This is a genomic window from Streptomyces sp. CNQ329 (assembly GCF_000482585.1).
The window spans coordinates 1-49,084 of record NZ_AXVU01000044.1; the positions used below are offsets into that span (position 1 = coordinate 1).

Sequence of the window (49,084 nt, forward strand, 5' to 3'; positions counted from 1 at the left end):
GGTGTCGGTGTCGGGGTGGGGCGGTGTCGTGGGGGCTCCCCCCGGGCCACCCCGCTTGTTGATTGTCGGGCCTGCGTCCGGCGTCAAGGGCGCCCCCTTCCGCTTCGCTGCGGGGGCGTCGCTGCGCGATGGGGCTTCGCCCCACCCTTGACTCCGGACTCCGGCCCGTGACAGACCGGCAGCTAAGGGTGGCCCAGGGGGAGCGGGCACCCTCCGGCAGGGCTACGGATGCCGTGCCCGGCCGACGGAGGGCCGGGAGGCCGGAGTCGGGCCTGCCCCGGTCGCGGGCGCCCCGGCAGACGGGGGCCGGGACACCGGCGCCGTCCTGCTCCGGTCGCGGAAGCTCCGATAGACGGGGGCAAAGCCCCGGAGTGGGTCTGTCCTGGTCGCGGGCGCGCCGGCAGACGGGGGCCGGAGGCCGGTGCCGGGTCTGTCCTGGTCGCGGGTGCGTCGGCGTCGGCGGTCGGAGCCCCGGAGTTGGGTCTGTCCTGGTCGCGGGTGGACTGGTGGGCGGGGGCCGGGCGCCGGTGCCGGGGTCCTCCGGTCGCGGGCGCGCCGGTGGTCGAGGGGCCGGGAACCGGAGTTGGGTATGTCCCGGGTGCCGATGCACCCGGCGGGCACCCGGTGCTGGGCAGCGGGTTCGTGGTGGACGGCGGGTCCGTTGGGTCGCGGGGTGTGCGTGGGTGGGCGAAAGTCGGGGCGCGTGGGCGTTTTGGGTAGGTTTGATGGGTGGGGTGCTGCGAGTTTGTCTCGGTGGCTTGCGCGCGGGCCGCTTCTGGGCGGGGGTTCGGGGCTTCGGGGGGTTTTGTGCGTGTCGCGGGGCGAAACCCCACCCCCGCGGGCGATTTAGTCCGGTTTGGCGGGTCTGTGGCGGCCAGTTTGTGCCGGTAGCCTTCATTCCGGGCCGCCTGGGCGGTGACGCGCACCGACCGGGCGGGGCGATGTGCGCCGCGGAGAAAAACTCGGGCGACCAGGGGCGTTTGCCCTGGTTTGGTGGGCTGGTTGGGGTGGCTTCGCACCGGAAGCGCTCCCTCCGGGCCGCCCAGGCGGCTGCGGGAAAGAGGTGAGGCCCCTTGGCGCGCCTGGCGGGGCGGAATATGGCCTTCCAAGGCCCGGACCGGCCCGGATCCAGGGGCGCGGAGGGTTCTGTGCGTGTCGCGGGACGAAACTCCACCCCCACGGGTGATTTAGCCTAGTTTGGCGCGCCTATGGCGGCGAGTTCGTGCCGGTAGCCCCCATTCCGGGCCGCCTGGGCGGTGACGCGCGCCGTCGGGGCGGGTCGGTGCGTGTCGTGGAGCAAAACTCGGATACCGGGGGGTGTTTGCCCTGGTTGGTGGGCTGGTTGGGGTGGCTTCGCACCGGAAGCGCTCCCTCCGGGCTGCCCGGGCGGCTGCGGGTAAGGGGTGAGGCCCGTTGGTGCGCCTGGTGGGGCGGAATATGGCCTTCAAGGCCCGGATCGGCCCGAATCAGGCCGGATCGGGGGGTGTTACCGCGAGTTACGACCAGATTCCTCCGCCCAAGGCTCCCACGCGGGCTCCCCCCGGCCGCCCATGCCCTCGCTCGCCACGGACCGTCGTGTGCGAACCGACCCGACCAACGCCGGCCTTCCCTCCAGCCCACCGGAGCCACCCGCGACCGCGCGGCACCGGAACAGAGACAGCCCGCGCCCCGCATCGCCCCGGTCCGGTTCGCCGACCGGAACGGAGACCGCCCGCGCGCGGGGCGCGCCGGCTCCGGCGGGCCGGCCCCCGTCCGCCGGGCACCGACCCGTACGACAACTCAAGGGGTGCCGCTCCCCCTGGGCCACCCTTAGCTGCCGGTCTGTCACGGGCCGGAGTCCGGAGTCAAGGGTGGGGCGAAGCCCCATCGCGCAGCGACGCCCCCGCAGCGAAGCGGAGGGGGCGCCCTTGACGCCGGACGCAGGCCCGCACACTCAGGAGATGGGTGGCCCGGGGGGAGCCCCAACGACACAGGCCAGCACCGGCACGGACCCCACCGCACCCGCCACCGTCAGGGACGGCCATCTACCCCGGCGCGGCCATCTACCCCGGCGCGGCCATCTACCCCGGCGCGGCCATCTACCCCGGCGCGGCCATCTACCCCGGCGCGGCCATCTACCCCGGCGCGGCCATCTACCCCGGCGCGGCCATCTACCCCGGCGCGGGCACCCCCGCACACCGGCCCACCCCCCGCACCAACCCCCGCCCCGGCACGTACCCCCGCACACCGGTCCGCTCAGCGAACCACCGCCCACCCCGGCTCGTACGCCTCGGACCCGCTCCACTCGCCCCCGCCCAGCCGCCGACGCCGGTAACCGGGGCTCACTGTCAGAGCGGGCGCATACCCTTGGGCGGGTGTGAGGGGACGTCTTGTGCACGTCCCGGTCGGCCTCCCACGGGACCTCCCGGCGGGCCTCCCACGGGACCTCCCGGCGGATCCCCCGGTGGATGCCCCGTGGGCGGTGGGTGCGACAGGCCGTCGCGTCCCGCTACGGCTTGAAGTACTCCGACATCATCTCGCTCACCCACTCCGGCTGCCTGACCTCCTCCGGGCGGAACTCCGCCATCACCGGCTTCAGATCGATGACCGGCGTCCCCGACACCGCGTCGAGGCCCACCACCGTCAGTTCCCGCCCGTCGACCGACTCGATCGCGCAGGACGTCACCCCGATCCGGTTCGGTCTTCGCGGGCCGCGGCCCGCGAAGACGCCCATGGGCGGGAGGTCGGTGCGACCGCGGTAGGGGCGGGGTGCGCGGTAGTCGCCGTCGTCCGCTTCCGGGAACCGGTCGAAGAGGAAGAGGACCTCCACGTGGGAGAAGCCCTCCAGGCCCGTCAGGCAGTCCTCGCCGAAGCGTTCGTCGACGGTGATCGTGCTGCGGACGGCACCCCAGTTGTCCGTGTGCTGGACGTCCGTCCGGTCGTTCCGGACCGTTCCGATCGGCGTGATCTCGTAGCTGGGCATGGCCCGAGGCTATCCCCGCCGCGCCCGCCGCCTCTCCGCCGCGCCTGCCGCCTCTCCGCCGCGCCCGCCGCCTCCCCGCGACGTCCGCCCTCGTCAGCCGTTCCGGTTCACCCAGAACGACGGGCACGTCACACCCCTCTCCTGTGCCTTGTCCAGCGCCCGGAGACGTTCCCCGCGGATCGTTTCCATATCGAGCGACGGGTTAGCGGGGGCACCGCGGTAGTAGGTGATCTCGTCCCGGCCCAGATCCTCCACCAGCAGCGGCTCGCCGCGGGCGAAGGGCTTCTCGCCGTTCCACTCCACCGGGTCCGGAACCCGTACTGTCACGCGGCTCTCCGTCGACGGGGGCACGTGCCAGCGGACGCCGGTCAGGGTGACCTCCACCCACGGGAACGCGTCCGCGGAATGCGGCACCTGCTCCACGCCGGCCACCGTGCCCTCCAGCAGGCGTTTCGTACACGCGGCGTTCTCCAGCAGCGTCAGCCCCTTGCCGTCCGCGTCGGCGTCTCCCGCGCCGCCCCCCGCCCTACCGCCCGTTTCCGCGCCGCCGATCGCCGTGTACGCAAGGAAGCAGAACGCTGCCATCGCCGCGGCGCTCACCGCCACCGCCAGCGTCCGCCGGACCCGCCGGACCCGCTGTACCCGCCGTACCGGCCGCACCCGGGGAGCCCTCTGCGACGGCGCGGCCCGCCCGCCCGCCTCCCCCGGGGCCTCCTCCCCCGGGGCCTCCGCCCCGACCGTCTCCGCCCCGACCGCCTCCCCCGCGACCGCCTCCTCCGCGATCATCCCCAGCGCCTTCCGTAGCCGCTCCTCCCCCCCGCCCCCCCCCCCCCCCGCCTCCCCCGGGGCCTCCTCCCCCGGGGCCTCCGCCCCGACCGTCTCCGCCCCGACCGCCTCCCCCGCGACCGCCTCCTCCGCGATCATCCCCAGCGCCTTCCGTAGCCGCTCCTCCTCCGCCTCCGTCAGACCCGGCACCTCACCTCACCTCCGTCTCGCGCAGCCGCGTGCGCAGTGTCGCCGCCGCCCCGTGCAGGCGGCTCTTGACCGTGCCCTCCGGGATGCCCAGCGCCTCCGCGATGTCCTTCACCGGCAGGTCCGCGTAGTAGCGCAGCACCACCACCTGGCGCTGGCCGGGCGGCAGTTCCTCCAGACCCTCCGCGACCGCCAGCGCCAGCAGCCGCGCGTCCTCGGGGTGTTCCGCCGGGCGGGTCCAGCGGGCGGCCAGGCGGTCGCGGAGGCCCGCGTCGCGGGTGCGGCCGCGGTGCCAGTCCGCGGCGACGCGCGAGGCGACGGCCGCTGCCCAGGCCGCCGGGTTGCGGACCGGGGCGCGGTCCGGGCGCGTCTGCTGTTCCAGCAGCTTGAGCTGGACCTGCTGCACGCCGTCGTCGAGGTCGCCGAACGGCACGCCGCCGAGCGCGAGTACGGCCCGCACCCGGTTCGCGTCGGCGGCGGACAGCGCGCGGTCCCCCTCGTGCGCCGGTCTGCGGCGGACTGCCATCCCGTCCCCTCCCTCGGCATGCCTGCAACCGCGTCAGGGCTATGACGGAGTACGGGTGCGGAACGTTCGCCCGGACCGCGGACTCGCCGCGCTCACCCCGGCACCCTCGCCAGCGCGTCCACCTCCACCCGGAACTCCGGGCTCACCAGCCCCGCCACCTGCACCAGGGAGCTGGCCGGCGGGAGCGCCGGGTTCTGGAGTTCGTCCCGTACGCGGCGGAAAGCCGGCAGGTCGGAGAGGTCCGTCAGGTAGACCGTCAGCTTCACGATGTGCTCCAGGCCGGAACCAGCCGCTCGAAGTGCCGTGCCGAGGTTCGCGAAGACCTGGCGCACCTGTGCCTCCGCGTCGTTCTCGCCCACCAGGTGGCCGTCCTCGTCCAGGGGCACCTGGCCGGAGACGGCGACCATCGTTCCGGTGAACGTCACGGCGTGGCTGTAGCCGTTGACCGGCGGGGATCCTTCGGGTCGGACGATGTGCTGCTGCATGCGCGTGCTCCGCTCGTCGATCAGATGTAGCGACCTCGAAACTACCTTCCGCGCGAATCTTGCTTTCCCTCGCGCCACGGGTGATATCAGGACACGTCATCTTCCATCCCCGCGCCGAGGGCCGCTCGGTGGCAGCCTGGAGAGCGACGACGTGCACGAGCGAAACGGGGGCGAGTCCATCGTGCGCATTGTGGTGATCGGTGCAGGCGTGATCGGTACGGCGCTGGCGGCGCAGCTCGGTGACGGGGGACGGAGAACGGGCGGGCCGGTGCAGGTGTGGCTGCTGGACGGCGGCGAGCCGGGGGCGGGAACCACGGCCAGCTCGATGGCCTGGATCAACGCCCACTCCAAAACCCCGCGGCACTACCACGAACTGGCGGTCTCCGGCATGCGCGCCCACGCCGCCCTCGTACGGGCGATCGGCCCGGCCGCGTACGCGGCGGGCGGGGCCGGCGGCGGGGAGAGACCCGGGTGGTACCGCCCCGGCGGTGCGCTGCGGTGGGCCACCGGCGGGGCGGGCCTCGACCAGCTCGGGCGGACGGTCGACCGGCTGCGGGACTGGGGGTACGCGGCGGAGTGGATCCCGGTGCCCCGCGCCCGGGAGCTGGAGCCCGCGCTGCGGATCGAGGACGCCGCCCAGGTCGCGTACTTTCCCGACGAGGCGGCCGTCGATCCGGGACCGCTCGTCGCCCATCTCCTCGCCACCGCCCGCGACCGCGGCGTGCGCGTCCGTACCGGCGAGGCCGCCCGCGTCGTGGCCATCGACACCGCCGGCGGCCGGGTGCGCGGCGTGCGGTGCGCCGGGGGCGAGACGCTGCCGGCGGATGTCGCGGTGTGCTGCGCCGGGTGGCGGACCCCGGCGGTCGCCGCGCTGGCCGGTGTGCACGTGCCGCTGGTGCCCGGCGACGCGCCGGGGTCCGAGGCGCCGACGCTGCTGGCCCACCTCCTGCCGGACGCCGCCGCGGGCCCGCCGCTGACCCGCATGGTGCTCAGCCCGCGCCTGCATGCCCGCCCGCTCGCCGGCGGGCGCGTCTATCTGGAGGCGCTGGACCTCAACGACGAGGTGGACCGGCACACACCCGCCGACCGCGTCACCGCGCTCGGCCGCGAACTCCACGCCCGCGCCCACGACATGCTGCCGGTCGTCGCGCAAGCCGCCCGGCTGGTGGATGCCCGGGTGTGCACGCGACCGCTGCCGCCGGACGACAACTCCATCGTCGGCAGGCACGCCGAGACCGAGGGGCTGTACTCCGTCGTGACGCACAGCGGCATGACCCTGTCGCTGCGGCTGGGGGAGCTGGTGGCGCGGGAGCTGCTGACCGGCCGGGAGGCGCCGGAGCTGGCGCCGTACCGGCCCGCCCGGTTCGTCCGCTGAGACGCGCGGGCCGGCGGCGGCCCGTCACTTCAGCACCCGCGCCGCCCGGTAGGAGAACTCCCGCGCCGCCGGCACGTTCCGGAACCTCCGCAGCCGCTCCCGGAACCCGGCGAGATAGCTCCGTACCCGCTCCGACCGGATGTGCTCGGTCGCCCGCAGCGTGCCCGTGGCGACCTGGCAGGCGTGCTCGACCTCCCGCTGCTGGAGCCACGCGGTGGCCAGCACGACGCGGGTGAAGGCGACGCTGCGCGCGTACCGGTCCGTGCGGGCCGCGATCCCGTGCTCCGCGTGCGGCCGGGCGGCGCGCCCCTGCCGCAGGTCGACGAGGCAGTGCGCGATCTCGTCGTGCAGTTCCGCGCCGCTGAAGTAGCGCAGCCACACCGGCTCCTGGGCGGGAGTGCCGGCGGACAGGGAACTCTCCGCCTGGGAGAGGGAGATCGCGGTCGCCCGCGGGTCGCGCAGCCGGGCGTGGGCGCGTGCGGCCATCGCGTGCAGGACGGCCCGGCCGGCGGGGCTGAGCCCGGGTTCGGCGAGGCCGGCTTCGGAGAGTTCGACGGCTTCGCGGTAGTCGCCGAGGTGGACGGCCTGGTGGGCGAGGGTCCCCAGGATCTTGGCGGCGAACGCGCGGTCGTGGCCGTGGTATGCCATGTCGAGCGCGAGCCGCAGGTAGCGCCGGGCCGCGCCGTGCCGGCCGGTGTCGTACAGCAGGTGCGCGGTGTGGTGGGTGGCGAGGGACGCGGCGCGGAACAGGTTGCGGCCGACCGCGCCCGTGTAGCTGCTTTCGAGCATGGGCAGCACGTCGGTGCGCAGGTGGGTCATCGCGATCGAGCGGACGGCGCCGCCGCCGTAACGGTTGTCGAGCATCGCCAGGTGCTCGGTGAGTGCGTGGATCTTCGTGATGTCCGCCTGTCCGACGCGGTACGCGCCCACCGCGCGCTGCGGCGGCGCGGGCGGCGTGGCGCTGCGCCACCGGCGGACGGAGTTCTGCAGCACGGCGGCGGACACGGGCGGCAGGGCGTAGCGCGGGTCGGCGTCCCAGAGCTGGCCGGCGGTACGGACGGTGCCCTGCGGCGTCGACGGGCCGCGCAGGCCGAGGTCGTCGGGAGGCAGCCGGCGGCCGATCGGGGGGCCCCCGCCCGCGCGGGCGTAGCCGGCGGGGGAGGGGGTGCCGCCGCCCGTGCGGGCGTAGTCGGTGGGGGAGAGGGCACTTTGGCCGGTGAGGGCGTATCCGAGGGAAGGGGCGCCCCTGCCCGGCGGGGCGTACTCGGCGGGGGAAGGGGCGGCGATGTCGTCGGGGGTGATGTCCCGGCCGAGCCGGCGGGAGAACACCGCGGCGATCAGCTCGGGCGGTACGGAGGAGCCGAAGCTGCCGCGCAGCCATCGCTTGACGTACGTGTGCGTGCAGCGCAGTTCGAGACCGCGGCGCCGGCCCAGTTCGCGCACCTGACCGGCGAGGGAGGTCGGGGTCAGCCCGGACTCCCGCATGAGTGCGGCCAGCCGGACGTTCACCCGCACGTACCCGGCCCCGGGGCGCGCGCCGGTCCCGGCCGGAGACCCGGTCCCGGCCGGAGACCCGGTCCCGGCCGGAGACCCGGACCCGGTGCGGGGTCCGTTCCGGGCTCCGGTTCCCGCCGGCCCCCTGTCCGCCGGTCCGCCCTGCTCCGCCCCGGGTGCCGTCCGTTGCCGTCTGCCCGCCCGTCCGCCCGCTTCCCGCCCGGCGTCCGCGCTCCCCCCTACGGCCCTCAGGCGCTCCCGCGCGAACCGGTTGCGCCACCGGCAGACCGTCGCCGCGGTGATCCCGAAACGTGCCGCCACTTCCCCGTTGGACTCCCCCGCCGCGCACGCGAGCACGATCCGGCAATGGAGCCGTTTCGGGGCCGGGGTGGCATTGTTTGCGACCAGGTGTTCGAGGAAGTGGAGTTCCCGGTCGGTCAATGTCAACCGGGTGGTGGGCCTGCCTCGCGTCATGGTCGCGCATTATTGCCTGCCGGGCGCATGCGGAAGGCCCGTCTCGACCGGATGACCCTCGAACGACCAGGATGATTACCTGATTTATTGCGTGTCCAGTGCGTGAACGCTCTGCACTCCCTCGGAACTTACACATGGCACTTGCCAGCAGGCAGGCTACGGAGCGCAAAGTTCCGGTCTGAGCCGGCAGATCGAGGTAACGCATACATGACCACGACGGGACCACCCGCCGACGGCCACACCCCGCAGCCCGCGGACGACGCCCCCCGGGGCGACGCCGTGGACGCCCCAGAGACGCCGGGCGACCCAGACGGCGAGCGGGAGCCGGAGTCCGGCTCCGTACCGCCGCCGCCGACGCTGCTGCGCGTCGAGCTGGCCAAGCGCGGCTGGGCCAGATTCTCCACCTTCGAGGTCCACTACACGCACGCCGCGCGCAAGGCCGCCGCCGAGTACGGCGACCCGCGGCTCGCCAGACTCACCATCTCCAGCACCACCTTCAAGCGGTGGCTCGCCGGGGAACAGATCCCGCGCGGCAACGCCGGCACCGTCCTGGAGCACATGCTCGGCATCGACGTCGACGCGCTCCTCGGCCCGGCGCCCACGCGCACGTTCACCACGCCCCGCCTCCCCGACGACGCCTCCCTCGCCACGGCCCGCGCGCTCGACGTCACCTGGTCCACGTCCTTCCTCTCGCCCACCGCGCCGGCCCCCGGCGGCGGCGGGGTCTGGCAGCTCGACGGCCACCGCGTCTTCGACGGCACCTCCGTGGCCGTGCAGTTGTACGAGGCGGAGGCCGGCTCGGACAGCGTTGTCATCGGACCCGACGACCATCCGCACCTGCGCGACTTCATCCGCCCCGCGCGCCGCGCCCTTCTGCTCGCCGCGCTCGGCGCGCGGCGCGGCGAGGGGCTGTTCGTCCTTGACGCCGTCCGCGCCCGGCAGCCCGTCGCCGCGGACCCGGTGGACGTGCTGCCGATCCCCCGCGCGTACCGGCTCGACGACCTGACGTACGGCATCCTCTGGGCCGTGCTCAACCTCGACGACGGCCTCCTCGCCGACGACGCCGTGCTGGAGGCGGAGCGCAGCGGCCTGGACGACTTCCTGACCCGCGAGCGGTCCGCGGTGGCCCGCTCGGCGATGCCGGAGCTGTCCGACGTCGGCACCGCGTGGCTCGGCTCGCACGTCTGCGACCAGCACATCCTGCGCGAACTGCGCGCCGACTCCGGCGAGCCGCCGGTGTTCTGGGCGCGCGAGCAGTACGGCGAGGAGGCCGCGGCGTGGCTGTTCTTCCGGCACAAGCACACGTACCTGCGGTCGCTGCGCGACACGCTCGCGGACGCCGACCGCCCGTACGGGCACGCCTTCTGCCTGCCGCACAACGCGGTCAAGACCAGCGAGCGCTACGAGCGCACCCTGCTGTTCCTGACGCTGGCGCTGCTGGAGCGGCACGGGCTGACCACCTGGGTGTGCACGGAGCCGGAGTACGCGCAGGTGGACGGGTTCGCGCTGCTGCCCGGTGAGCGGGTGGTCATCGCCAACTGGCTGCGCACGGACGGCATCTGGCAGGTCGACACCACCAGCCACTGGGCGCGGCTGCGCGCGTACGCCGACGCCGTACGGCACGCGCAGACGCACAGTGTCACCGACGGCGCCACCGCGCCGGAGCGGCTGCGCCGGCTCGCGGCCCACCTGGATCTCGACTGGGCGTGGCTGACGGCCCGGTGCGCGGAGCTGGGACGCTACGGCAGCGCCGGGATGCTCCGGCCGCGCAGCCGGCTGATCGGCCTGGAGGAGCTGGACGACGTGCTGCGTTACGTCGGGGACCTGGGGGAGGGCGGCCCGGCGCGGAGCGCCCCCGCGACCGGGGGTCCCGGCCTCTTCGCCGGCGCCCTGACCGGCGGAAACCGAACGCAATTCCGGTCCGGCCGGCCCTCCGGGGGGCGAAGTTGACGCATACGTTCGAACCCCCGGAAAGCGACCCCCAAACGACCCCGCGGACCGGTGGCAACGACACCCGTAGCTGAGCAATGTAGGTGTGGCTCACGGTGCAGTTGAGACCACCGTGACCATCCGATGTGTGTGCGCCGCGGGCGCACTGCCCGGCAGACGGCCGGAAGAACGCCGCACGACGCCGTACGACAGTGCAGCCAGAGGCTGTCCTCGTACGGCCCATCCAGCGAGGAAGCCCATGTCCGACCACCCCGCTCCCGCCGGGAACGCCGGCCCCCGCCAGGGCCGCCTCCCCTCCCGGCGGCGCCGCGCGGGCCGCGCCCTGCGCGCCCGGCTCTGGCGGGTCACGCTGCTGCCGGTGACCGCCGCGCTGCTGGTGGGCGGCGCCACGACGTACGGCGCGCTCATAGGCGGGTCGACGAGCGCCGAGACCCGCATGATCATCGGTGCCGGAGTGCTGGCCGTGGTGGGCATCACGGTCCTGGCGATACTCCGCATCGGCGCGCTCGCCGACGCCATCGACGCCGAAGAAGACGCCCGTACCGAACGGAACCTGGAGCTGACCGCGCTCCTCGAAGCCTCGCAGCGCGAGCTGATGCGCCTGGTGGACCAGGCGCAGCGCGGTGAACGCCCCGAGCCCGAGGCGCTGTCGCTGTCCACCGTGCCCCCCACCGCCGCCCCCGACGCCACCCCCGAATCGGTGGAGCGGCTGCTGCAGGCCACCGTGCACACCGCGCTCAAGGCGGTCGTGGACGTCTCCTCCCGCGGCCGTATCGAGGTCTTCGTCAACCTCGCCCGCCGGCTGCAGAACCTCGTCATCCGCTCCCTCGACGAGCTGGACGGGCTGGAGAAGCAGGTCGAGGACCCGGACCTGCTGCACGGCCTCTTCCAGCTCGACCACCTCGTCACCCGGCTGCGCCGCCAGGTGGAGAGCCTGGCGATCCTCGGCGGCGCCGTGCCGCGCCGCATCAGCCGGCCGATGCCGGTGAACGCCGTGCTGCGCTCGGCCGTTTCGGAGGTCGAGGACTACGGGCGCGTCAAGCTGGTGCCGCCGATGGCCGGCGTGCTGGAGGGGGCGGTCGCCCCCGACGTCATCCACCTGATCGCCGAACTCGTCGAGAACGCCGCCGGGTTCTCCCCGCCCGAGACCAAGGTCGAGCTGCGCGTCGAGCCGGCCGCCGCCGGTCTCGTCGTGGAGATCGACGACCGGGGGCTGGGGCTCCAGTCCGACACGCAGGACCGGATGAACACCCTGCTGAGCCGGGCCACGCCGCAGGCCGTCGACGACCAGATCAAGGACGGCCGCATCGGCCTGCTCGTCGTCGCCCACCTCGCGCGCCGGCACCGCATCCCCGTCCAGCTCCAGCGCAACGTCTACGGCGGCTGCCGCGCCACCGTGCTGCTGCCCAACGCGCTGCTGATGGACCCGGAGGAGAAGGAGCGCCGGTCCGCCGGCGCCGCCCGCGAACAGGAGCCCGCGGTGGCCGCCGCGCCGCAGCCGCAGCCCGCGCTCGGCGCCGCCGACGCCGACGAGCGCCGCCCGGCCGCCGTCGCGAGCACCGCCGCCGCGCCGCTGCCCGCGAGGTCCGCCGGGGCCGCGGGCACCGCCGGGGCCGCCGGGTCCGCGAACGGCCTGCCCCGGCAGCGGCAGCAGAGCGCCCACGAGATCAACGGCGCGCCCCAGCTCACCGGTGCGCACGAGACCACGGGCGCACACCGGATGACCGGCACCCCCGAGACCACGGGCGCGCACCGGATGGCGGGTACGCACCGGACCGCCGGCGCCCGCGACACCGCCGGTGCGTACGACAACACCCCCGCCTACGACGGCACGGAGTACGAAAGCACCACCGCGTACGAGAACACCGCCGCCCACGAGCGCACCCCCGCCCACCCCTCATCCGCCGCCGGCCACCCCGACGCCACCCCGCACACCCCCGACCCCGCGGCCGGCTACACCCCCCGTCACGCAGCCCCCGCCCCGGCCCCCGGGCAGCGCCCCCCGCTGCCCGAGCGCTCCGGCAGCCACCTGGTGCCCGAGCTGCGCCGTGAACGGGGCGTGCCCGGCGGGGCGTCCGGCCGCGCGGCGCCCTCGGCCACCCCCCTGAACACCGGCCTCATGGCCAGCTTCACCGCCGGCTCCCGCGCCGCGGAGGACGGCGACCAGTGGGCCGCCGGCTACGTCGATGAACCGGCCGGCCCCACCCCCCCGCACCAGCACCGATCCACGGAAGGCCCGTCTTCGTGAGCGAAAGCCTCGACTGGCTTCTGGCCAACTTCGTCCAACAGGTCGCCAGCGCCCGCAGCGCCGTCGTCGCCTCCACCGACGGCGTGCGCATGCACGCCCACGACCTCGACACCGCCGCCGCCGACCGGCTCGCCGCGGTGGCGACCGGGCTCTTCTCACTCGGCGCCGGCATCGGCACCGACACCGTACGAGGCGTGCGCCAGGTGCTCGTCGAGCACGAGGACGTCGTGCTGTGCGTGATGGCCGCGGGCCCCGGCGCCGTGCTCGCGGTGCTCGCGGAGCCGGACGCGGACCTGGGCGTGATCGGCTACGAGATGGGCCAGTTGGTCAAGCGCGTGCCCTCCCACCTCACCTCCCCCGCGCGGACGGCCGCGACCGCGGCCCCGGGCGCCGCCCGGTGACATGACGTCGAACGACGATGCTCCCTGGGTGACGGACGGAGCCCCCCGCTTACGTCCGTACGCGGTCACCGGCGGGCGGACCGCGCCGACCCGCCGGCTGGCCCTGGAGACCCTGGTCATGGCCGCCCGGACGCTCCCCCGGGTGCCGCTGACACCGGAGCACGACGAGACGCTGCGGGAGTGCCGGGCGGGGCCCCGCTCGGTGGCGGAGGTGGCCGGCCGGCTCGGGCTGCCGGTGGCGGTCACCAAGATTCTGCTGTGCGACCTGCTCGACACCTGCGCACTCATCCTCACGGCGCCCGCCGGCCCGCCCGACCCCACCGACCCATACCTACTGGAGAAGGTCCTTGTCGGACTACGCAATCTCTGACGACTCCTTCGTCCCGCTGAAGATCGTGATAGCCGGCGGGTTCGGGGTCGGCAAGACCACGATGGTCGGTGCGGTGAGCGAGATCCCGCCGCTGACGACCGAGGAGACCCTGACCGCCGCGAGCGTCGACCACGACAGCCTGGACGGGGTGCCGGAGAAGGACGCGACGACCGTCGCCATGGACTTCGGCCGCATCACCCTGAGCGCCCACCACATGATGCTGCTGCTGTTCGGCACACCGGGCCAGAAACGGTTCTGGTTCATGTGGGACCACCTCGCGAGCGGCGCCATCGGCGCCGTCGTCCTCGCCGACACCCGGCGGCTCGCGGACTGTTTCGCGGCCGTCGAGTACTTCGAGCGGCGCGGCCTGCCCTTCGTGGTGGGCGTCAACGAGTTCGACGACGCCTACCACTACACCCCGGACGAGGTGAAGGCCGCGCTCCATCTGCGCAGCGACACCCCGGTGATGTGCTGCGACGCCCGCGCCACCAGCTCGGCGCGCAGCCTGCTGATCAGGCTGGTCGAGCATGCGCACGCGCGGTCCCTGGCGGCCAGGGCCGAGATCCCGGCGGAGCCGAAGCCGGAGCCCGAGGCCGGGGCAACGTCCGCGTCCGAGTCCGCACAGCCCGTGCCCACCTCCCCACCGAGGAGTTCGTCATGACGACCTTCGACTACCACACAGCCCGCCATCTGATGACCGACGGGGAGCACGACCAGGAGCTGGAGCGGCGCAAACAGCGGCTGCACGAACTCGGCCTGGGCGACCGCCCGGACCCCGAGTTCGACGCCTTCGCCGCCCGCCTCGCCGAGGGTGCCGCCTCACTGGCCCAGCTCGGCGGGACCCCGTACGCGATGGTCAACCTCATCACCGACCACCAGTACTTCACCGGCCTGTACGCGCCGCCCGCCGACTGGGCCGACCCCAGCCTCGCGGAGCAGCCCGGCAAGCCCGAGGTCAGCCGGATCATGGACCGCGACCACGGCTACTGCCCGCACGTCGTCGGCCGGCGCACCGCGCTCGTGCTGCCCGACGTGTGCGCGTACCCCCGCTTCGCGGGCAACCCGGTGGTGGACCAGATCGGCATCCGCACCTACATGGGCGCGCCGCTCATCGACCCGGTGACGGACGTGACGCTCGGCACCGTGTGCGTGGTGGACACCGAGCCGCGCCCGTGGGGGCGGCAGGCGCAGGAGGGGCTGGAGTTCATCAAGACCCAGGCCCGTTCGCTGATGGACATCCTCGAAGAGCGCAGCCGGGGCGGCCGGAGCTGACCGCCCCCGCGGGGGCCGTCCGGGGGGCCGAGGCGCCCTCCGGACCCCGCGCCTTTCCGACCCCGCGCCCCGGGTCCTCCGGGGCCCGCGCCCCCGTGCCCCGCGGGTCCCGGCAGCGTCCCCGGGCACGGCCCGGGGACGCGTTCCCTCACACCGTCTGGGGGGAGGCCATCGCGTGCGGCGCGAGGCGCGTCGACCACGGCTCGTGGTCCGCGCCGAGAGCCACCTCCGCCAGCCGCAGCCGCTGGACGTCGGAGGTGCCCGCCGGCGGTAACACGTGGTACGCGTCGCGCAGATAGCGCTCCACGGACATCTCCGGGTAGAGCCCGCAGGCGCCGTGCACCTCCATCGCCGTACGGGCCGAGTCGAGCGCCGACTCGACGTTGACCAGCTTGGCGTTCTGCAGCTCGGCGTCGCAGGGCAGCCCGCGGTCCAGCAGATGCGTCGCGTGGTACGCGGCCAGCCGTGCGGTCATCAGCCGCGACTGCATCTCTCCCAGCCGCTGCTTGACCGTGCCCAGCTCCGCCAGCGGCCGGCCGTAGCGGATCTGCCGCGCGGCGAAGGCGGTGGTCTCCTCCACGAGCGCCTGGTGGATGCCGAGCGCGACGCCGGTGAGGTTGGGCCTGCCGTACAGGATGCTGGACGAGTAGGCGACCGAGAGCCCGTCGCCCTCCTGGCCCAGCAGGTTCGACACCGGCACGCGGCAGTTGTCGAAGATCACCTCGCCGAAGCTGAAGCCGTGCAGCCCCATGGAGGGCCGGTGCGGGGCCAGCGTGCAGCCGGGACGGTCGGCCTCCACCAGCAGTGCCGAGAGGCCCTTGGAGCCCGGCCCGGTGCGGACGACGACCCCGTGGAGATCACCCACGTGGCTGTTGCCGACGAACACCTTGCGGCCGTTGAGGACGTACTCGTCGCCGACGCGCTCCGCCGTCGCCGACATCCCCAGCACGTGGCTGCCGGACGTGGGTTCGGTGACGGCTATGGTCGGCATGCAGACGCCCGCGGAGATCAGCGGCAGCCACGTCTTCTTCTGTACGGTGCTGCCGAAGTGCACGATCTTCGCCACGCCGAGCTGCGACGCCTGCACCATCGCGCCCATGGCGGCGCTCACGCGCGAAAGCTCTTCGATCACGATCGTTTTGGCGAGGTGTCCCAGCTCCATACCGCCGTACTCGGCCTCGACGGTGACGCCGAGCCAGCCCTGCCGGGCGATGTCGCGGGACAGCTCGAACTGCACGCTCCGCGACTCCTCCATTCCTGCGACACGGGGGCGGACCTCGCGCTCCGCGTAGGTGCGGACCTCCTCCCTGAGACGTATATGACGCTCCGTGAGGAAGTAACCGTCCATCTGAAATCTCGCCTTCTCGCGTGCAGGGGGGTGAGCTGGTCGGCGTGGGCCCGTGGTGACAGAGGCCGGGTAAGGCCCCCACCCACGGTGATGATTTATCGCCTGCGTCGCAGCACCCCGAAACGCTCGCTTCCGGGTCGTTCACCTCCCCGTGTGCATGCGGTCGCGCTCCGCATCGGCCTCGAATGCAACGCTAAGACCCGTTTTGCTCGACGCCCCGCCGCGACGGAACGCCCCCGAAACGGCCCCCGGCCGGCCGGGAGCGACCGGCCGGCCAAGGGCCGTCATACGGAACGGGAGAACAGACGTGGGAAGGACGCGGCGGTGTCAGCCGAAGGAGACCGAGAAGCGGCGGTTGGCCAGGCTCGGGTTCTTGGCCCGGACCTCCGCGACCCGTGCGGCGTCCAGGACCGCGGACGCCACCCCGGGGGTCTCGCCGGCGGAGGCGGCGATCTGGCCCATGGGGTCGACGATGGCGCTCTGTCCGCACCAGGTGGGGCCGGTCTGGCCGCAGCCGAGCACGTACGCGGTGTTCTCGATCGCCCTCGCCCGCAGGAGGGTTGTCCAGTGGTCCTCCTTGGCCGGTCCGGTGACCCACGCGGCGGGTACGGCGATGGCCTCGGCGCCGGCGTCGACCAGGAACCGGGCCATCTCCGGGAAACGGAGGTCGTAGCAGGTCATGACGCCGACGGTGAGGCCGTCGAGGGTGAAGGTGAGCGCCTTGGCGGGCTGCGGCTGGATGCGGTCGGACTCGCGGTAGCCGAAGGCGTCGTAGAGGTGCACCTTGCGGTAGACGCCGAACTGCTCGCCGCCGCGGTCGACGGCCAGGACGGTGTTGCTGGGCTTGCCCGCGCCGGCCGCGGCCTCCGTCATCCCGGCGACGATCGCGACGCCGTGCTCCTTGGCCAGCGCGCCGATCGCGGTGGCGAACGGGCCGTCGATCGCCTCGGCCTGGCCCGCCGTCTCGGCCTGCGGGTCGGGGTTGGCGTACATGGCGTTCTCGGGGAGGACGACGAGGTCGGAGCCGCGCGCGGCGGCCTGGGCGACGAGGCCGGCGGCGGCGTCGAGGTTGGCGGCCTTGTCGGTGGTGGCGGCGAACTGGGCGACGGTGGCGAACATGGGAGTGTCGTGCCTTTCCTGTCGTGAGGGCTGGAGGCCCAGCCCTGGTGGGGTCCGGGTCTCCGCCCGGTGGGGTCCGGGGCGGAGCCCCGGGGAGGGGGTCTGAGGGTGCGGCCCTCGTGGGTCGGGGGCGCAGCCCGGGATGTCGTCACCTGGCTCCGGCTGGAGTGTCTGAGGGCGCGGCCCTCACCATCACCCGGCCGCGGCGGAGCCGGCGAGCGCGTCGGTCTCGGCGACCGCGGCGCCGAACCCGGACATCAGCGCGCCGTGCTGCATGGTCAGCACCAGTTGGTCGGCGCCGTGCGCGAGCGCGAACGCCTTCTCCGCCGCGGACCAGGCCGGCAGCACCCACGGCTTGCCGGCCGCCCGCGCGGCGTCCGCGATGGCGGTGAGGTCGGCGAAGTCCGCCTCGCTCCGGGTGTACGCGCCGCGCGAGCGGCGCATCGACAGGTCGCTGGGGCCGACGAACACTCCGTCGACGACCGGCAGTTCGAGGATCTTCTGGATTTCCTCGATGGCCCCGGCGTCCTCGATCATCGGGTAGACCCGGGTCTCGCGGTCCTGGCGGGCGATCCAGTCGTCGTCGAATCCGCCGTAGCCCGCGGTCCGGCCGCCTGCGAAGCTGCGGTCGCCCAGCGGGGGGAACTTGCCGTACGAGCAGACCTCGGCGGCGTGCGCGGCGCTCTCCACGTGCGGGACGACCACGGCCGTGGCGCCGAAGTCCAGCGCCTGCTGGATCGGGCCGCGTTCGGGGCCGAGGACCTTGGCGAGGACGTCGAGGTCGAGCCGGCGCAGGAAGGGGATGAAGCGTTCGAGGTCGGCGAGGTCGAAGGCGCCGTGCTCGATGTCGAGCACCACGGCGCCGTACCCGGTGGCCGCCACGATCTCGGCGGTGGCGAAACCCGGGTCGGACAGCCAGGCGGCGTAGGCGCGCCGGCGGTCGGTCGTGCGGGGGGGCATGAGCCTCCTTGAGGATAGGTATACACTACGTATACACATGTACGGAGAGAGGGCGGGGAGCGTGTCAGTCGACGAGAGCGGCCGTGCGGTGACGGCGCGGGCGCGGGCGTACGAGTGGGTCAGGGAGGCCGTCCTGCTGGGGCGGTACCCGGAGGGCTCGTTCCTGGAGGAGAAGGTCCTTTCCGAGGCCGCGGGGGTGTCGCGGACTCCCGTGCGCGAGGCGCTGCACCGGCTGGCCGCCGAGGGGTATCTCGACCTGCTGCCGCGGCGCGGCGCGCAGGTCCGCCGCGTCACCGTGGCCGAGATGATCGAGACATACGAGATGCGCCAGGTGCTGGAGATACACGGCTTCCGCACCCTGTGCGACAAGCGGCTGGAGATCCCCGCCCGGCAGGCCGAACTGCTGGAGCAGATGGGGGACACGGAGCTGCTGGCGCGTTGCCGCGCCGGTGACCGCGAGGCGATCGCCGAGCACGGGAAGCTCGACTTCCAGTTCCACTTCGGCTTCGTCCAGGCCACCGGCAACACCGTGCTCACCGACCTCTTCCGCAGCCTCAGGCCGCGGCACCAGCGCATCGGGGTCTCGGCGATAACGATCCGCCCCGGACGGCTGCCCCTCATCATGCGCGAGCACACGGCGCTCCTCGGGGCCCTCGGCGGGTACGAGTTCGAGACCGCGGCCCGCACGATCCGCGCCCACCTGAACCCCGACCAGACCGTGGTCGCGCACCTGGACTGACGGGCCGCGGCCGGACACGGCGCTCACGCCGCAGCCATCTCGCGCCACAGCCGCCGCCGCTCCGCCTGCTGGGCCGGGTCCGGCACGGGCGCGGCGGCGACGAGCCGCTTGGTGTACTCGGTACGCGGATGGGTCAGCACCTCGCGCGCCGGGCCGTGTTCGACCAGCCGCCCGTTCTGCAGCACCGCGACCTCGTGCGCGAGGAGTTCGACGACACCGAGGTCGTGGCTGATGAACAGGCACGCGAAGCCGAGCCGGTCCTGCAGCTCGCGGAAGAGCCGCAGCACGGTGGCCTGGACGGAGACGTCCAGCGCCGACGTCGGCTCGTCGGCGATCAGCAGCTCCGGCTCCAGCGCCAGCGCGCGGGCGATGCCGACGCGCTGGCGCTGCCCGCCGGACAGCTCGTGCGGGAACCGGCTCGCCCAGTGCGCCGGCAGCTCGACCTGCTCCAGCAGCTCCGCCACCCGGGTGTGGGCGGCGGCGCGGTCGGCGACCCGGTTGACCAGCATCGGCGCGGCGATCGAGTCGCCGATCGACCAGCGGGGGTTGAGCGAGGCGCCCGGGTCCTGGAAGACCATCGAGTACGTCGGCCGGAAGGCGCGCAGCCGGCGCCCCGTCAGGCGGGTGACGTCGGTGCCGCAGACCTCGACGGACCCGGCGGTCGCGCGGGAGAGCCCGACGACGGCCCGGCCGATGGTGGACTTGCCGGAGCCGGACTCGCCGACCAGGCCGAGGACTTCGCCCTTGCCGATCTCCAGGCTCACCCCGTGCACGGCCTTGAATCCCTTGCGGCCCAGCCGCCCGGGGTACTCGACCTCCAGGTCCCGGATCCGCAGCGTCGCGTCCTTCCCCGCGGGCCCTGCCCCCGCCGCCGTCCCGGTCCCGGGAACCGCGGCCGGTTCGGCCTCGCCGGGGGGAGGCGGCTTGGGCACGGCGGCCAGCAGCCGGCGGGTGTACTCGTGCCGGGGCGCCGCGAAGAGCTGCCCGACGGGCGCCTCTTCGACGACCTCGCCCTCCTTCATCACCACCACCCGGTCGGCGACGTCGGCGACCACGCCCATGTCGTGGGTGATGATGAGGACCGCGGAGCCGAGGTCCCGGCGCAGGCCGCGCAGCAGCTCCAGGATCTCGGCCTGCACGGTGACGTCGAGCGCGGTCGTCGGCTCGTCGGCGATGATGACCTCGGGGTTGCCGGAGATCGCCATGGCGATCATCGCGCGCTGCCGCTGACCGCCGGAGAGCTGGTGCGGGTAACTGTCGACGCGGCGCTCCGGCTCGGGGATGCCGACCTTCGTCAGCAGCTCGACCGCGCGGGCGCGGGCACCGGCCGCGGAGACCTTCTCGTGGCAGCGGATCGCCTCGGCGATCTGCCGGCCGATGGTGTAGACGGGGTTGAGCGCCGTCATCGGCTCCTGGAAGATCATCCCGATCCGCTTGCCGCGCACGCTGCGCAGCGCCTCGTGGCCGAGGCCGAGCAGTTCGGTGTCGTGGAAGCGGATGCTGCCGCGGTGCCGGGCGCTGCCGGCGACCAGGCCCAGGACGGACATCGAGCTGACCGACTTGCCGGAGCCGGACTCGCCGACCAGCGCGACGACTTCGCCGCGGCCGACGGTGAAGCTGACGTCCCGTACGGCCGGGGTCCATTCGCCGGCGACGCGGAAGTCGACCGACAGCCGCTCGACGCTGAGCACGGGCTCGGACGCCGTGCCCTTCTTCTCCTCCCCGGCGCCGGTCACCGGGGGCCTGCCGCGGTCGGTGCCGTACGGGTGTTGCGGTCGTACTCCGCCAGGTACGCGGCGCAGAACCCGAGCACCCGCTCGATCCACACCTTGCCGGTCTCGGCGCTGCCCAGGCTCACGTCGCCGGTGCAGCCGGTGGCGCTGATCTCGGAGAAGTCCCAGAGCACCGTGCCGGGGACGGGCTGGCCGGGGATGGCCGCCTCGGTGTAGCTGGTCGGCGTCCAGCCGGCCGGCGAGGAGAGCCCGCCGGGCGCGGCCAGCTCGCTCTGCACCTGCTCGGGGAACATCGCCAGCATCGCCGAGTGCTCCGGCTCGGCGCCGTGCCCGTAGGCGGTGGCCGGGTCCTCGTACACGTCGCGCATCAGGGCGTAGCCGAGCTGCCAGGGGTAGAGGTGCCCGATGAGCACGCCGAAGTCGCGCCGGGCGTCGAGCGCGGCGCCGGTCACCGGGCCGACGTTGCCGCCGTTGTTGTCGACGATGACGATGCGCCGGAAGCCGGAGGCCACCAGCGCCTCGACGATCTCGTACGTGACGTTGCGCAGCGTCTCCTGGCTGAGGGAGAGGTTCCCGGCGAAGCCGCGGAAGACGCCGGAGTGGCCGTAGTTGAGGGCGGGCGCGACCCAGTAGCCGTGCTCGCGGGCGAGCCGGTCGGCGACCCACTCGGCGACGATCGAGTCCTCGTGGACCGGCAGGTGGGGCCCGTGCTGCTCGATGGCGCCGATGGGCAGCAGGACGACCGGGTCCTGCTCCGCGAGGTGCTTGACCTGCGTCCAGGACAGCTCGCCGAGACGGTGGGTGTCCGGCAGGGAGACGGCCATGGGGCTGGTTCCTTTCGCTGCTGTGCTGTGGTGCTGCTGGGGTGCCGCCGTGACGCGCTGTGCGTGGCGGGAGTTCACGAGTCGGTGCCGCTGCGGCGCGGGTCGAGGAGGTCGCGCAGGCCGTCGCCGAAGACGTTCAGCGCCAGCACGATGAGGATGATCAGCACCGACGGATAGATCAGCAGCGTGGGCTGGACCTCCAGGAAGTCGCGGCCCGCGCCGACCATCGTGCCGAGCGACGGCAGCGGCGGCTGGGCGCCGAGGCCGAGGAAGCTCAGGCCCGCCTCCATCTGGATCGCGAAGCTCACCGAGAGGCTGAGCTGCACGATCACCGGCGCGGCGACGTTCGGCAGGATCGTGCGCAGCAGGATGGTGCTGCGCCCGGTGCCCATGATCTCGGCGGCCTCGACGTATTCCACGCTGCGGATCGCCAGCACCTGGCTGTAAACGATCCGGGTGAACCGCGGGATGTACAGCACGCCGATGACCATGACGACGTTGACCAGCTCGGGCCCCATCGCGGCGACCACGGCGATGGCCAGCACGATGGGCGGGAAACTGAGCAGGATGTCGATGCCGCGCATGATGATGCCCGACGCCCAGCGCCCCCCGTAGCCGGCGACCAGACCGAGCGCCGTGCCGATGGCGCCGGCGATGAGGACCGCGGAGAGCGCGACGGCCAGCGACGTGCGCAGCCCGATGAGCAGCCGGGAGAGCACGTCGCGCCCGTAGTCGTCGATGCCCAGCGCGCCGCCCTGGGTGAGCGGGGTGCCGGCGATGTCGCGGTAGTCGTGCGGCGCGATCAGCGGGGCGAACAGTGCGGCGAGGCCGACGAGCAGCAGGAAGCCGCCGGCGATGGACGTACGCCGGTTGCTCGCCAGGCCGCGCAGCAGGTGCCGGCCCCCGCGCCGGGGCGGGGTGGCGGCGGTGGGGGGCGCGGCGGGAGTGGTGAGTTCGACGGTCGGCATGTCAGGCTTCCTCCGCCCGCGGGTCGAGGGCTCGTACGACCAGGTCGCCGACGAGGTTGACGAGGATGACGACGGCCGCGACGGCGAGGACGACGGCCTGGATGACGGGGTAGTCGCGCTGCCCGACCGCGCTCATCAGCAGCGAACTCACCCCGGGCCAGCCGAAGATCGTCTCCACCAGCACGGTGCTGCCGATCAGCGTGGTCAGCTCCACCGTCGTCGCGGACGCCACCGGCAGCAGCGCGGTGCGCAGCGCGTGGTCCTTGATCACCCGCTGCTCGGCGAGGCCCTTGGAACGTGCGGTGCGGACGTAGTCCGCGGAGAGCGTCTCCAGCATCGCCGCGCGCGTCATGCGCGTGATGACCGCGCAGGAGGCGGCGGTGAGCGTGACCACCGGGAGGATGAGGATCTGCAGATGGGCCACCGGATCCTGCCAGGGGGTGGTGAAGCGCTGCGGCGGCAGGACCGGCAGGAGGAACGCGAAGACCATCAGCAGCAGCGTGCCGACGACGAACACCGGCAGCGAGATCCCGAAGATCGAGCCGGCGACGAGCGCGTGGTCGGCGGGCTTGTCCGCGCGGGTCGCCGCGACCCGGCCGAGCAGCACGCCGAGGGTGACCGCGATGACCAGCGAGAGAAGCACCAGCTCCAGGGAGTTGCCCAGACGGTTCGGCAGGTCCTGCATCACCGGGCGGCTGCTCATCAGCGAGGTGCCCAGGTCGCCCTGGAAGAGCCGGCCCCAGAAGCCGAGGTACTGGCTGACGAAGGAGTCGTTGAGGTGCATCGTCTCGCGGGTCTGCGCGACCTGCTCCGCGGTGGCGCCCTCGCCGAGCGCGGCGCGCGCCGGATCGCCGGGGATGAGGCGGACGAGGAGGAACACGATGCTGCCGACGGCGAAGAGCTGGAGGGCCGCCTGCGCGAATCTGGTGAGGAGGAACCGTCTCATTTCTTGTCCATCCATATGCGGCGCAGGGTCACTCCGGTCCACGAGCCCTTGGGCGGGTGCCGGTAGCCCTTGACGTAGTCGTAGTGCGCCTCGCCCTGCTGGCGGCGTACGGTCCAGGTCATCGGCACCAGCTCCAGGGCCCGCTGTTCGACGTCCCGGTAGATCTCGTCGCGCAGCGCGCGGTCGCGGGTGCGGCGGCCCTCGGCGAGCAGCCGGTCGAGACGCTCGTCCTTGAAGTCGGTGTTCGCGGTGAACGTGCCGGAACTGGCGAGGAAGTCGCTGAGGGAGGCGGGGTCGCCGAACTTCGGCGCCGTGCCCCAGGAGTGCACCGGGTACGACCTGGCCTCGACGCTGGCCCGGAACGTCAGCCACTCCTGCTGGGTGAGCCGCACGTCCACCCCTGCCTCCCGGATGCCGGGCAGCATGGCCTGGGCGGGGCGGGCGATGACCGAGTACGTGCTGGTGGTGACGACCGGCAGCGTCATCCCCTCCTGGCCGGCCTTCTTGAGCAGGAAGCGGGCCTGCTCGGGGTCGTAGTCCAGGGTGTTGTCGAGAGAGCCGGAGTACCGGGCGAAGGCGGGCGGCATCAGCGCGCCGTCGATCGGCTGGCCGTGGCCGAGGAGCGCGGTCTCCAGCACGGACGGCCGGTTGATCGCCAGCGCGACGGCCTTGCGCACGCGCACGTCGTCGAACGGCGGCTTGCTGGTGACGAAGCCCACGAAGCCGAAGCCGAAGCTGCGGTCCGAGGCGAACCGCAGCCGGGGGTTCTCGCTGATGACGTCGACGTGGGTGGCGGGAACGTAGTCGATCATGTCGACGGTGGCGGTGCGCAGGGCCGTGACGCGGGCGTAGTCGTCGCTCATCGGCTGGAAGATGATGGCGTTGAGATACGGCAGCTCGGGCTCGAAGTACTCGTCGAAGCGCTCGAAGGTGGTGCTCACCCCGGGGATGCGCTCCACGAACCGGAACGGGCCCGTGCCCATGACCTTCGTCTTGGGGTCCACGCCGGACTCGATCCAGCGCCGGGAGACGATGTTCGCGGTGGGGTTGGCGAGGACGAAGGGGATCGTGGAGTCCGCCTGCTGGAGGTGGAAGACGACCCTGGTGGCGTCGGCGGCCTCGACCTCCTCGACCAGATCGAGGAGCGGGCCGGTGGTCGCCGCGGTCTTCTCGTCCATCATGCGGCGGAAGGAGAACGCGACGTCCTTCGTGGTCAGCCGGGACCCGTCGTGGAAGCGGACCCCGGGGCGCAGCTTGACCTCGTACGTCGTGTCGTCCGCCCAGCCGAACTCGGCGGCGAGATCACCGACGATCTCGCCGTCGCCGTCGTACTGGAGCAGCCCGTTGTAGGTGAGCTGCCGCAGCAGGTCCGACGCGGCGCCCGTGGTGACGTGCGGATCGAGGTTGGCCGGGTCCGTGGAGAGCCCGAAGTGGAGCACCCCGCCGCGGCTGGGGCGGCCGGGCCGGGGCGTCACTTCCTCCATGGACGACGGCAGGTTGACCGGACTGCCGCACGCGGCCAGCGCCGCGCTGCCCAGCGCGCCGCCGCCGGCGGCGAGCAGGTGCCGCCTGCTGATTGGTGCCATTGAATATCTCCACACATCGGGGCCAGGGGACGAGCCGTACCGGCGGTGGATCCACCGTGCATGTGGCAGGTATACACGGGGTCCACATGAGGGTCAACGGGTGTGCGGGGTTGAGTGCGGATGAGAACCCGTGGTCAGCACCGGTACGGCAGCCGCCGAGGCGGCCACGGGCCTGCGGTGGCGGCGAGAGCGGCGGCTGCGGGACAGGTGCGGGCCCGGTGCGGACGCGTTCGGGGCCTGGGCCGGGGCGGGCCCGGCCGCCCGCGGCCCTGGGGAGCGGGGAGGCCGCAGGCGGCGTGGGCACGGAGGTGACTGCCGGGCGGTTGACCGCCGGGGAGCGGGGAGCGGGGAGCGGGGAGCGGGGAGCGGGGAGCGGGAGCCGGAGGGGCGTGCGGTGTGCGGCGTGCGGACCCGTGGGACGCGGGACGCGGGCCCCGCGGGCGAGCGCGGGGACCGCGGGACGGCCGGGCCCGGGCCCCGGGGCGGCCGGCTCGCCCCGGGCTCAGGCGTCCGGGCCGTCGACCCGAGAGCCGTGGGCGGGCGTGCCGGGCGAGGGGACGCGGGGCCGCGCGGTCCCGCATGCGAGTGCGCGGGTGGGGCCCAGGACGGGCGGCGACCCGGGCTCAGGCGTCCGGGGCGTCAGGCCGGGAGGTGGGTGCGGGGTCCGTGAACAGCTCTGGGTGTGCGCTGCCCCAGGTCACGGCGGCGTGGGAGAGGCCCGCTTCCCGGGAGTGGGTGGCGGGGGACGTCCACGCCGACGTCACCCGAGGAGGCCGGCCGGCGGCTCGGTGGGCATACCGATCCGGAAGATCCGCGTCTCCCCGCCGTAGCCGTCGGCGTCGGGTCACGTTGGCGGCCAGCCAGCGGCCGTCCGGTGACGACTGCCCGGTGTGCCTAGCGGGCCAGCCTCATGTCGATCCAGGGGACGGTCTCGCCCGGCAGCACGTAGCGCTCCTTCTCGACGAAGCCGTGCTTGCGCGCGAACTGCAGCCCGCTGTCGTTCGACGACAGCACCACGGTCTCGACCTGCTCCGCGCCCAGCTCCCACGCCTTGTACAGTCCGCGCACCAGCAGCTCCGAGCCGATGCCCTTGCGGCGGTAGTCGGCCAGGACACGGGCGATGACGATGGCGGTGCGGGTGTCGTCCCCGGGCGGGCGCACGGTGCTGGAGCCGGCGAGGGCGCCGCCGAGGTAGGCGACCTCCAGGTGGTGACGACGTGCGCGGTCCCGCACGTCGTCCAGGGACAACTGAGTGGTGGGGATGGTCACGTTGTGGACGTGGAGCCAGTCCCGCAGCGCGTCGTCGTCAGCGGGCTGCATGAAGCGGAGATCGGACACCCCGGTAGCCAACCCCCCGGACGGTATGCGCGTCAACTTCCGTGACGGCGGCGGTTGTTCCGTGCTCACCACCCGCGGTCCGCCCTACGCGGCGCCTTCGGGCGGCAGGATCGTGGCCGCCGCGGCGGGCAGGTCGACGGTCGCGGTGCGGTCGGCGGTGCGCACCCGCGTCCGCACCTCCGCGTCCGAGAGGTTGAAGACGGCGAGGTAGCCGTCCGCGAGCGCGGCGGACACGCCCGGGGTGTCGGTGGCCGGCGGCGCGGCGGCGGCCAGGGCGCGGGTGCGGGGGGCGCGCTGGGCGGGGTAGGCCACGACCGTCAGGGGCGCGGGCGCGCCGGGGGCGAGGGTGACGGACGTGGCCGTCACGCGGATCGGGGTGCTCGTGCCGTGGACGACGAAACCGGCCCGGTCCTCGACGTTCAGCCAGTTCCCCGCGAAGGAGTGGGCCGGCGGCACCGCCGCCGCGTCCCGCCAGTCGGTGCCGTCGGCGGACACCTGCACCCGGTACTCCGCGCCGTACGCCGACTCCCACCCCAGCCGCACCCGGTCCACCCGGTGCTCCGCACCCAGGTCCACCGCCAGCCAGCTATCCGCCCGCGAACGCTCCTCCCGGGACACCGCCCAGCGGGTGGCGGAGTCGCCGTCCGTGGCGTTCCCCGGCGGGTACGCGGGGTCGGCCGACGACGCGGTGACGGGACGGCCGCGGGCCAGGTCGGTGCCGGGGCCGGGCTCGGCACCGGGGGCGTACGCCTCGACGTGCCAGAGGGAGTAGCCGTACTGCGTCGCGGGCCGGGCGCCGAGTATCCGTATGTGCCGCGCCGTGACGGCCGGGAAGCGCACCTCGTCCGCCCCGCCGTCGCCGCCGTCGGGCGTCAGGGTGACGGAGCCGCCCGGGCCGTGGAACGTACGGTCGCCGTCGAGGCCGGGTACGCCCGGCATGTCCAGCGTGTGCAGCCGCAGCCGCCCCTCGTCGGCGGCGAGGCCGGACGTGGCGTACACGACCGCGCCGGTGGGCAGCGTCGCGTAGCCGGCGGCGCCCGCCGCGAAGCGCAGCACCGTGGCCGAGCCGTCGAAGCCGTCGCCGGCCCGCGTGTAGCGGGCGACGCTGCGGCCCGTGACCGCGAGCCCGGTGCCCGGCAGGAACGCGGGCGCGGCGCCGGTGACGTCGAAGAGCCAGTCGTCGTGCCCGGGCAGGAACGCGAACTTCACGTGCCCCGCCTTGCTCACCGCCATCGCCAGTGCCCGCGCCGACTGGTGGGCGACCAGGCCGACTTCGGCGCCGTAGTCCGTCGCCCCGGTCACGTGCGCCCAGTAACGGGGCTCGCTCACCGGCCGGACGTCGCCGTGCAGGCGGTCGCGCCAGGCGTGCAGCAGATATGCGGTCGCCACCTCCGCGCGCGCCTCCGGCTCGTACTTCGGCTCCCCGCTGAACTTCGTCAGCCGGTTCTCCGGCGGGTACGCCAGATACGGCTCCAGGTGCGCGGCGAGCATCCGCTCGGAGCGGGCGGCATACGGGTCGGCCTGACCCATCCGGCGCCAGGTCAGGGGGAGCACGTCGCGGCCGTAGAGGTGGTAGCGGTCGTTGACCATGGGGTGCGAGGACAGCCCGGCGGCGGTGCCGAGGTGGGTCATCGTGTGCCAGAGGCCGGCGGCGTTGGGCTGTGCGACGAGGACGTCGGGCAGCGGGGCGCCGGCGATGAGGAAGTGGAGGGCGTTGCGTCCGGGGTACGCGCCGGTGGACTGCTGGTACATGGGCGCGTAGGTGCCGTGGTTCTCCACCACGTGGCTCTCGTACATGTTCTGCGCCGTGTTCCATTCGGACACCGGACGGCCGTCGAGCAGGGTGTCGTTCTCGCGGTCCGCGGAGGGCAGGCCGGTCATGTTCGAGAGCCACCTGGTCAGCCACTCCCGCCAGGCGCCGGCGTCCGGGTGGTCCGGGTGGTACGCGAGCCCCGTGGCCAGCGGCATGGACTTCGCGCCCATCTCCTCGATCTTCGAGTCCCCCCGGTGCCCGCCGGTGAGTCCGTTGGACGACCACCCGCCGCTGCGCGGGTCCTCACCGGCGCCGAGGCCCGCGACGTACTGCGCGCCGCCGACGGCGACGGCGTCGACGTGCGCGCGGGTGGCGGCGTCGAGGTCGTCCCAGAGCAGCCGGGCGGCGGCGACGAAGTACGACTCGAACGTCCCGTCCCAGAACACCCGCCCGCCCCACTCGTAACCGCCGCCGCCCCAGGTCGCGCCGGTGGCCCAGAAGTTGGTGGCGGCGAAGTGCCGGATGGTCCGCAGGGTGTGGTCGGCGAGGGTCTCGCGGTCGACGCCGGCGAGGTCCGCGTCGTACGTGCCGTGGGTGAGCAGCACCGCGTTGCCGAGGACGCTGACGAAGCCGAAGTCGGCGAGCGGGTACCGGCCGGCGGCGTCGTCCCACTGCGTCTCGACCCAGCGGGTGTGGCGCAGGAGGAGCCGGTGGTAGAGAAGGGCCTCGGGACTCTGCGCGGCGGGGGCGGCAGCGGCGCCGCCGGCCGGCCCGGCCAGGACGAGTCCGGCGGCGGTGGCCCCGCCCGCGAGCAGAAACCGCCTGCGCGGAAAGGGAGTCGGGGTCGCCATTGCGGGGTGCCTCCCGTCGCCGCGGATCGGCCCCGACTGTAACCCCTGGCGACGCCGGGGAACAGATCACGGCGGCCCCGGGGGAGGACGAGGGGCGCCGTGCTGAGCGTGCACTCCCTCCCCGTGCGGGTGCAGTCCGCGCCCTGCGCGTCGCTGGTCCGCCCGCTCCCCACCCGGCGCCGTAGGTCGTCGGCCACTAAGCGTTCCGCGCGGGCGGCGGGGCACCGGATAGGGTCCCGCGCATGCTGCTGAACGGTAAAACGGCGCTGGTGACGGGTGGTTCGCGGGGCATCGGGCGGGCGATCGTGACCCGGCTGGCGCGCGACGGCGCGCGGGTGGTCTTCACGTACAAGGAGAACGAGACGGCGGCGGCCGAGGTCGTACGCGACGTCCCGGGCACGGAGGCGGTCCGCGCCGACCAGGAGCAACCGGACGCCCTCGCGCACGCCTTCGCCCCGGTCCACGACGGGCTCGACATCCTGGTCAACAACGCGGCGGTCAACCCGCGGATCCCGCTGGCGGAGCTGACCGCGGAGGAGTTCGACCGGGTGCTGACGGCGAACGCGCGGTTCGGCGCGCTGGCGATGCGCGAGGCGGCGGCCCTGATGCCGGACGGCGGCCGGATCGTGAACATCTCCACCCTCAACACGGTGGTCCCGGCCCCGGGCCACGCGCTGTACTGCGCGAGCAAGGCGGTGCTGGAGCAGTTCACGCAGGTCGCCGCCCGGGAACTGGGCCCCCGCGGCATCACGGTCAACACCGTCTCCCCCGGCGCCACGGAAACGGACCTCCTGCGCGCCACGAACCCCCCGGAGGCCCTCACCCGCACGGCGGCCATGACGGCACTCCAGCGGCTGGGGAGCCCGCAGGACATCGCCGCGGTGGTGTCGTTCCTGACGGGCCCGGACGCCGCGTGGATCACCGGCCAGAACCTCCGCGCCACCGGCGGCCTGCTGGTCTGAGCGAACGCAACGTGGCATAGGTCCGGGCAAGGGATCGCGATTCCCAGTCTCGCTCTCCCGGTGAGGGTGTCCGTGTAAGAGTTCGTCGCCCTCGGCCGCAGTAGGCCGGGTACCGCGTGCAGACGGACACCTTGGGCGCTGAGGCCGCCGCCCCGGACGCTTCTCACCCACCGCAGTACGTTGCGGCACCCGCCAAGAAGGTGAGGGCTGTCATCTGAGGGGCGGAGAAGTGGCGCGGTTCAGCGGGGGCATTGACGGGCCCCACGAGGGCGGTGAACCCCCTTGCGGCTCAGAGTCTGGTGTGGGCGGTGCCGGTCCCTGCTGTCACGGAACAGGTTGCGCTGGTGCTACGCGCGTGGTCGGAGCCCAGTGGACGCGGGGCCGATCGCTGAGGCTGGCTGTGCCGATCGCAGGGACGACTTCCAAGTGTGCGCTTCCGAGTCGGTGACCAACCCCTTAATGCAGGGACTTCCCGGGCCGCCAGTTCCGGGTACACGTCACCGTCGAGGCTTCCCTTGCTGGGCGAGTCCACGACCCCGACGACGTACCTGCGCACCCGCGCCGTCTCGTAACAACGGACGACCACGGCATAGGTCATGAACATCGTCGACGCCTTGCCAACGAGGTCGAACTTCGACCGCAGGGCCACCGCAAGATCGTTCGAGCATCGTTCACGGGCCTCGGTGCCGCCCCTCGCCAGAGCAGCACATGAAACCGCCCCTTCGAGAGGTCGGCGCCGGCTTGATCGTTCATGCGTCGTATTTATGGCCGCCTTGACCCACCGGACTCTCGGACTGATCTTCCCAGACCGGCAAGGCGCGCGCTAGATTTGCCATGCGGAATCGAAGTACTGCCGACCACCGCCTATCCGCAGGCCAGTTGCGAGACAGGAGAGGTCTGTAACTTTGAGGGCTAGCTGCGTGGGGGGTTTACTTGAACCCACAGCATGACCGTGTTCATCAGCAGCGCGCCGTGACCGAGACGATGTGCCGATGAGATCCCGTCGAGAGGTACGACTGGGCGTCGTTGCAGGTGGCGGTGCCGCCATCACTCTGCTGGTCGGTTTGGTCACCAACGCGGTGTCGGAAACCGAACGGTGGCCCTCGTGGCTAGGTTGGTTACAGGACCATCCCTGGTTGTCATTCGTGATCCTTGGGGCGGTCATGGTTGGCTTCACGGCACTGCTGGCTGCACTCGGGGATTAGCGACGCATCCGGCAGCGCGATCACTGGAAGCGTTGGTACCGAGTCGCTCGTCCGCCCGGAAGCTGCCTCACGTCTCGCCGGCGCCGCGTTGGTACTGCGTTCGCTGCCCCGTCCTACAGGCGCTTTCACCAACCGCACCGCAGAACTTGATCGCCTGATCCGTGCAGTCGAGACCGCGCTGCGCGCTTCCGACCCCCTCCCTGTGCACGTCATCGATGGAATGCCCGGCGTCGGCAAGACGGCATTTGCCGTGCAAGCAGGTTACGCGCTCGCCGAGCGGTTCCCTGACGGCCAACTCTTCGTCAATCTCAACGGACACACACCCGGCCGAAGCCCCGTCCAGCCATCCGAAGCTCTTGCTTCGTTGCTGGCCGCTACCGGAGTACCGACGCAGCAGATACCGGTCGGGGACGATGTCGGGGCAGTCACCGAGGCACGGGCGGCACTGTGGCGTGGGCAACTGGCGGACCGCAAGGTGCTGCTTATTCTCGACAATGCAGCAAGCTATCGACAGTTGGAGCCGTTGCTGCCCGGAGGCAGCGGTTGCCTGGTGTTGGTGACCAGCCGTCGTCGTCTGGCGGCGCACGAGGAGGTCCTCGTGTCCGTGGAGGCGTTGCCGGCAAGCTACGCAATCGACCTGTTCACCCGTCTCAGCGGCCGTCCGGAAGAGAGCCTCGACCAGGCAGTCCTAGCCGAGTTGGTGACATTGTGCGGCCACCTTCCGCTGGGAATTTCCCTCCTAGCCGCACGTCTGCGAAACCACCCGACATGGGAAGTTGAAGACCTTCGTGACCGGTTGACTCAAACCCGTGACCGGTTGGGAGAGCTGCGTGCCGGCGAACGTGCTGTAGATGCCACCTTTGAGCTCTCCCACCGCGACCTGCCTGCCGAGCGGCAGCGCTTCTTTCGGAATCTCGGACTCTTTCCAGGCACGGACATCGATGCATACGTCGCTGCGGCCCTGGACACCATTTCAGTGGTACAGGCGCGTCGCCATTTGGACGCGCTCTACGACGACCATCTGATCGACGAGCACCCGGGCAACCGCTATCGACTGCATGATCTGCTCCGTGATTACGCTCGGGCCCTCGCCGACGAGGGGGAGGAAATGGATCAGGTGCAGGCTGTCGAACGGGTGAGTCGCTACTATCTTGCGGCCCTGAGCCGCGCAAATGAGCATCTTGCACGTCGCGATGCATCCGATGACGCGCCCTCCCGGCCAAACCCTGCAGGAGGGCAGCGGGCAGAGCTGCCGAATTTGGACACTCGAGCGCGTGCCCTGGGCTGGTTGGAGGATGAGCGCGCGAACGTTCTCGCCTGCTTCGAGCGTGCCAGTAACCTGACTCTCGACAGTATCGTCACTCAACTCGCGGCAGCGATGGCGCCCTTCCTGCGCCAAGCTGGCCCCTGGGATCAGGCCGTCGGTGTTCATCGTGTTGCGGCCAACTCGGCCCACAACACTGGTGATCGCCGGGGGAAGGCTGACGCTCTTACCGAACTCGGTGTCGTACAACGGTTCATGGCTAACTACCGGCAGGCAGCACAGACACTGACCGACGCAGTCGACCTATACGACGATGTCGGCGATCGCCGAGGCAAAGCAGCGGCTCTGAACCAGCTGGGTATCGTCTGGTACCTGACTGCGGACAACGACGATGCTGCTCAGGCCCAAAGCGAGGCGCTGGAGATCTGTAGGGAACTAGGTGACAAACTCGGTCAGGCGAATGCGCTCGCAGACCTTGGGATGGTGCGTCGTCAGACGAGCCGGTTCGACGCGGCTGTCGAGGCCCAAGGCGAGGCGCTGGCTATCTATCGCGAGCTGGGAGACAGCTATGGTGAAGCCAACGCACTGCGCGACCTGGGACAGGTTCACTGCCTGATGGGTCGGTACGGGCAGGCTGCTGGACAGCAGCAGGAGGCGTATAACATCTATGCCAGTCTTGGCGATCGGGTTCACCAGGCGTATGCCCTCAACGAGTTGGCTGCCGTCCGCCGGCTTACCGGCGACTATCGGGCGGCGCACGAAGGGCACACCCAAGCCCTCGATACGTACATAGAGCTGGGAGATCGCTTCGGCAAGGCAAACAGTATGTAAGCGGACAGCTGCGGAGCACCTTTAGCCCGGAACGCAGGCGAGTGCCGCCCTTGTGACTGACCGTCAGCTCCCTGCGCCGGAAGCCGGCAGGCGCCGTCCACGCGGATGGTCGATGCCGCTGACGTAGCGCGCTCCGCAGTGGTCTGGGGGAGCACAAGATGCGGGTCCGCGTGCTCCGTATTCGCAGGAGCCGTAGAACGCACATGCTAGATGATTTCTCAGATCGGTAGGCTTGTGCGAAGCCATCAGTGACTTACCTTCGCAGATGCGGCATTATCATCGGTGCATGCACACGTACCGGATGGGAGACGCCGCCGCCCTGCTCGGTGTCAGCGCCGACACCGTCAGACGGCTGGTCGACGCCGGAAAGCTGACCGCCGAGCGCGACGAGGCGGGGCGCAGGATCATTCCCGGGCCGGCGCTCGCCGCGTACGCCCGGGAGATGCGCCGGGCGGAGCGGGAGTCCACCGGGTCCTCCGCCCGCAACCGCTTCGCCGGGATCGTCACCGACGTGCACATGGGGGACGTCTCGGCGCAGGTGGAGATTCAGGCCGGGCCGTTCCGGGTGGTGTCCATGGTCAGCCGGGAGTCGGCGGAGGAACTGGAGCTGGCGCCGGGTGTGCCGGCCGTGGCAGTGATCAAGTCGACGAACGTGGTCGTCGAGAGACCGTAGCCGTCAGGGGGAGTGGACCTGTGAGGACCCGCAGCAACCGTCCCGCGATTCCGGTGGCGGGTACGGCCGCCGCCGCTCTGCTGGCGCTGAGCGCCTGCTCCGGCTCGGGTTCCGGCGACGACGGCGGCGCCCGCTCCGGCGGCTCCGCGTCCGGCGAGCTGTCCGGCGAGGTCACCGTCTTCGCCGCCGCGTCGCTCACCGAGAGCTTCGAGAAGCTCGGCGAGCAGTTCGAGAGGAACCACCCCGCTGCGGAGGTGACGTTCAGCTTCGGCGGCAGCGACGCCCTGGCCGCGAGCATCACCGGCGGCGCCCCGGCCGACGTCTTCGCCTCCGCCAGTTCCACGACCATGGACATCGTCGCGGACGCCGGCGCCGCCGCGGGCACCCCCGGGACCTTCGCCCGCAACCGGCTGGAGATCGCCACCCTCCCCGGCAACCCGGAGGGCATCGCCTCGCTGGAGGACCTCACCGGCGGCGGCCTGAAGGTCGTGCTCTGCGACGAGGCGGTGCCCTGCGGCGCCGCCGCGCGGAAGGCCCTGGACGCCGGCGCGCTGAAGCTCACCCCGGTGTCGTACGAGGAGGACGTCAAGTCCGCCCTCAACAAGGTGGTGCTGAAGGAGGCCGACGCCGCGGTCGTCTACCGGACCGATGTGCGGGCCGCCGGCGGCAAGGTCGAGGGCGTGGACTTCCCCGAGTCCGCCGACGCGATCAACGACTACCCGATCACGCTGCTCAGGGAGGCGCCGAACGCCGACGCCGCCGGGGCGTTCGTCGACCTGGTGCGGTCGGCCGAGGGGCAGAAGACGCTGACCGGGGCCGGGTTCCTCACGCCATGACGCCTCCCTCCGCCACGGGCGGCGGGCGCCGCGCGACGGACCTTCTGACCGGCGGCCCCGGGCGGCCCGCCCCGACCGGGACCGGGCCCGGCGGGCGAGGCGGGAAGCTCCGCGGACGAGGCGGGAACGGGCTCCGCCGGCCTCGCGGCGACAGATCCCGCGGGCCACGCGGGAACGGGCTCCGGGTGGGCGCGGGTGCGCCGCTGCCCCTGCTCGTACCGGCCCTGCTCGGGCTCGTTTTCCTGGTCCTCCCGCTCCTCGCCCTCCTGCTCCGTGCCCCGTGGAGCAGCATGCCGGAGCTGCTGACCAGCACCGAGGTGTGGCAGGCGCTGCGGCTCTCGCTGGTCTGCGCGACGGCGGCGACGGCGCTGAGCCTGGTCGTCGGGGTGCCGCTGGCGTGGCTGCTGGCGCGCGTGGAGTTCCGGGGGCGCGGGCTCGTACGGGCGCTGGTGACGCTGCCGTTGGTGCTGCCGCCGGTGGTCGGGGGCGTGGCTCTGCTGATGGCGCTGGGGCGCAACGGGGTCGTGGGGCGGTGGCTGGACGACTGGTTCGGGGTCACCCTGCCGTTCACCACCGCGGGCGTGGTGGTCGCCGAGGCGTTCGTCGCGATGCCGTTCCTCGTCATCGCCGTCGAGGGCACGCTACGGGCCGCGGACCCCCGCTACGAGGAGGCCGCCGCCACCCTCGGCGCCTCCCGCTTCACGGCCTTCCGCCGCGTCACCCTGCCGCTCGTCGCGCCGGGCATCGCGGCCGGGGCGGTGCTGGCGTGGGCGCGGGCGCTGGGCGAGTTCGGCGCCACGATCACGTTCGCGGGCAACTTTCCGGGGCGTACGCAGACGATGCCGCTGTCCGTCTATCTCGCGCTGCAGAGCGACCCGGAGGCGGCGATCGCGCTGAGCCTGGTGCTGCTGGCCGTGTCGGTGGCGGTGCTGGCGGGGCTACGGGACCGATGGATGACCTCGGCATGAGCGACGCATCGGCACGCACGGGCCCCGCCGCGGAACCGGCACGCACGGACCCCGCAGCGGCATCGGCACGCACGGACCGGGGAAACGCATCGACGCGCACGGACCACGAAGGCGCATCGGGGCCCGCCGGCACGGCAGCGGAAGGGCTCGACGCCCGGCTCGTCGTCGAGCGCGGCGCCTTCCGGCTCGACATCGCCCTCAGCGCACGCCCCGGCGACGTCGTCGCGCTCCTCGGCCCCAACGGCGCCGGCAAGACCACCGCCCTGCGCGCCCTCGCCGGCCTCGTCCCGCTCACCGACGGGCATCTGCGCCTGGACGCCGCGGAGTGGGACCGTACGCCCCCGGAGGGCCGGCCGGTCGGGGTCGTCTTCCAGGACTATCTGCTCTTCCCGCACCTCAGCGCGCTGGACAACGTCGCCTTCGGGCCGCGCTGCCACGGTGCCACCAAGGCCGAGGCGCGCGCCGAGGCCGCCGCGTGGCTGGAGCGGATGGACCTCGCGGAGTATGCCGCCGCCAAGCCCCGCCGGCTCTCGGGCGGCCAGGCTCAGCGCGTCGCACTCGCCCGCGCCCTGGCCACCCGCCCCCGGCTGCTGCTCCTCGACGAACCGCTCGCCGCCCTCGACGCCCGTACCCGCCTCGACGTCCGTGCCCGGCTCCGCCGCCACCTCGCCGGCTTCGAGGCCGTCGCCGTGCTCGTCACCCACGACCCGCTGGACGCGATGGTGCTGGCCGACCGTCTCGTGGTCATCGAGGACGGCCGCATCGTGCAGGAGGGCGCCCCCACCGACATCGCGCGCCACCCGCGCACCGACTACATCGCCCACCTCGTGGGCCTCAACCTCTACCGGGGCCGGGCCCGCGGGCACACCGTGGACCTCGACGACGGTCCGTCGATCACCACCGCCGACGACCTCACCGGACCGGCCTTCGTGGCCTTCCCGCCCAGCGCCGTGACCCTGCACCGGGACCGTCCCACCGGCTCCAGCGCGCGCAACCTCTGGCGCTGCGCGGTCGCCGGCCTCGAAACCCACGCGGACCGGATCCGCGCGGAACTCACCGGCGAACTCCCCCTGGCGGCCGACCTGACCACCACGGCCGCCGCGGAACTCGACCTCCACCCGGGCGCCGCCGTCTGGGCGGCCGTCAAGGCGACCCAGACCCGCGCCTACCCGGCCTGACCCCCGGTCCGGCCGCGATCCGCGTCCCGCCCGCTCACTCCGCGGCCGGCTTCTTCCGGTTCGTCTTCGGCGGCTGCGTCGAACTCGCCGCCTCCGCCTCCGCCTTGGCCTCGCTCACCGCCGCGTCGGCCTCTTTCGCGGCCTCGACGGCCGCCGCCACCGCATCGAGCGGGGGCGCCGCGGCGGCCTCCAGCTCCGGAGTCCCGTTCCCGCCCCCGGCCGGCTTCTCCTCCGCCTCCGGCGCCGGCTGCGCGGCGGCCGGCGGCCCCGCCGCCGACTTGTCGCCGAAGGCGGTGGTGACCGTGCGCACCGCCTCGGTCAGCTCGCCGGGGATCACCCAGAACGTGTTGTTGTCGCTGTTCGCCAGGTGCGGCAGCGTCTCCAGGTACTTGTAGGCCAGGATCTTCGGGTCGGCGTTGTTGCGGTGGACGGCCTGGAAGACGCGCTCCACGGCCTGTGCCTCGCCGTCCGCGCGCAGGATCATGGCCTGCTGCGTGCCCTGGGCCTCCAGGATGTCGCTCTGCTTCGTGCCCTCCGCGGTGAGGATCTTGGCCTGCCGCTCACCCTCGGCGTGCAGGATGGCCGCACGCTTGTCGCGCTCGGCCCGCATCTGCTTCTCCATCGCCTCTTTGATGCTGTGCGGCGGGTCGATCGCCTTGATCTCCACGCGGTTGACCCGGATGCCCCACTTGCCGGTGGCGTCGTCGAGGACCGTACGGAGCCGGGCGTTGATCTCCTCGCGGGAGGTGAGCGTCTCCTCCAGGTCCATGCCGCCGATGACGTTCCGCAGCGTGGTGACGGTGAGCTGGTCGATCGCCTGGAGGTAGTCGGAGACCTCGTACGCCGCCGCCCGCGGGTCCGTGATCTGGTAGTAGAGCACGGTGTCGATGTTGACCACGAGGTTGTCCTCGGTGATCACCGGCCTGGGGTCGGAGGAGTAGACCTGCTCGCGCACGTCCAGCTTGGTGTTGATGCGGTCGGCGACCGGCACGACGAAGTTCAGGCCGGGCTGCAGCGTCCGGCGGTACCGGCCGAACCGCTCGATGTTGTAGCGGCGCGCCTGCGGGACGACCCGCACGCTGGAGCTCACCAGAAAGATGACGACGAGCGCCGCCACGAGAATCGGTATGACGACCGGGTCCACGCTGCCTCCTCGGCTCTGTGTTTCAGCGGTTCATGGAAGGAGTTCACGGGGATAGACGACTGCGGTGGCGCCCTCGATCTCCATCACCTCCACCAGCGCTCCGACCGGGATCACGGCGGTCTCGTCGAAGGCGCGGGCGGACCATTCCTCGCCGGAGAGCCTTATCAGGCCCCGGGTCGCGGTGACCTCCTGGACGACCTCGGCCCGCTTGCCGAGCAGCGCGTCGCTGCCGTCGCGGGTGAGGGGGGTCTGTGCCATGTGCTTCAGGGCCACGGGACGTATGAGGACGAGGCCCGCCGCCGTCGCCGCCCCGAGGGCCACGAACTGGCCGAGAGCGCCGACGCCCACCCCGGCCACCACGGCGGCCACCAGCGCGGCGCCCGCCACCAGTCCGAAGACCAGCGTCATGGTGAAGAACTCCGCGGCACCGAGTGCCGCGGCGGCGAGGAGCCAGACGATCCACGGCATCGCATCAGCCTCCCTTCGGGCGACTTACCCTCCAACCTACCTCCCCGCAATGCAGGACAGAACAGACGTGCTCAAGCGGTCCGGCGGGGGGCCGCGGGCAGCAGCCGGGGGACGAGGCGTACGTAGATCACCATCCCGGCGACCTCGACCAGGGTCTGGGCGACGACCACCACCGCGGCGGCGGCGAGCCGGTCCGGCAGCGCGAGGGCGAGGGGGAGGACGACGAGGCTGTTCCGGGTCGCGCCGGTGAAGACGATCGCGCGGCCGTCGGGGACGCCGAGGCGGAAGAGCCGGGCGACGCCGAGGCCGGCGAAGGCCATCACGGCGAGGAAGAGGACGTAGAACGGCACCACGCGGGCCACGTCGCCGACGCTGCCCTCGATCTTCGGCACCTGGGAGGCGACGACGGTCGCCAGGGTCGCGGCCATCAGCGGCACCATCGCGGTGCCCACGGCGTCGGCGGCCTTCCGCCCCGCGGGCCGGCGGGCGGCCCACGCCTGGGTGAGCCAGGCGAGGGCGAGCGGGACGGCGATCAGGAAGGCGAACGCCTCCACGAACGGCCCGGCCTCGACGATGCCGGCGAGGTCGGAGCCCAGGAAGAGGTACAGGTAGCCGGGCAGCAGGACCATCTGCGCGAGGAGCAGCAGGGGCGTCGCGGCCAGGAGCCGCCGGCTGCTGCCGCCGGCGAGACCGCTGAAGACGATCACGTAGTCGATGCAGGGGGTGAGCAGGACGAGCAGGACGCCCGTGCGGATGGCCTGCTCGTCGGGGAGGAAGGCGAACATCGCCGCGACGGCCAGCGGGACGACGGCGAAGTTGACGACGAGCGCGGCGGCGAGGAACCGCCCGGCGCGCAGGGACCGGAGCAGGTGCGCGGCGGGCACCTGGAGGAACGTCACGTAGAGCAAGGCGCCGAGCACGGGACTGATGGCATGCTCCAGCCCGGTCCCGGCCCCGGGCGCACCCCACCCGAGCAGCCCGCCGACGGCCAGGGCACCGAGATAGACGGCGACCTGATGCCGCTCCATGACGTCGACGGGACCGTCCGACAGCGCCACGGGGTGCTCCTTGCGGGTGATCTCTGCGCGATGCATCTCCGACGGTAACCGGCCTCCTGGCCGCCCCGGCTCCGGCATGCAGTGCCCGGGCCTTCGGGGCGGGCGGACTGACGTCCCCTCGGGGGAGCGTACGCGCGGGCATGTGTGGGCCATTGGCTCACGCTTAGTCGACAAGGCTCTTCTGGCATTGACTGTCAGTTTCCGGAAGGTAATTCAGGACCCTTCTCGGGGCATTCTCGGCCACGCGACTTTCGCCATGGCGACCCGGTTGTGGGGTGCGGGAAACGGGTGCCGCTCCTCGTGCGCTTGTGAACCTGCCGGGAGGCGTGGTTACTGTTTGCAACTGTGTATCGCAGGTGGTGATTCCGGCCGGCGGGACTCGCGCGACCTCTTCGTGGAAATAAATCGCAGCAAACTATCCCAGGGCGGGCAAGTATCGTGAGGAGTCCATCACGCTCGGTGCGCTTCCCGGTGTGTCGATCCGGGTGCCGAAACCCCTTCCGGTGGGGGAAGCGGAGGTGCTGCACTTGCACGTCGTGGTGTTAAATAGGCAGTCGGTCTGAGCCTTGGTGGGTCCAGACCTCTTCCCGGAGGCTCCAGGGTGGTTCCCTGGGGCCTCCGGTGCGTGGGGGGCCTTGCCCATAATCTCCGGCGGCGTTTACCCGCCCGATATACCGGTGCCGGGCACGGGGAATTTTCGAAACCTTGTCGGCTCAACAATACGCCGCCGATGTCCCGTCGCCGGTGGCACCCGGTGCAACCGGTCGCGGTGAAGAACTCAGTCCCCACCGGTGGGGATTCCCCGTGATGCCACAGAAACGATCCGGCGTCGCTGGGACCCGTCACCCCGAACGGGGTAATGTAAGTGCCTCGCTCGTCGCCGTGCCGCACCCGGACTCACCATTCGGACAGGCGCGGGGGGAGGTGCTGGACCCACCAACTTTACGTCCCCGAACTGAAGGAGGCTCGGACCCTTGAACCACGCCGTCCAGGACGGCGTCGCAGGGCAGGCCACCCGCGTCCCGCGGGTGCGCCGTCGTACTGCGCTGCCGCCTCGCCCCCCGCACCACCCTCCTGCCGCGGCCACCGCGGTGACCGACGATCACGCGGGAGCTCCCGCCCGACGGGGAGGCCAGGGGTAGAGATGGGTTCGCCTCCGTCGAAGGTCGACGGCTTCAACCCCTCCGGAGTACTCGCCGGGCGTCAGCCCATGCCCCCGGGCAGTTTTCTGTACCACCTGCCCCGCGCCATCTGGCCGTTGCTGATACAGGCGTGGGGGCCGGACGCCCGTACCTTCGAGTCCGGCACCCGGCTTCCACTCGGCGAGGACGACCGCACCTGCTTCATCATCCTGGGCGGCTGCGTCATCCAGGAGCGCTACCCGATGGGGCAGGGGGAGGACGTGATCGCCCGGTTCCGCAGCGTCGGGGAGTTCCTGGGCGAGGCCAAGCTCATCGAGCCCCGGTCCCAGGTGAAGACGGTCTGCGTCAGCACCACCTGGGTGATGCCCTGCACCGCGCAGCGGATGAACGTCCTGCTCAAGCAGCACCCACCCATGCAACTCGCGCTCCTGCGCAGCCTGGAGGACCGCAACCGCATCGACGAGCGGCTCTACGGCATGACCCGCCGGACGCCCCTCGCCCGCGTGATCACGCTCCTGGTGCACCTGGCCCACACCGCCGGCGCCCGGGATCCGGCCGATCCCGACCGGATCATGCTCAAAGGGCTGCGGCAGCGCGATATCTCCCGCGCCCTTCTGCTCGGCATCTCGACGGTCGAAAACGCGCTGCGCCACCTGCGGACCCATCACGGGGCCGTCGACAGCGGGTACCGGGAGCTGGTCGTGACCGACCTGGGCATCCTCCGGCGCCTCGCCCTCAGCACGTAGCTCCCGCGGCCCCGCCGCCCGCCACCCCCTCCCGCTCGCCCGCGGTTCCGGCCTCACGGGGGCCGGTTCCGCGTGCGCCGACGAACGGATCGGTTCGATGAATCTCAGCACCACGACGGCGATCTGCAGCAGCGCGTGCCTGGTCATCCTCGGCGTCGTCACCGTGCTCCACAACCGCAAGGTCTTCGACTGGATCAGGAGGACGCGCCGCACGGACGACGCCGCGAAGGACTTGCACGACGTCGACGACTATCTCAAGAGCATCCACGAACTGCTGTGCACGTTCGCCCAGAAGCCCAGCACGGCCGCCGACTTCGACCCCCTGCGCACCCTGCGGAACGTGATGGAGGACTACGCCGCTCAGTCCGGGGCGCTGCGCACGGAACTGCGGGACGTCGTCGTCCGCTGCGACGCCTACCTCGGCACGGGACTCAGGCCGCCCGTGGCCGGCTCCAGGACAGAGCTGATGGAGGCCGCGATGCAGCAGGAGCATGCCCGCACCAGGCTCTGCGCGGCCGTGAGCGACGCCCAGCAGCGGGTCCGTACCCTCCGCCGGCTGTGACCCGGCCGATGACGGGCGAGGGCCGGTTTCAGAGGATCAGGGCGCCTGTGACGAAGGCTGCCAGGACCCCCACCGGGTGGAACGACGCGCGGTTGAAGACCGCGAGGGCCGTCGGGCCGTCGGGGTGGCGCAGGAGGCGGACGGCGGGGAGGACGACGGTGGGGAGGGCGGTGAGAGCCGTGAGGGTCAGGCCCACCGCGCCGTACGACGGCCACGCCGCCGCGGCCAGCGCGCAGGCCGCCGCCGCGGAGAGCAGAAGCAGGGCCGCCGCGAGGCGGGCGGCGGCCCGCGGACCGTGGACGATCGGGACGGTCCTGATGCCGAGCGGGGTGTCCTCGTCGACGTCGGCGAGGTCGTTGGGGATGTTCCGCCCGCCGATCTCCCACGCCGCCATCCACACCGCCAGCAGCCCCAGGCGCAGCGGGTCGACGGTGTCGGAGAAGGCGAACCAGCCCGCGCAGGCGCCGATCGCGACCATCACCCCGCTGAGCAGGAACTTGTACGCCGTGACCGTCGCCAGCTTGCAGTACGCCGCCTCCAGCAGGGCCGCGCACACGAACAGCACCCCGCACACCCAGCTCAGCGCCACCGCCACCGCCAGCGCGGCCCCGCCCAGCAGCAGCACCCACGCCAGCCCCGCCGCGAAGCGCAGCCTGCCCTGCGCCAGCGGGTGCCGGCCGCCCGCGCTGTCGATGTCCGGGGCCGCGCGGGTGTGGGCCAGCGCCGCGCTGCGCCGGTCGAGCCGGGCGTCGAACAGGTCGTTCGCCGCGAAGACCGCGAAGAACGCCGCGGCGGTGGCGAGCACGGCGACCGCCAGGCGGCCCGGCGCGGGGTGGTCGGTGGCCATGAGCGCGCCGACCAGGGGCTGCGCGATGCTCAGCAGCGCCTGGTTGCCGCGCGAGAAGCCGTACAACGCCCGCGCCTGGACCGCAAGACTCATGGAGTGGACTCCCGGGGTTCGACGGTGTGGTGGGTGGGGAGGCCGGGGCCCGCGCCGACGTACCAGTGCGCGAACGCCGCGCCCGCGGCACCCGGTTCGGCCAGCTCCCGCAGGCGCTCCAGCCGCAGCGCCAGCTCCGCGCGGCGGTCGGCGGGGTGCTGCCCCTGCGGGTGCAGCAAGTTCAGGAACCCGGCCGCGAGGTCCCGGGTCCGCAGCACCTCGGGGAGCCTGCGGGCCGTGTAGCCCGCCAGGTGCGCCTCGTCGCCGTCGCGGTAGCGGCGGATCAGCGCGTCGGCCAGGTCGGCGGCGTCCGCGACGGCGAGGTTCATGCCCTTCGCCCCCGAGGGCGTCAGCACGTGCGCCGCGTCCCCGGCGAGGAAGAGCCGTCCGTGCTGGAACCGCTGCCGTACGCTGCTGCGCATCCGCAGCACACCCGTCTCCACGATGCGCCCGATCTTCGGCACCGCGGAGCCGGCGCCCACCAGCCGGGTGCGCAGCCGCTCGTGGACGCGGGCCGCGGTCCAGCGGGCGGTGGCGTCGCCGGCGGGGATCTCCAGATAGAGCCGGGCGATCCGGGACGTACGCGGCATGACGCCCGCGAAGCCGTCCTCGTGCACGGCGTACACCACACCGGGCACCCCGCGGTCGACCTCCGCGAGGAGGGTGAGCCAGTCGTACGGGTAGCGCTCGTCCAGCTCGCCCTCGGGCACGGTCCCGGGCGGGCCGGACGGCGCGCCCCCCGGCCCGCCCCCGCGCGCGGTCTCCGGCGGGAGCGCCTGCGGGGTGACGCCGTGCGGGCCGTCGCAGCCGACGACGTAGTCGCACTCGATGTCGAGCCCGGCGCACTCCACGTGCGCGGGCCCGTCGCCGCCGGCGTGCACGCGGGTCGCCGGGAGGGAGAACTCCGGGATGTGGCCCGCCGCGAGCAGGTCGGCGATGAGGTCGCGGACGAGGAGCTGCTGCGGGTACACCCAGTGCCGTACGCCCCCGGACTGCGCGGCGTAGTCGAAGCGCAGCAGCCGGCCGGAGCAGAGGAAGTCGCACCAGCCGTGCCGCGTGCCCTCGGCGAGCAGCCGGCCGGCGAGGCCGTGCGCGCGCAGGTACTCGACGATCCGGTGCTCCACCAGGCCCGCCCGCGCCCGGCGTTCGACCTCGGCGCGCGAGCGGCGCTCCACGACGGTGACCTCGATGCCGGCTCGTAAGAGGACGTTCGCCAGCACCAGACCGGCTGGTCCCGCACCCACCACGGCGACCTGCGTACGCACCCGTCGCCGTGCCCGTGTCGCGCCGCTCATGCCGTCTCCCGCAGACCGGCCGGTACGTGCGCGGGGTTGAAGACCTCGTGGATGGCGACCAGCACGTCGTCCCCGGCCCACAGCCGGTAGGTCCGGAACGCCGCCGTCTCCCGCGGGTCGGGCGGCCACGGGGTGACTCCGGCGCGCACGACGGCGCGCTCCAGCCGGGAGCCCGCCGCCCGCAGCGCGGGGCCCAGCGGCGCCGAGGCGTCGGTGAGGCAGCGCCGCAGGGCGGGGTCGCCGCCCGGTCCCGCGAGTGTCTGGTTCCACGACCACAGCCGGTCCTCGGCGTCGGTGAGCGTCGAGTGCCGTACGAGCATGTCGCCTTCGGTTCCGAGCAGGGCCGCCGCGCCGCGCGGGGCGCGCTCGGGGCCGACGAACCGCAGTGTGACGTCGCCGACGTGCAGCGGTGTGCCCGCCCACGACTCCAGCAGGGTGGTCGTCAGGCCGTCGCTGCCGAGCAGCATCCGCGTCAGAGGGCTGCGGAAGCGGCCGATGGCCGAGCGGGCGGTGTCGGTGCCGTGCGCGTCGAAGCTGTCGTCGTGTGGTGCGGGAAGGAACCGGGTCCTCGTGGACATCCGTTGCGGCTCACTTTCGGGTACGGAGACGGGTCGGGACAGCAACCGCCGGGGCACTCGCCGACCGGCGTGCGGTGACGACGAGATACCCCGGCAGTGCGAACCGAGTGTGTACCCTCAGTGGCGCTCCGCACACCCCGGCCAGAGTCCGGACGGCCGCGGCGCTGTACACCTTGCGCAGGCTGATCAGCCCGTCGTGCGCCTGGGCCGGCCCGCCGGTCAGGAACATCAGCGGTACCGAGGCCAGATACAGCGGATGCCGCCACCCGTCCACGAGCAGCAGCGTCCGCGCCACCCGCGTCCCTTCGCGCAGCAGCGCCGCGACCCCCTCGGGCGGCAGGTGGTGCAGCGACATCGCCATCACCGCCACGTCGTACGCGCCCGCCGGGGCGTCGATCGCCGTCGCGTCGACCACCGCGCACCGGGCCCGCGGATGCCGGCCCAGCGGCCCGGCGCGCAGCTCCGCGACGACCCGCGGGCTGACGTCGCTGGCGGTGACGCGGGCGGCGGGGTGGGCGCGGAGGATGCGGTACGCCAGGCGCCCGTAGCCGGCGCCGAGTTCGAGGACCCTGGGGTGACGGGCGGGGCCGAACTCCGCGGCGGTGAGGCGGGCGCAGGTGCGGTAGCCCAGGGTGAGGCGCTGGAACCGGTCGAGCCCGCGCAGGACGCGGCGGGCGGCGGCGGGGGTGTCGGGCCGGTCGATGTACTCGTCCCTGCCGGTCTCGTAGAGCCGGTCCCAGCGGGCGGCGGCGGGGCCGCCGCGGGGCATGGGGAGGGGAGAAGAGGGCCCGGGGGACGGGGTGTTCACGGCCGGTCACCGCCGGGGCCCTCGGCGTACGCCTTGCCGTACGCGGTGCCGTACGCGGTGCCCGCGACCTCGTCGGCGAGCCAGGCCAGCCGGTCGCGGTCCGGGCCCGCGGGGACGGGCGCGAGCGCCCGGTGGCAGCGCTCGACGTACGCGCGCGCCATGCTCTGGGCCGCCCGCAGCGCGCCGGTGTCGCGGGCGAGCCGCGCCAGTTGCCGCTGGCGGGCGCGCTCGTCCGTCGTGCCGTCGACGAGTGCGGCGAGCGCGGCCCGTTCGGCGCGCCCGCCGAGGCGGTGGATGAGGAGGACGGGCAGCGCCGGGCGGCGGTTGCGGAGGTCGCTGCTGACGGGCTTCCCGGCGCGCCGGTCGCCGGCGCCGTCGTCCTCGTCGCCGTCGCCGTCGCCGTCGGAGGCGTACGGCAGCAGGTCGTCCCGGATCTGGAACGCGATCCCCATCGCCTCCCCGTACGCGGCGAGCACCCCCGCCCGTTCGGGACCGGCCCCGCCGAGCAGCGCACCCACCTGGCACGCGGCCCGGAACAGCGACGCGCTCTTCAGCCGGACCATCTCCACGTACGCGGCGATGCCCCCGTCCGCGGTCGCGGTCACCTCGCGCAGGCTGCCGCTGAGCGCGACCTCGTGCGCGACGCCGCGCGCGGTCTGCTGCCCGGCGGCGCCGAGGGCCTCGACGGCGTCGGCGACGCAGCCCGCGGGCACGCCGGTGCGCCGGCAGGCGCCGAGCTGCTCGAAGAGGGCGAAGAACAGCGAGTCGGCCGCCAGCACGCCGTGGGCGAGGCCGAACTCGCGGTGCGCCGCGACCTTTCCGCGGCGCAGCTCGTCGCCGTCGATGATGTCGTCGTGGACGAGAGTCGCGACGTGGGCGAGTTCGATGCCGACGGCCGCGGGCATCACCGCGTCGTACGAGCCGCCGACGGCACCGGCGGCGGCGAGCAGGGTGATCGGCCGCAGCAGCTTGCCGGGCGGGCTGAGCGCCCACCGCTGCGCGGTGGCCAGCAGGTCGGGGTCGTCGGCACCGGAACCGCCGCGGTCCAGCCAGGCGGCGATGCCGGTGTCGACGGCGTGCCGCAACTCGGCCAGCGGAAAGCACGCCGGGCCGGCGTCGGTGCGCTGCATGAGGACAAGCCGCCTTCCCGGGGGCAGGGTGCATGGCGCCCACCTCGGTGGTAACGACGGCGCGAAAGCAGGGGCACTGAGGATCACCCCACCGGGGGGCTCACCGCCCGGCACGGGGGGCGCGGCGGTGGGCAGTGCGCCCGCACGGCCTGCGGCCCGGCGCACGGGCGGCCCTCTGCTCCGGCGGTACGGCGGCCGGTCCGGGGCCCGGGTGCGGGGGCGGCGTGCGGTACCGTACGACCGCCTCGCCGCCGATGTCCCGATGGGGGGAGTACGGGGGTCCGTGACCCGCTTGCCGGACTCCTGCTAACCCACCGGTAACAACCATGGCGCAAAGGCGATGCCCATGACAACGAAGTCGCGTCGCCTGTCTTGCTCTCACCGGAAGGAGCTGCCTCAATTCCTAGGTGTCCGGGGTGATCCACCCCGACCCCCCACAAGGAAGAGGCACCTCATGAAGAACGCACGCACCGCCTTTGGCGTCGGTGCCGCGGTCGCCGGCGCGATGTTACTGGCCGCCCCGAGCGCGATCGCGGTGGAGCCGCAGACCGCCACCCTCGGATTCGACTGCGGCACCTGGGGCTCCGGCGAGGCGACGCTCGAAGCCACGCAGGACGGCACCGCCGCGACCCTCACCATCACCACCGACGCCATCACCGCCCCGATCCCCATCGCGGAGAACTCCGCGTCCTCCACCCTCACCCTCACCAGGAACGGCACCGACACGGTGGAGTTCTCCGGCAGCTCCAACCCGGCCATCCCGATCGGCGCCCCGGCCGACACCGGCCCGCTGTCCGGCACGGTCGCCTCCGGCGACTCGCTGGAGGCCACGTCCCTGACGGTCTCGGTCCTCGGCATCACGGCCGAGTGCAACGCCACGACCCCGCAGGACCCGGGCCCGTTCGTCTTCGAGTGACAGATCCGCGGTACGCATGACCGGCGGCCGGGCACCGCGCCCGGCCGCCGGGCGCCGCCGGGTCGGCGTGCCGCCGCGGGTGCCGGGCCGTGCCGGGCGCCGGGACACCGCCTGGACGAGCCCCACCGAGATGCCCGCCTCCCGCGTCACCGCGGCGACGGTCACCACGTCGAGGCCGGCGGGGGCCACCAGATGCCGGACGGCCGTGGGGATCTCGCCCCCGGCGGGGACGGAGGCGGACTGGCCGGTGCTGCACGGCTTCAGTACCGCGCTGGTGCCGCGCCCCGCCCACTGGCGTCCCGGCCTGAAGGCCGTCGGCACCTGGTGGCCCGCGTACGACCCGGCCGAAGCGCTGCCGCCGGAGCTGGCGGACTTCCTGCGGGCCGGACCCGCCCCCGTCCTCGTCGGATTCGGGAGCATGGCGGGCGAGGGGGAGCGGCTGGGCGAGATCGCGGTACGGGCGCTGCGCCGCGCGGGGCTGCGCGGCATCCTCCAGCGCGGCCAGCGCCGGGCTCACCGCCGTGGCCGGCCCCGGCGACGACGTGCTCACCGTCGGCGACGTACCCCACGCCCTGCTCTTCCCGCGCCTGGCCGCGGTGGTCCACCACGCATGTGCCGGTACGTCGGCCGCCGCGCTGCGCGCCGAAGTGCCCTCGGTCCCCGTCCCGGTCACCGCCGACCAGCCGTTCTGGGCGGCCCGCCTCGCCGCCCTGGGCGCCGCCACCGACCCGGTCCCGTTCCGGCACCTCACCGCCGAACGGCTGGCCGGGGCCCTGAGCCGGGCCGTGGGGGAGCCGGGGTACGCGCGGGCCGCGGCGACGGCGGCGGCGCATACGAAGACCGAGGACGGGTGCGGCCCGCGTGCTCGAAGCCATCCGGCGGGTGACCGGCGGGCCCGGCACGGGGTAGCGCGCGGGCGTTTCACGGTTCCCCGACCGCTCCGCGTCCTCCGGCCTCGCGCGGGAAGGGGGCCGCCGGGCGCCGGAGTCCCTGGAGCGCCGGGATGGAAGAATCGGCCGTATGGCTGACGTGATCATCGCCGCCTGCGACGGCGCCGCGAGTCCGAACCCGGGGCCGGCCGCGTGGGCGTGGGTGGTGGCCGGACCGGACGGCGCGGTCGCGCGCTGGGAGGCCGGGCCGCTGGGTAAGGCGACCAACAACATCGCCGAACTGACCGCGCTGCTGCGGCTGCTGGAGGCCACCGACCCGGCCGTGCCGCTGGAGGTGCGGATGGACTCCACGTACGCGATGCAGGCGGTCACCGACTGGCTGCCGGGCTGGCGGCGGCGCGGCTGGAAGACCGCCGGGGGCAAGCCGGTGGCCAACCAGGAGCTGGTACGCAGCATCGACGACCGCCTCACGGGCCGGGACGTCCGCCTGGTCCACGTCCGCGCGCACCAGGTCGACGGCGACCCCTACAACGCCGCCGCCGACGCGGCGGCCGCCCAGTCCGCCCGTACCCAGAACCCCGCGGGCACCGCCCACGGCTCTCCGCTGCCCACGGCGGAGGACGCCCCGGCGCGGGCGGCGAAGGCCGCCGCCCCGAAGCGCCGTTCCGCCAAGGCGGGCGGGACGCTGAAGGCCAAGTACCCGGGCCGCTGCCGGTGCGGCACGTCCTACGCGGCGGGCACGACGATCGCGAAGAACGGCACCGGCTGGGGCCACGTGGAGTGCGCCCAGGCGTGA

41 protein-coding genes and 2 pseudogenes are annotated in these 49,084 nt (G+C 73.2%); 19 read left to right on the forward strand and 24 right to left on the reverse strand.

Translation table 11 applies throughout. The features are described from left to right. Positions 1-2,488 precede the first annotated feature (2,488 nt). The 4 genes from I003_RS0124280 to I003_RS0124295 form a co-directional block, all read right to left on the reverse strand. Complete coding sequence (locus I003_RS0124280) at positions 2,489-2,962, reverse strand: SAM-dependent methyltransferase (protein WP_027773893.1); 474 nt, start codon at positions 2,960-2,962, stop codon at positions 2,489-2,491. A gap of 93 nt (positions 2,963-3,055) precedes the next feature. Continuing rightward, positions 3,056-3,937 (reverse strand): hypothetical protein, encoded by an 882-nt coding sequence (locus tag I003_RS35730; RefSeq protein ID WP_027773894.1) that lies wholly within the window; start codon positions 3,935-3,937, stop codon positions 3,056-3,058. Between the two features lies 1 nt (position 3,938). Further along, entirely contained in the window at positions 3,939-4,460 is a 522-nt protein-coding gene (locus tag I003_RS0124290; protein ID WP_027773895.1) for a sigma-70 family RNA polymerase sigma factor, read from the reverse strand. A gap of 92 nt (positions 4,461-4,552) precedes the next feature. Beyond that, complete coding sequence (locus tag I003_RS0124295) at positions 4,553-4,945, reverse strand: RidA family protein (RefSeq protein ID WP_027773896.1); 393 nt, start codon at positions 4,943-4,945, stop codon at positions 4,553-4,555. 151 nt (positions 4,946-5,096) lie between these two features. Here I003_RS0124295 and I003_RS0124300 point away from each other — a divergent pair, with 151 nt between their 5' ends. Further along, positions 5,097-6,320 (forward strand): NAD(P)/FAD-dependent oxidoreductase, encoded by a 1,224-nt coding sequence (locus I003_RS0124300; RefSeq protein WP_486584360.1) that lies wholly within the window; start codon positions 5,097-5,099, stop codon positions 6,318-6,320. Positions 6,321-6,344: 24 nt separating this feature from the next. Here I003_RS0124300 and I003_RS0124305 read toward each other — a convergent pair whose 3' ends face one another. Then, a complete protein-coding gene (locus I003_RS0124305) occupies positions 6,345-7,835 on the reverse strand; it encodes a tetratricopeptide repeat protein (RefSeq protein WP_486584365.1) in 1,491 nt (496 codons plus the stop codon). A gap of 207 nt (positions 7,836-8,042) precedes the next feature. Further along, positions 8,043-8,288, reverse strand: a pseudogene (locus I003_RS35735) (helix-turn-helix domain-containing protein); the annotation flags it as partial. Positions 8,289-8,495: 207 nt separating this feature from the next. On the opposite strand from I003_RS35735, the gene I003_RS0124310 reads away from it, so the two are divergent. The 6 genes from I003_RS0124310 to I003_RS0124335 all read left to right on the forward strand — a co-directional run bounded on the left by I003_RS0124310 (position 8,496) and on the right by I003_RS0124335 (position 14,529). After that, positions 8,496-10,238 (forward strand): hypothetical protein, encoded by a 1,743-nt coding sequence (locus I003_RS0124310; protein ID WP_027773899.1) that lies wholly within the window; start codon positions 8,496-8,498, stop codon positions 10,236-10,238. Between the two features lie 238 nt (positions 10,239-10,476). Continuing rightward, positions 10,477-12,486 carry an ATP-binding protein gene (locus I003_RS34295; RefSeq protein ID WP_051368435.1) on the forward strand — a complete coding sequence of 670 codons (2,010 nt, stop codon included), beginning with the start codon at positions 10,477-10,479 and terminating at the stop codon, positions 12,484-12,486. After that, positions 12,483-12,887 (forward strand): roadblock/LC7 domain-containing protein, encoded by a 405-nt coding sequence (locus tag I003_RS0124320; protein WP_027773900.1) that lies wholly within the window; start codon positions 12,483-12,485, stop codon positions 12,885-12,887. The genes I003_RS34295 and I003_RS0124320 overlap by 4 nt, the downstream gene beginning before the upstream one ends. Positions 12,888-12,915: 28 nt before the next feature. After that, positions 12,916-13,257: a DUF742 domain-containing protein gene (locus tag I003_RS0124325; protein ID WP_486584361.1), complete on the forward strand. Its 342-nt coding sequence runs from the start codon at positions 12,916-12,918 to the stop codon at positions 13,255-13,257. Continuing rightward, complete coding sequence (locus tag I003_RS0124330; RefSeq protein ID WP_027773902.1) at positions 13,235-13,918, forward strand: ATP/GTP-binding protein; 684 nt, start codon at positions 13,235-13,237, stop codon at positions 13,916-13,918. The genes I003_RS0124325 and I003_RS0124330 overlap by 23 nt, the downstream gene beginning before the upstream one ends. Then, positions 13,915-14,529, forward strand: a complete 615-nt coding sequence (locus I003_RS0124335) for a GAF domain-containing protein (RefSeq protein ID WP_037721595.1) — start codon at positions 13,915-13,917, stop codon at positions 14,527-14,529. Before I003_RS0124330 ends, I003_RS0124335 begins: the two co-directional genes overlap by 4 nt. A gap of 148 nt (positions 14,530-14,677) precedes the next feature. Here the strand turns inward: I003_RS0124335 and I003_RS0124340 are convergent, their stop codons facing one another. From I003_RS0124340 to I003_RS0124350, 3 genes are all read right to left on the reverse strand, one after another. After that, entirely contained in the window at positions 14,678-15,877 is a 1,200-nt protein-coding gene (locus I003_RS0124340) for an acyl-CoA dehydrogenase family protein (protein ID WP_078564325.1), read from the reverse strand. A 327-nt stretch (positions 15,878-16,204) separates the two neighbouring features. Continuing rightward, positions 16,205-16,996, reverse strand: coding sequence for a carbon-nitrogen hydrolase family protein (locus tag I003_RS0124345; protein ID WP_027773905.1), 792 nt, complete (start codon positions 16,994-16,996; stop codon positions 16,205-16,207). Between the two features lie 192 nt (positions 16,997-17,188). Further along, positions 17,189-17,956, reverse strand: coding sequence for an aldolase/citrate lyase family protein (locus tag I003_RS0124350; RefSeq protein ID WP_027773906.1), 768 nt, complete (start codon positions 17,954-17,956; stop codon positions 17,189-17,191). Between the two features lie 61 nt (positions 17,957-18,017). On the opposite strand from I003_RS0124350, the gene I003_RS0124355 reads away from it, so the two are divergent. Then, a complete protein-coding gene (locus tag I003_RS0124355) occupies positions 18,018-18,695 on the forward strand; it encodes a GntR family transcriptional regulator (protein WP_027773907.1) in 678 nt (225 codons plus the stop codon). Between the two features lie 23 nt (positions 18,696-18,718). Here I003_RS0124355 and I003_RS0124360 read toward each other — a convergent pair whose 3' ends face one another. From I003_RS0124360 to I003_RS0124390, 7 genes are all read right to left on the reverse strand, one after another. Then, on the reverse strand, positions 18,719-20,431 hold the full coding sequence (locus tag I003_RS0124360) for an ABC transporter ATP-binding protein (protein ID WP_037721597.1): 1,713 nt from the start codon (positions 20,429-20,431) through the stop codon (positions 18,719-18,721). Then, entirely contained in the window at positions 20,428-21,252 is an 825-nt protein-coding gene (locus I003_RS0124365; protein WP_027773909.1) for a creatininase family protein, read from the reverse strand. The genes I003_RS0124360 and I003_RS0124365 overlap by 4 nt, the downstream gene beginning before the upstream one ends. A gap of 74 nt (positions 21,253-21,326) precedes the next feature. Further along, a complete protein-coding gene (locus I003_RS0124370) occupies positions 21,327-22,220 on the reverse strand; it encodes an ABC transporter permease (RefSeq protein WP_027773910.1) in 894 nt (297 codons plus the stop codon). Between the two features lies 1 nt (position 22,221). Beyond that, positions 22,222-23,166: an ABC transporter permease gene (locus I003_RS0124375; RefSeq protein ID WP_027773911.1), complete on the reverse strand. Its 945-nt coding sequence runs from the start codon at positions 23,164-23,166 to the stop codon at positions 22,222-22,224. Further along, on the reverse strand, positions 23,163-24,752 hold the full coding sequence (locus I003_RS0124380) for an ABC transporter substrate-binding protein (RefSeq protein WP_027773912.1): 1,590 nt from the start codon (positions 24,750-24,752) through the stop codon (positions 23,163-23,165). Before I003_RS0124380 ends, I003_RS0124375 begins: the two co-directional genes overlap by 4 nt. Positions 24,753-25,646: 894 nt before the next feature. Further along, the gene (locus I003_RS0124385) at positions 25,647-26,090 is read right to left on the reverse strand and encodes a GNAT family N-acetyltransferase (protein WP_027773913.1); all 444 of its coding nucleotides are present in this window, start codon (positions 26,088-26,090) and stop codon (positions 25,647-25,649) included. Between the two features lie 84 nt (positions 26,091-26,174). Continuing rightward, positions 26,175-28,694 (reverse strand): discoidin domain-containing protein, encoded by a 2,520-nt coding sequence (locus I003_RS0124390; RefSeq protein ID WP_027773914.1) that lies wholly within the window; start codon positions 28,692-28,694, stop codon positions 26,175-26,177. A 242-nt stretch (positions 28,695-28,936) separates the two neighbouring features. Here I003_RS0124390 and I003_RS0124395 point away from each other — a divergent pair, with 242 nt between their 5' ends. The 6 genes from I003_RS0124395 to I003_RS37035 all read left to right on the forward strand — a co-directional run bounded on the left by I003_RS0124395 (position 28,937) and on the right by I003_RS37035 (position 36,611). Next, on the forward strand, positions 28,937-29,656 hold the full coding sequence (locus I003_RS0124395) for an SDR family oxidoreductase (RefSeq protein ID WP_027773915.1): 720 nt from the start codon (positions 28,937-28,939) through the stop codon (positions 29,654-29,656). A 1,167-nt stretch (positions 29,657-30,823) separates the two neighbouring features. Further along, entirely contained in the window at positions 30,824-32,956 is a 2,133-nt protein-coding gene (haaT, locus tag I003_RS35140) for a cyclophane-containing RiPP biosynthesis TPR protein HaaT (protein ID WP_486584362.1), read from the forward strand. A 286-nt stretch (positions 32,957-33,242) separates the two neighbouring features. Further along, positions 33,243-33,629: a TOBE domain-containing protein gene (locus tag I003_RS0124415; protein WP_027773919.1), complete on the forward strand. Its 387-nt coding sequence runs from the start codon at positions 33,243-33,245 to the stop codon at positions 33,627-33,629. 20 nt (positions 33,630-33,649) lie between these two features. Then, on the forward strand, positions 33,650-34,465 hold the full coding sequence (gene modA / locus I003_RS0124420; protein ID WP_027773920.1) for a molybdate ABC transporter substrate-binding protein: 816 nt from the start codon (positions 33,650-33,652) through the stop codon (positions 34,463-34,465). Beyond that, on the forward strand, positions 34,462-35,433 hold the full coding sequence (modB, locus tag I003_RS37030) for a molybdate ABC transporter permease subunit (protein ID WP_027773921.1): 972 nt from the start codon (positions 34,462-34,464) through the stop codon (positions 35,431-35,433). Before modA ends, modB begins: the two co-directional genes overlap by 4 nt. Beyond that, positions 35,430-36,611: an ABC transporter ATP-binding protein gene (locus I003_RS37035; RefSeq protein ID WP_486584363.1), complete on the forward strand. Its 1,182-nt coding sequence runs from the start codon at positions 35,430-35,432 to the stop codon at positions 36,609-36,611. The genes modB and I003_RS37035 overlap by 4 nt, the downstream gene beginning before the upstream one ends. 34 nt (positions 36,612-36,645) lie before the next feature. Here the strand turns inward: I003_RS37035 and I003_RS0124435 are convergent, their stop codons facing one another. From I003_RS0124435 to I003_RS0124445, 3 genes are all read right to left on the reverse strand, one after another. After that, positions 36,646-37,755, reverse strand: coding sequence for an SPFH domain-containing protein (locus tag I003_RS0124435; RefSeq protein ID WP_027773922.1), 1,110 nt, complete (start codon positions 37,753-37,755; stop codon positions 36,646-36,648). A gap of 30 nt (positions 37,756-37,785) precedes the next feature. Beyond that, positions 37,786-38,223, reverse strand: coding sequence for an NfeD family protein (locus tag I003_RS0124440; RefSeq protein WP_027773923.1), 438 nt, complete (start codon positions 38,221-38,223; stop codon positions 37,786-37,788). A 71-nt stretch (positions 38,224-38,294) separates the two neighbouring features. Beyond that, positions 38,295-39,317 carry a bile acid:sodium symporter gene (locus I003_RS0124445; RefSeq protein WP_051368437.1) on the reverse strand — a complete coding sequence of 341 codons (1,023 nt, stop codon included), beginning with the start codon at positions 39,315-39,317 and terminating at the stop codon, positions 38,295-38,297. 1,108 nt (positions 39,318-40,425) lie between these two features. Here I003_RS0124445 and I003_RS0124450 point away from each other — a divergent pair. Together I003_RS0124450 and I003_RS0124455 are read left to right on the forward strand one after the other, a co-directional pair. Then, positions 40,426-41,169, forward strand: coding sequence for a Crp/Fnr family transcriptional regulator (locus I003_RS0124450; protein ID WP_027773925.1), 744 nt, complete (start codon positions 40,426-40,428; stop codon positions 41,167-41,169). 97 nt (positions 41,170-41,266) lie between these two features. Then, positions 41,267-41,731 (forward strand): hypothetical protein, encoded by a 465-nt coding sequence (locus tag I003_RS0124455; protein WP_027773926.1) that lies wholly within the window; start codon positions 41,267-41,269, stop codon positions 41,729-41,731. 28 nt (positions 41,732-41,759) lie between these two features. On the opposite strand, the gene I003_RS0124460 is transcribed toward I003_RS0124455, so the two are convergent. The 5 genes from I003_RS0124460 to I003_RS33065 are packed head-to-tail and all read right to left on the reverse strand — an operon-like array spanning position 41,760 to position 46,482. Continuing rightward, the gene (locus I003_RS0124460; RefSeq protein ID WP_486584364.1) at positions 41,760-42,671 is read right to left on the reverse strand and encodes a UbiA family prenyltransferase; all 912 of its coding nucleotides are present in this window, start codon (positions 42,669-42,671) and stop codon (positions 41,760-41,762) included. Continuing rightward, the gene (locus tag I003_RS33060) at positions 42,668-43,966 is read right to left on the reverse strand and encodes an FAD-dependent monooxygenase (RefSeq protein ID WP_051368439.1); all 1,299 of its coding nucleotides are present in this window, start codon (positions 43,964-43,966) and stop codon (positions 42,668-42,670) included. Before I003_RS33060 ends, I003_RS0124460 begins: the two co-directional genes overlap by 4 nt. Then, positions 43,963-44,544: a hypothetical protein gene (locus I003_RS0124470; RefSeq protein WP_027773928.1), complete on the reverse strand. Its 582-nt coding sequence runs from the start codon at positions 44,542-44,544 to the stop codon at positions 43,963-43,965. The genes I003_RS33060 and I003_RS0124470 overlap by 4 nt, the downstream gene beginning before the upstream one ends. Positions 44,545-44,554: 10 nt before the next feature. Beyond that, complete coding sequence (locus tag I003_RS0124475) at positions 44,555-45,313, reverse strand: class I SAM-dependent methyltransferase (RefSeq protein WP_051368441.1); 759 nt, start codon at positions 45,311-45,313, stop codon at positions 44,555-44,557. A 35-nt stretch (positions 45,314-45,348) separates the two neighbouring features. Next, positions 45,349-46,482 (reverse strand): polyprenyl synthetase family protein, encoded by a 1,134-nt coding sequence (locus I003_RS33065; RefSeq protein WP_051368443.1) that lies wholly within the window; start codon positions 46,480-46,482, stop codon positions 45,349-45,351. A gap of 454 nt (positions 46,483-46,936) precedes the next feature. Here I003_RS33065 and I003_RS0124485 point away from each other — a divergent pair, with 454 nt between their 5' ends. The 3 genes and pseudogenes from I003_RS0124485 (at position 46,937) to I003_RS0124495 (ending at position 49,084) form a co-directional block, all read left to right on the forward strand. Beyond that, positions 46,937-47,398 carry a hypothetical protein gene (locus I003_RS0124485; RefSeq protein WP_027773930.1) on the forward strand — a complete coding sequence of 154 codons (462 nt, stop codon included), beginning with the start codon at positions 46,937-46,939 and terminating at the stop codon, positions 47,396-47,398. 235 nt (positions 47,399-47,633) lie between these two features. Beyond that, positions 47,634-48,307: pseudogene (locus tag I003_RS37040) on the forward strand (glycosyltransferase); the annotation flags it as partial. A gap of 111 nt (positions 48,308-48,418) precedes the next feature. Further along, positions 48,419-49,084: a ribonuclease H family protein gene (locus tag I003_RS0124495; RefSeq protein ID WP_027773932.1), complete on the forward strand. Its 666-nt coding sequence runs from the start codon at positions 48,419-48,421 to the stop codon at positions 49,082-49,084.

What these genes read in the sequence shown, in the direction of transcription:
- I003_RS0124290 (WP_027773895.1), bottom strand. Translation starts at nt 4,460, where the DNA reads ATGGCAGTCCGCCGCAGACCGGCGCACGAGGGGGACCGCGCGCTGTCC.
- I003_RS0124380 (WP_027773912.1), bottom strand. Translation starts at nt 24,752, where the DNA reads ATGGCACCAATCAGCAGGCGGCACCTGCTCGCCGCCGGCGGCGGCGCG.
- I003_RS0124415 (WP_027773919.1), top strand. Translation starts at nt 33,243, where the DNA reads ATGCACACGTACCGGATGGGAGACGCCGCCGCCCTGCTCGGTGTCAGC.
- I003_RS0124440 (WP_027773923.1), bottom strand. Translation starts at nt 38,223, where the DNA reads ATGCCGTGGATCGTCTGGCTCCTCGCCGCCGCGGCACTCGGTGCCGCG.
- I003_RS0124455 (WP_027773926.1), top strand. Translation starts at nt 41,267, where the DNA reads ATGAATCTCAGCACCACGACGGCGATCTGCAGCAGCGCGTGCCTGGTC.
- I003_RS0124340 (WP_078564325.1), bottom strand. Translation starts at nt 15,877, where the DNA reads ATGGACGGTTACTTCCTCACGGAGCGTCATATACGTCTCAGGGAGGAG.
- modB (WP_027773921.1), top strand. Translation starts at nt 34,462, where the DNA reads ATGACGCCTCCCTCCGCCACGGGCGGCGGGCGCCGCGCGACGGACCTT.
- I003_RS0124485 (WP_027773930.1), top strand. Translation starts at nt 46,937, where the DNA reads ATGAAGAACGCACGCACCGCCTTTGGCGTCGGTGCCGCGGTCGCCGGC.
- I003_RS0124390 (WP_027773914.1), bottom strand. Translation starts at nt 28,694, where the DNA reads ATGGCGACCCCGACTCCCTTTCCGCGCAGGCGGTTTCTGCTCGCGGGC.
- I003_RS0124350 (WP_027773906.1), bottom strand. Translation starts at nt 17,956, where the DNA reads ATGCCCCCCCGCACGACCGACCGCCGGCGCGCCTACGCCGCCTGGCTG.
- I003_RS0124445 (WP_051368437.1), bottom strand. Translation starts at nt 39,317, where the DNA reads ATGCATCGCGCAGAGATCACCCGCAAGGAGCACCCCGTGGCGCTGTCG.
- I003_RS0124365 (WP_027773909.1), bottom strand. Translation starts at nt 21,252, where the DNA reads ATGGCCGTCTCCCTGCCGGACACCCACCGTCTCGGCGAGCTGTCCTGG.
- I003_RS0124470 (WP_027773928.1), bottom strand. Translation starts at nt 44,544, where the DNA reads ATGTCCACGAGGACCCGGTTCCTTCCCGCACCACACGACGACAGCTTC.
- I003_RS33065 (WP_051368443.1), bottom strand. Translation starts at nt 46,482, where the DNA reads ATGCAGCGCACCGACGCCGGCCCGGCGTGCTTTCCGCTGGCCGAGTTG.
- I003_RS0124475 (WP_051368441.1), bottom strand. Translation starts at nt 45,313, where the DNA reads ATGCCCCGCGGCGGCCCCGCCGCCGCCCGCTGGGACCGGCTCTACGAG.
- I003_RS0124460 (WP_486584364.1), bottom strand. Translation starts at nt 42,671, where the DNA reads ATGAGTCTTGCGGTCCAGGCGCGGGCGTTGTACGGCTTCTCGCGCGGC.
- I003_RS0124345 (WP_027773905.1), bottom strand. Translation starts at nt 16,996, where the DNA reads ATGTTCGCCACCGTCGCCCAGTTCGCCGCCACCACCGACAAGGCCGCC.
- I003_RS0124295 (WP_027773896.1), bottom strand. Translation starts at nt 4,945, where the DNA reads ATGCAGCAGCACATCGTCCGACCCGAAGGATCCCCGCCGGTCAACGGC.
- I003_RS33060 (WP_051368439.1), bottom strand. Translation starts at nt 43,966, where the DNA reads ATGAGCGGCGCGACACGGGCACGGCGACGGGTGCGTACGCAGGTCGCC.
- I003_RS34295 (WP_051368435.1), top strand. Translation starts at nt 10,477, where the DNA reads ATGTCCGACCACCCCGCTCCCGCCGGGAACGCCGGCCCCCGCCAGGGC.
- I003_RS0124450 (WP_027773925.1), top strand. Translation starts at nt 40,426, where the DNA reads ATGGGTTCGCCTCCGTCGAAGGTCGACGGCTTCAACCCCTCCGGAGTA.
- I003_RS0124280 (WP_027773893.1), bottom strand. Translation starts at nt 2,962, where the DNA reads ATGCCCAGCTACGAGATCACGCCGATCGGAACGGTCCGGAACGACCGG.
- I003_RS0124495 (WP_027773932.1), top strand. Translation starts at nt 48,419, where the DNA reads ATGGCTGACGTGATCATCGCCGCCTGCGACGGCGCCGCGAGTCCGAAC.
- I003_RS37035 (WP_486584363.1), top strand. Translation starts at nt 35,430, where the DNA reads ATGAGCGACGCATCGGCACGCACGGGCCCCGCCGCGGAACCGGCACGC.
- I003_RS0124370 (WP_027773910.1), bottom strand. Translation starts at nt 22,220, where the DNA reads ATGCCGACCGTCGAACTCACCACTCCCGCCGCGCCCCCCACCGCCGCC.
- I003_RS0124395 (WP_027773915.1), top strand. Translation starts at nt 28,937, where the DNA reads ATGCTGCTGAACGGTAAAACGGCGCTGGTGACGGGTGGTTCGCGGGGC.
- I003_RS0124335 (WP_037721595.1), top strand. Translation starts at nt 13,915, where the DNA reads ATGACGACCTTCGACTACCACACAGCCCGCCATCTGATGACCGACGGG.
- I003_RS0124375 (WP_027773911.1), bottom strand. Translation starts at nt 23,166, where the DNA reads ATGAGACGGTTCCTCCTCACCAGATTCGCGCAGGCGGCCCTCCAGCTC.
- I003_RS0124310 (WP_027773899.1), top strand. Translation starts at nt 8,496, where the DNA reads ATGACCACGACGGGACCACCCGCCGACGGCCACACCCCGCAGCCCGCG.